The following is a 57,148-nucleotide window of genomic DNA, read 5'->3' as shown; positions in this document are numbered from 1 at the left end:
ATCTAGACCAAACCACTCAGATCGATTGGAACCAACGGATTAACCAGCTCAAAACTCATCTGTTGATTGAGTGTGAACAGAAGCTAGAGATAACACCGGCAACCATGACACCAATCCGAGAACGAGTGTATAAAATTCAGTCAGTCTTAAAATCCCGTGCTCAAGAGTTAGACCAGTTTGATGAAACCACTTATGAATCAATTTACCAAGCTACTCTCCGCCTGCTTAACTTTGATGCAATTTACGATGGTTATGTTGCGGCCTCTCCTACACCAGAGCGTTTTTTAGATACCCTAACTCGACTAGAGCGGGAAGTGTTTAAGTTTGATCGACCTTTGCCGAAAGGACACCGGAAAGCGAAGCTCCGTATTGGAGATCCCATAAACCTCAAAGAGCATTTTCAGTCCTACAGACAAAACCGAGCAGGAACAGTGGAGATGTTGACCCAACAACTACAACAGACAGTTCAAGAAAATTTATCGTAAGCTATCAGCTATCAGCTATCAGCTATCAGCTACAGGCCAATTCCTGAATGCTTAGATGGGCAAATCCCCAGACTTTAAATCCTGTAAAATCTCGAACTATTAAATTCTCCCGTGTGGGCATTGGCGCACGCTACGCGAACGATGTTTATTTTAAGGATTAGGCTGACGGCTGTTGGCGTAGCCTGCGCTTCGCGCATATGCTGACGGCTGTTGGCGTAGCCTGCGCTTCGCGCATATGCTTACAGTATTACTCAACTGGATTTGAGATTAGTCCTGACGATTAATTTAAAATTTGTTTGCAAAAATACTTTTTTTTGCAAAAATACTTCACACTTTTTGCAAAAACAATTGGTTAAGCTAAGAGCAGGATAGAAAGTAGAGGAAATTTTATGAACGCTGTTTTTGGCGTGGATTCACAGCAGAGCCGCTGGCGAACCATTGCCATGTTTGCTTTAGGGTTTTGGCTCAGTAGCAGTTTGGTTATAGACTTTGTGATCATGCCATGCATGTCTACAGCTGGCATGATGAGTCAGGCTAGTTTTGCTACAGCTGGCTATTCAATTTTCTGGACATTTAATCGTGTTGAGCTTTTGTGTGGCGCTTTAATATTAGCCAGCCTATTAGTCCTGCGTGGTAATTCTAATCTTTATCATTACGTCAGACGCTGGTCTATTTTATTATCCCTGCTCATGGTAGGGATCGCAATTATTTATACCTACATCATGACACCCCAGATGAGCGCCATGGCTCTACAACTGAATCTTCTAGAGCCAGTGAGTGGCATGCCAGCAGGAATGGTGCAAATGCATGAAGGCTACTGGCTGCTAGAAGCAATCAAGTTAATGGCAGGGACTACACTACTTAACTGGTGCTATAAAGACTATCGTAGATTGGTCTGTTCGTAACTTGCTCCCACACTCCCCCTAACCCCAGGGCTGATTCATTCTCGTGGATCTTGTGGACATTATTGTCAGGTTAATCAGGTGAAAGGGAGGTGGGGTGGTAGAGGATCAATCCTCCACCGTTCTTTCTGAAGGCCACAATAGCCGTAATGCCATCAAAGCAAAGCCAATGGCTGCGATCGCTTTAAGTAGACGAGTAGGCAACAGATGAGCCACCCCTCCCCCAGCTACTACACCCAGAAAGCTAGCAAGTATCAGTGCCGCTATAGTTCCCAAAAACACAGTACGGGGGGAATTGAGACTACCACTGAGTGCGATCGCTGCAAATTGGCTTTTGTCTCCAATTTCAGCTAAAAATACCGTTAGGAAACTTAGTCCTAGTAATTGCCAATCCATCGTCTAATCACTCATTCATAACTAATTCAGTTTGATTGCGTCCCACAGAAGCATAACTGATATCAACAGTAAAAGTGTTCCGGCAGCAGTATCCATCATCTCAGGGGAGAAGCGCTTAGCCAGCCAATGACCAATCAGTACACCTAGCAAACTAGTAGATATCAGTGCTGCGGCAGCACCAACAAACACAATCCATGGAGACTGGGATTCGGCAGTGATAAGTAGTGTTGCCAATTGGGTCTTGTCGCCCATCTCGGCTAGAAAGATAGTTAGGAAAGTTGAACTAAAGATTCCCCATACAGCCATCTGGTTTGCTTTTACTGGCTGACTCTGGTCAGATTGAGTCACTGGAAAACTGCTCAAGATATAGTTACTCTATACAATTTACCAAAATTTGCATAACTTTACATAAATTCTGAGGCTGTGATCACTCTCCAAATGTAAATTCTTAAAACAAGTTGAGATTTTTCTCCCCGAAAATTCTTATGATTGCTTTGATTGCTGATCAATTCATCAATATGGGAGAAACTACATTGATTAACTCAATTTTGTTAGCTGCTGTGGAAACCTCTGTTCCGGTGACCCCAGAGTGGAGTCCCACAGTGGGGATAGTAATGATTTTGTGTAATCTGTTTGCGATTACTGTTGGTCGCTTTGCCATCAAAAACCCCGGTCAAGGCCCAGCTTTACCCGGTGCCTCTGGACTGTTTGCCAATTTTGGCATCCCTGAACTGTTGGCAACTACTAGCCTGGGTCACATCCTAGGCGCTGGTGTCATCTTAGGTCTAGCCACTAGTGGTGTTTTGTAAGGTCTGAAAAAGAACTTGGCTCCAGGGGAAGAGAGGGGAGAGGGGGCAGTGGCAGAAGCCCTAATTAGTCGAAAATCATTTTTGAGTTTTGATATCGTATTTGCTTCCCCTTCCCGATTCCCCTAGCAATTCTGGTTGAACTCGCTGCAAAAATAACACGACTGCCGCTGAAAACGACCCCTCGATCACCATCAGGGGGATATGGGCAACCATTAGCCCGTAAATTGCTGTCCGTTCTGTTGCCACATTAATAGTAGCAGGAATATTGGTAATGACTAGGACGAAGAATATTAGCGTCGCCACTCCCAAGCCAGCAGCACCTGCCAAGAAGCTGAAGATAGCAGTAACAATTCGATTGCCTTTACCAAACACCCGCCGCAATTGGAACAGGTGATACGCCAAGATTGCTGATATTCCCATCATGGCTGCATTTATCCCGAGGGTGGAGAGTCCACCATGCTGGAACATAACTGCTTGAAAGAACAAACCAATCAGAATGGCAGGAATGGCATAATAACCTAAAATTGCCCCTAACAAGCCATTAAGAACGAAATGGACACTCGCTGGTGGGATGGGGAGGTGGATTGAGGATGCCACAAAAAAGGCAGCGGTCAGTAAGGACGCTCTGGGAATTGCCTCCTGGGGGTTTTGATGTTGATCAATTCGACGTAGGGCATACCAAGTGAGTCCACCAGTAGCTGCATAACCAGCAAGACAGACAGAAGCAGGGAGAATACCATCAGGAATGTGCATTAGTTTTCCTCCCTAAGAAAAAGAGTGCTGTACCCACAAATCCCCAGACACCAGCAGCTGCCATGAGCATTCTCTGAACAGGGGTGTAAGTAGGACTGGTTGATGAGCTCATTAGGTAGTTACCCGCTGCTGATGACTGACCCGCTACAGCAGAATTCTCTTCACCAAGAGTAAGAGTAATCATGCCACCGTGACCAGCTTGGCGCACCTGAATTGTCCAATTTCCCTGCTGAGCGTAATCGGGAGCAAAGATAAACCTGCCGTTGGTGTCACTAGTCCCTGTCTGCCAAGGAGTGGTAGGATTATTGGGAGCATAAATGGTTACTTGGGCATTAGACATCGGTTTACCAGTGTCGTATTTAGCATTAATCTCAATGGCCTGGATAGTTTTAGATTCAAGCTTAGTGCCGTGAGCCTCAGCATTAACTGACCAACTCAAGACAGAAACCAGGCTCAGTAGCATCAAACCTTTCCACTTCATCCTTAATTCTTGACTGTTGAGTGTTGACTGGATTTAATTGACATATTTTTTACTTTCCGGAAAAGTCGTCAATCTCTGTGACCCTCTCCCACTCTTCCACTCTCCCACTCTTCAAGAGTCATGCAAATTAGATGGGTCAGAGCTGATCAGGTTTGATTTTTATAGCACTACCTCTCGATTTTTCCTTGTCTTGATAAGGACTCTAGGTGATAAGACTCCGGGGTTTGGAGTAAGGGTGTTGGGTACGTCATGACCTGGAAATTGGAGTAGATTTACAGTGACCTTCACCCACATGACCTAGGTTAGGAAGAATCTCTTGAGTAAGCTGCTGATAGGTTCCAGCTGGGAGTCCTGATTTAAGCTGAGCCATTGTCACCTCTAGTTTGCCGTTCTTAGCGAGTGCAGCTAATGGCTCAAATCCGATCGCACCAGTGTTGAGGGGGTCATTAGCCGTCACATCACTATCGCCAAAAATGTGATCGAAGTGGAAGGTAGCTTCTATGTCCGCTTCCCCATCCTTGGCTAGAATCCCTTTGCGCTGATCACCGACAAATTCACCACAGCGGTATTCAATCTCTTGGTCAAGTTTGATCACAAAATCAATGGTTTGTCCCTGCTTACTGGCTTTACCACCCATCACTAGGGTTTGACCCATTGCTGGACCAGTGTTGGCTTTGACTATTTTCCAGGAAAGAGCATTGTAATGACCAGTTGGTGCATCAGCTATCTCAGCAATCAGAATTGGCTCGGCATCCTCTCCCCCTTCCGCTAAATCGATGGTTTTGGGATTGGGGAGGATAATTTTCTCTTCGACTGAGATTTCCTTTACTTTATCGGGGTTATAGGGAGGGTTAGCTTGGTAAGCGGTCACGTCCGCTAGGTTGATGTAAACCCGATCGAAAGATATTTGCCAACTGTCTTTGGAAATAAAGCCCTGTCGGACAAAGTCTTCACCGTTAGCCCGAAATTGCAGCTTGCCATTCCCTGCTGTAGGCTTAGTCTCGCTCTTTGGTTTACCATCACTACAGCCTGAGAGGCAAATTACAGCTATAACCATTAGATTTACCCATATTTGCACCTTTGTGATCATGATTATGCGATCGCTTGTACTTTCGCTTTTACCTTAATTAGTATACAAAACTTAATAAAACTGAGTTTTGGGGTAATTTACAATGCCCCTCTCCCCCATCTGCCCACTGCCCTCTCCCCCATCTGCCCACTGCCCTCTCCCCACACTTCCCGCACTTCCCACACTCCCCCCTCTCGACCAACACCCCCGCGCCCGGGATACATCACTATTTTCAGTAATTTAGCTGATGGTTTTAATACAAATTGCTGAGGTCTCTTAAAAAAAAATAAGGTGCGCTTTCCGTAGGCGAATTAAATTCGCCACGGGTCGCACCTAAGTAGGTGGGCTTAATTAAACCTTAAAAAGTTGATCATTTTTACTATCTACATTTCCAGATATTGTCCACTGTTGAAGCTGATAACCTACTTGGCAACTTCGTTTTTTTATACCTTCTTTAACGGCTAAAGCTAGATCCTATTTATCCTCAAACATTCGACCAGAGATTTGAGGAATTTTAAGTTGATGCCACTCCCCATCTATTAGATTAAGTTCTGGACTATAAGTTGGCGAAAAAAAAAATACAATCCCATTTCTAACCAGTCTTTTTATTTAGCTCTTATCTGATGACTTTTATGACTTGAGTATCAAGGGGTGACAACAAGGTTACAAAGCACTCTGGATAACGGATATAGCGTTAAGTCCTCGCTGAAAATTGAGCCGTTTGTGAGGTTGGATATGCATCAGAATAAAAGCTAAATCTGACCAGTTATTGAGAGATTGAACCGAATCTGGAGCGTACAATCCAATCCAAAAATAACTATGTCGAGCCGTTGAACGTTCCGGTTCAGTAGGACGACAAATATACTCACTAACTTCGAGATTTTGTAAATATTTTACCTGTAAAGTTGCCTGGGTATAAGCGATAGAAATGAGCAAAACAATAGCCAGTAAACGTCGCTCATTAACTTTCGTATTTTCGAGAGGTGCGCTTCCAATAAACTGCTAAATTAAAATTACCAAGCTGATGGGCTTTTGTGCAAGAAATGTTTTTATAAAACCGAGACATTCCTGGTTTAATTCCTAAGTTTTTCAGCGCTCGATAAACGGTGTCATCATCTTGAATACAAGTGCCCTTAATAGGGACGCAAAGCAAAGTCTACTTTCCTCTGGTCTAGCCACTTAGCCAGTTTGATACTGTGAAATTCTCTGTCTCCTAATAGAATGACTGGATAAGGGCGCATAAGAATGAAGGATGAATCAGTAGACCCGTTGCAAAAATAGTGTCTTGATGCCGCCCCTCCCGATGAGCGACTACATCAAGACAATCAGCAAAAATGTCAGTCGGCCTTGCTTAAGGATGGTATGATTTTGCCCCCCTAGCCTCCCAAGGCAAGGCTGGACAAAGACCCAATCACAATTCAAGCCAAACACAACAACACTAGAAGCCCATTAACTAAATAAAATACCGCCACTATCTGGGTCTCTGACCAGCCAGAAAGTTCCAGATGATTGTGGAACGGTGACATTTTTAATAAACGCTTACCCACCCCATTGGCATCTTTGGTGGCTTTATAGTAACTAACTTGAGCAATCACTGAAACTGCTTCTACGAAGAAAATACCACTAATTATAAATAAACTCCAGAGGTTCCCAGTCAAAAGTCCTACCGCTGCAAGTGCTCCTCCTAGGGCTAGAGAACCGGTATCCCCCATGAAGACTTTGGCGGGATTGCGGTTGTGGGCAATAAAACCCAGGCAACTGCCACTCATACAAGCACAGAAGACCATTAAACCAGGGGAGGTCGGAGCAATCAGGGCAGCTAGTCCTAAAAATGCGATCGCACAGGTTCCTGCTGCTAGTCCATCCACTCCATCGGTAAGATTAGTAGCATTACTTTCTGCTAATAGCACAAATATACCCACCGGCCAAAACAAGAATCCCAAGGGTAAGACGATCCCCAAGGGTAGGGTGATATTAGTGATACTCGCTGCCTGGGTTTGTGATAACCATAGACAAAACAGTAAACTGACCACAATTTGTAGAGCCAGTTTCATTCTCGGGGACATCCCTTTATTAGAGAGGCGTTGGACCACTTGCCAATCGTCCATCCAGCCGATTAACAGATAGCCAAGGGTGGCTAGGGATACCGCTAGGACCCGGATAAAATCCTGCTGTTGGAGGAATAATCCTGACCACACCAGGGCAATCACCACCGCTACCGGCACAAAAAATATGCCACCCATGGTGGGGGTACCCGCTTTGTGTAAATGGGATTGGGGACCCTCTTGACGAATAATCTGACCCATTTTGAGTGCTTGTAGAAAGGGGACTGCTCGATATCCAATGCCAGTAGTGATCAGAGCACAGATCAACAGGGGTATAGTGATGGAGTTACCTGCGATCAGGGACCGAGCTGCTGTCCCATCCAAAATTAATGCACCCAGAGTTAAGCCGATTGATAGAATATATAGGAGTTTAGTTCCCGTTAAGTTGAACAACTGCCCAGACAATCGTTTAGAATCTACCACAAGCCTCTTATTCCTTTGTTGAACACTCCTCACAAAGATACAATTCCCTGTATCTTTGCTTATATCCGTATAATTTACGGTTACGAGTCAAATCCTAACATCAAAGGTCTGCGATCGCTCAGGGTAGGATTGATTTTTTAAAATTTACGAGATTATCAAGGCATGACCGGATGACAGGATGACCGGATCACTACCAAGGTCTAGGGAGTTATCAGCTATCAGCTATCAGCATATGCCCTACGGGAATGGCTGACGGCTGATCCCTGACCGCTGTTCCCCCAGGGCATATGCTTACCAACAGCTGAGTTAACCATGGCGCAACTGCACTCATAGGACTTACGCAAATCCCTCAATTTAACGCTACCTGTAGGGTGGGCAAGGTTTTGCCCACCCTACCCATGGATTCTGTGCGTAAGTCCTGACTCAGACTTCCCTCTTCCCTGCTCCCTGCTCCGAACGCGCCCCGCGTGGCCGACGGCCTCAGTCCCTGCTCCGAACGCGCCCCGCGTGGCCGACGGCCTCAGTCCCTGCTCCGAACGCGCCCCGCGTGGCCGACGGCCTCAGTCCCTAAAAACCCAGAACGAAAGTACCTAACAGCAATTGCAAACCGCTGTATTTTTGAATAGCGACTTGCTAAATACTAGTTAAAATACGCTGAAGTTTCTCTAGGAGCTTATCAGTAGAATGAAGACGTCTATAACCATGAAAATCCGGTTGCACTTCTTGGTTATAGTTATCCAGTTTACTACAGAGCAGACCTATAGTATAAATACATTGCAGCACATCCCCTTCATTGATAGTTAAACCCAATTTAAATTTGCTCACTCTCTCTGCCATACAAAACTTGCTGCTCACAATCACAGGTTTTTCAAAAACTGCTGCTTTAGTCAGGATATTACTACTGTGCGGGAAGTTATTATAGGCAGCAAATAAGATATGGCAAGTACTAACTAAAGCGTTGAATTTTGCTTCATCAGGAATACGCTGAAAATAAAAAAAGCAGTTAGGTAATTTTAGGTTAAGAAGAGTCTGGAGTCTTGCTTGCTCCTGGAAAGTGTAGCTCTGCTTGGATAACTGACCAGCGAAGACAAAAACATAGTCTTGTTTCACCATCTGCTGAGCAACTTCTAAAAGTGTCAGAACTCCTTTGCGCTGGGATTGTATGCCTAGTAATGCAATGATTTTTTTGCCTTCAGCTTTGGCTTGAATTTGTTTCACGATTGACCAATTCAAGTCTGGGGCTGACTCGTCGGTAAAATCGGGAAAAGTAATTACCGTTTTGCCGTTGATTTTGCTTTGTAATTGCTTAGCAATCCCTTCGTCAAGAACAGCAATAGCTGGGCAATGAGAGGACTTTAAGGCAGCATGAGGTTTTAGAGGACCTCTATTGATAGACCAAAACGTTTGTTTAAGCCTCAAATGACGAGGTTTAACATAGAGACCAGACCAAGGGTAAGGGAAAATCTTGTCTACTATATGGTGTAGCAGGTAGGGTGCTAAACAACTATCAAGCCAGGGAAAAAATACTAGATCGGGTACTTTACCAATTTTTGATGAAGCATACTGAATGCTAGCTTTGGCGTAGTACCAACGTTTTAATGCATTCAGGGCTGTGCGAATTCCATTGATACCAAATGAGCTAGGCTCTGGTCTTTGAAATTGAAAAACCTGGAATTGCTCTTGATAGTTAGGGCAGTTAAAGGCAACCCATTCAGTTAATTCTAATGGTTTTGGGCAGAAGGCTATTACTTGATGACCAAGCTCAAGTAACGTTTTGGTTAAAACCTTGAGGTATGTTGGACGATGTCCATTCCAATTTTCCTCAATGAGAGCAATGGTTTTCAAGGTGATAACCTCTTCAAATAATTATATCTGGCTACTAGCTATCAATACATACTAACTAAATAGATATCAGGGATCGTTATTTTACTTTGCCAGAGTTATTAATATACTCTCTCTAATCCTAATTTAAAGAAATACGGATTGCTATATAACTTTCTATAGTGATCTGATAGTGCTGTTGACGGATGCGATCGCATTCTAATCTTGTAACACCTGATGATATAAGTCCATATATCGCTGGGCTTGCAGTTCAAGGTTGTTGATTGCTGCTCTTAACTCCTGCTCGTGTTCCAACCTACCAGCTGCATAATTTTCATAGAAAAGCTTGGAAGTGAGTAGGAATGCTTACCAGTTTAATTCAAAACCCAGCTGTTCCCGTAGCGTGGGCGTAGCCCATAGGCTTACTACTTGAGAAATATTGCCTACTAACCCTTTCAGACATTATCTTTTAAATCGGGATAGTCTTCTATACTTGCTACGGGCATAAACTGAGCTTTTGGTTCAGCTGTAGCGTTTAAGTTCTAGGCTGCGGGGGCTGATAGCTGTTCGCGTAGCGTGCGCGTAGCGCTTAAGCTGATAGCTGATAGCTGATAGCTGAATACTTACCTTAAACCTGTGCTTTGATCAAGAGCTCACATATTTCTCGAACCGCTCCTTGACCACCTGCTAATCTGGTAACATACACAGCAGTGTCTTGGTTTTCTGGTATCCCATCAGCAACAGTTAAGGGACATCCTACAGCTTTCAGAACGGCTAAATCAATGATATCATCACCAACATAGGCGACTTGGGAAAGAGATAAACTTAACTGTTCACAGAGTTGTTTGAGGACAGCTAACTTATCTTCAATGGCAAAAAAACTGTACTTGATTCCTAGCTTTTGGACTCGATGTCGGGTTGCTCTAGAACTGCTATTGGTAATAACAGCTACCTCAATTTTAGTCTGTTGGAGTACCTTGATTCCCATGCCATCTTTGACATTAAATTTTCTGAGTTCTTCACCGCTTTCTGTGTAGTAAAGTCCGCCATCGGTCATGACTCCATCTACATCTAGGGCTAGCAGTTTCACCTGGGATAAACGTGCTTGTAATTCAGTCTCAGGGATGTTATTCATAGCAAATTTATCCGCCAATTTTACCCAATTGTAGCGTCCAAAGCTGCACGAACATTCAGAATTCCCTTGAGGACATTTTCCAGTTCCGCCAATGGTACCATATTCGGACCATCACTAAGGGCGATGTCAGGATTTTCATGAATTTCCATGAACAGAGCATCAATGCCAACGGCAGCCGCAGCTCTGGCCAAATAGGGAACAAAGTGCCGCTGTCCACCAGATTTATCTCCCTTTCCTCCTGGCATCTGGACGCTATGAGTGGCATCAAAAACTACAGGATAACCTAACTCGCGCATCTGAGGGAGGGAGCGAAAGTCTACCACTAGGGTATTGTAACCAAAACTAGTACCCCGCTCTGTTAGTAAAATATTCTTGGCTCCCCCAGCTTCCAGTTTGGTGACCACATGCTTCATATCCCAAGGGGCAAGAAACTGACCTTTTTTGACGTTAATTGCCCTACCTGTGGCAGCCGCAGCGATTAGCAAGTCAGTTTGGCGGCACAGAAACGCTGGGATTTGCAGGACATCGACTACTTCAGCAACCGTTGCAGCTTGGTGACTTTCGTGGATATCGGTAAGCACTGGCACACCCACCTTCTGTTTAACCTTTTGGAGAATGTCTAGACCTGTGTCTAGGGTTTGTCCCCGAAAAGAGTTGATGGAAGTGCGATTGGCTTTGTCAAAGGAAGACTTGAAGATGAAAGGAATATTTAAGCGATCGCATACTTTATGGATCTCCTCTGCCATTTTTAAGGTAAAGTCTTCCGATTCAATCACACACGGACCACCAATCAGGGTGAGTGGATAGCGATCGCCAATCGAGAGGGTATCAGTGATTTGGGTATGATTCATGAGTTTTCCTGACTGTTGGTTCCTCAACACAGAAGCTTGGCTACTGCTTTTGGATTGAGAAAATCTATATATAAATTTGGCTTTGTTGCATGAATGATTAAGAGTCAAAATGCTCCCCCTCTCAGGAGAACTCTTAAGAATCATGGGCATAGCTATCAGGCATACCTAAATGGGTCATACGATTGAGGGCAGCACAGGCCAGTAAAAGTTCTACAGCCTGGTTATCGAAAGTACGACGAGAACAACTAGTGCCAAAGATCACCTTGAAACGAAACATCGCTGTTTCCGATAATGAGCGACGGTGGTATCCACTCTCGTGTTTCCATTGGCTTCGACCCACTTGTTCAATCCGCACCAGGTTCTGATTGCGTGGATGGTTGTCCCCCTCTTGTGGCCAATATTGAGCATCATGACGTGGGGGGATATTGACCTGAGCACCTCGAGAACTGATGGCATCATAGCACTTGCGCTTATCATAGGCTCCATCTGCGGATACTGCTTCAATATTTTCTTCTATGGCGTCCAACACCTCCGATAAAGCGGAATCGTCACTGAGGTTATTGGTACTTACTAGGGCACTAAGTATCTCCCCTGTGCTCTCATCCACCCCTAGATGAAGCTTTCGCCAACTGCGACGTTTGCTCACACCATGTTGACGCACTTTCCAAACTCCATCCCCATACACTTTTATACCTGTGGAATCCACCACCACATGCCGTGGCAAATTCCTTTCTATGACGGGCATTGCTACACTTAATTTTCCCAGTCGCCTCGATACCGTTGAATGGTCTGGTACATCTAAGTCCACCCCCATTAACCTAAATAACGACTCCATCAATCCTTGGGTTTGCCTTCCTGGTAAATTCAGCAGTGAACTGATCGTACTCATGGAGCGCGATCGCTATGTCACTGTATTGGGGTGATCTGCCTCGTTTCCCTGTCTTGTGCGGATTCCACCATCCCTCAAGTACCTCCTCATCAATCGGTGAAGGTCAAACTTCCTCGGTTTTAATGGGCTGTGTTGTACTCACTCCAATTCCTAATTTTATATTGGGTCTTGGTCAAAGCTTCTGTCATGGCTGGGTCGAGCAAAATTTTTCTCTCTCACATATTATTGCAGCTAACTCATACTCTTTATGCAACAAAGCCTATAAATTTTGTATCTGGGTTATAAAAATACTTCTTGCCGAAAAAGGCAAAAGGCAAAAGGCAAAAGGCAAGAGGGTAAATAAATCCATAATTTTATTTTACAATAAAAAAAGACTTCCTAGGTTTACATCTCAAAGACAAACGCTATAGCAATCCCTATAGGAATTGTGATAATTTTTGTTCCCTGTTCCCTATTCTCTTTTCCCTATTATATGTTCCCTGTTGCCTAAAACATTAGGTAAGCTTGACCCATTAATCTCAGGGGGTTACAAGCTAATTGAAAATATTACAGGGGTTAGGTTTTAGGGGTTAGGTTTTAGGGAAGATTGCCCTTACGGGATGGATTGATTAAAACTATCATTGACGAAGTCTTGTTAAAATTGCTTCAATTGCTGGCAAATACAAATGACTCCGATGCGCTCATTTTACCCAAAACCTAAAACCTAAAACCTAACACCTATCTAGGTTTGAGCTTTGTTGTCACCCCGTGAGCCCATTAATAATTAAATCGCCAGGGGTCACACCTCATAGATTTATAGCTGACCCAATTTCAAACGTCTGTAATGTCTTTGGTTAGATTTTATTTAATTCATTAAGGGGGTATGGCAACCGGATTTGGTATTATTCATTTGAAAAACCAACCCTGTCTTGAGGCAAAGCGCGCATGAGGAGGGAATAAAGATTAGCTTATTTATAGCGGGGAGACTCAAGACAACCCATACAGGGCAATCACCAGTGGCGGAATAATCAATGCCATCAACAAACTTAATGGGGCACCCACCCTAGCAAAATCCAAAAACCTGTAACCCCCTGGCCCATAAACCATGGTATTGGTCTGATACCCAATCGGAGTCATAAAACTATTAGATGCGGCAAACATCACCGTAAACATAAACGCCAGAGGATTGAGACTCAAACTCTTAGCTACCTCCACAGCAATCGGCAAAAGTAACACCACCGAAGCATTATTAGACAGCACCTCTGTGATCAGGACAGTAACCACATAGAACAGTGTTAACAACCAATAACCAGGCAGATTACCCCCCAGTGCCACTAGATTTTCGGCTAACCATTCAGTTGTGCCTGACTCCTTCATGGCTATTCCCAAAGGAATTAACCCAGCCAGCAGGAAAATAATATCCCAGCGTACTGTTCCGTACAGTTCCCCAGGCTTGAGACAACCAGTGATCACCATCAACACTACTCCCAACAAGGCACTCACCATAATCGGTAGCACATTAAAGGCAGCTGCTAAGACTACCCCTACAGTAATTGCGATCGCAATTACTGCTTTGTCTCGCCGTAGGGTTTCTAAATCTCGCTGTCCAATCACCAACAAATCTCGACTGGTTTGCAATCCCAACAAACTTTGCCTTGGACCTTGTACCAACAGCACATCACCAAAGTGTAAGGAAACTCGTCCAAGTCTTTCTCTGACCAGCTCCTGTCCCCGTCGAATTGCCAAAACTGTACCGTTATAGCGTTGCCGAAACCGCATATCCTTTAAGGTTGAGCCAATTAAATTAGAGTTAGCCAGGATCAACACCTCAGCAATCCCCTCCTCCCCAGAGGTAAGACCGGTTTCCAAGGGTTGCTGTCCAAATTGGACATCAGCTAAGATGTCTATCCCTCGTTCATCTTTGACTCTCAGCAGACACTCCCGACCAGACCTCACAATCAAAATATCCCCTGGTCGTAATACTTTATCTGCCAGGGGTTGGGGAAAACGACTACCATTGCGAATCAGTTCCAAAACGTCCAAATCAAACTTCCGCTGGATTTCACTGGCACGTAGGGTTTGCCCCACTAGGCTGGAATCTGGTGTAATCACAATTTCACTGACATACTCTTTGAGATTATAGTCCTGAGTGACAATACCATTGCTAGCTACTTTACGGTTGGGCAAAAGTCGGGGTGCCACTAGAGCCAAATATGCCAATCCTATGGTGAATGTAATTAGCCCCAATCGGGTGAATTGAAACAAGCTGAAATCACCATAGCCCAACTGTTTAGACAACCCACTGGCCAAGACATTAGTGGAGGTGCCAATGGTAGTGATCATGCCCCCTAAGATAGTGACAAAGGATAAGGGCATCAAAAGCCTAGAAGGGGAAATACTTTGCTTGCGGCACCAATCTTCTACAATAGGAAGTAGTACAGCCACCACAGCTGTATTGTTAATGAAGCCCGTTATGGGCCCAGCAATTATTCCCATGGTAAATATTTGCTGGGTTGACTCCTTGCCTCCCCACTTCAGCAGTAGGTCATTCACGATTTGAAGCGCCCCAGTTCGGGCAATCCCAGCACTGAGGATAAACATAGCCATCACAGTGATCGTGGCAGGGTTGCCAAAACCGGAGATTCCCTGTTCTGGGGTGACTAGCTTTAGAAGCATAAGTAATACCATCACTGCGATCGCAGTGATATCCACTGGCATCCATTCCCTAATGAAACTGATTAAAGCTAGTACGACAACGCTCAGGGTTAGAAATATAGTCATAGATACAGCGGTTTGCAATTCAGTTAGGTACAAATTTCTGGATTTTAGGGAACAGCGGATCTGGGAACAGCGGATCTGGGAAGTCAGAAGTGGGAAGTGGGAAGTCGGAAGTCGGAAGTGGGAAGTCGGAAGTGGGAAAACAATCCTGTGTACCTGATAGTTATGCAAACCGCCGTAGCGATCGCTCTCACCAAAAAAGACTACCTTAGTTAGGTAGCTCATGGACATCCATCAAACATTTTGATAAATTTACCTATCCATGGAATTTATCTCGCCATATACTAGCCAAAATGATTCAATAACGCTATTAGTTAGCGTATCCTTTATCAAACTAATTTATAGTTATAGCAATGAGCATAAGCCTTAGGAAATCAAATTAATTTAAAGGTAACTTCGGAACTTCGGAACTTTGTAACAAGCATGTACTAATCTTTATTCCCCGAATTCATCCGTGACTATGAACTTAATTATTCATTATTATCTAGTCAAGTATATCCCTTAATTAAAACTTTAAATTAAGACACCCTTTATTTAAAAAAATTTAATAATAAACTCTCAATTATTGTTGACTGTTGACCGTTAACGGTTGACCGTTGACCGTTAATCTTACCATCCCGCCAACAAAAAAATCAATTAAATTAAAATTGAATAAACTCCTGGGGGTTGCTCTGAGTATGCCAGGGGAACAGGTAGCTTCTGGAGTAGGGGAGTAGGGGATATTCCATGTCCGTCCCCATTCCCCCATCCCCCCATCTTCTTCAAAGTAAAGCGTGGTAGCTCACGCTTCGAGCAATTTTCCACTTCCCATCAAGCAGAATTCCCAGAGGAATCACCCTTACTACCGTGGTCAATACGCTTGATCGGTTTCGGTCTTGGTCTTTGGGGTTTGGGTGCTGTGGCTGTAGCCGCGCCATCCTTTTTACGAGCAGGGCGTGGCTTCGGGTAACTCTTTTTAGCACCAAAACGTTTTTTATTTTTATTAAATGGTTTCCTCTTAGGTCCTTTTTTGTTGAGAAACCCAATATCATTTCCTTCCTGGATCACCAGGGTATTGGCTTGCAGCTGTGCATGTAAATCCCAAAAATGACCAACAACCCTTTCTCCCAGGCAACCCTTAAGCTTTAACTTGAAAAACTTAGGCTTATCTGACTCTTTACGAGGTAATTGCCTAATTTTAACAACGACTTGTTCCTTCTCCCGCGAATGGTATATCACCTCGCCACGAATGGAAAAATAGCCATCCTTCGGAATCGGTTCCGCCTCAGCTTCTGAGGAGTCATTTGATGTCTCGACTTCTGTTTCGGACTGAGCAACTCCCGAGTCAGTTGTTTCAGCTTCAGCTGTGGGTTCGAGAGTTTCTGGTTCCCAGACGCCAACAATTTGGACATGTAAGTTATCGTCTGCTTGCCTGATGCGAGGATAGACAACCCAGAGGTGGGGCTGATTGAGATCTAAGTGATTCTTGACCAAACTCATGACCCGACCGAGTAACACCGCATCAATCAAGGTTCCATCTGCCCCTACCAGTGTTCCCCTGGTCAACTGTTCTGCGGAAGGCATATATTTGCCATTGACCAGACCAATGGCGCGGTATTGCCTAGGTTCACTGGGGGCAGGAATTGGGTGCTGTCTTGAGACCTTACTTGAGACCTGAGTAGTTACTGTCCCATTAGATTCAGCTAAGGGAGCTGATTTGGTGGTATCTTGAGAGCCACCAGTTGGTGTTTCTGGGGGCTGGTTTTGCACACTGGATACTTCCGGTGGTTGGATTCCAGACGACTCAGCTGAGTCGGGAAGCCCATTCACAGACGAATTCATATAACCTCCTAGCGGCGGAGACACATTCCCATGGGTGGTTTTGACTGACATTGGCAGCATTATTTTGTCAACATCCTCCAGCTTTCCGGTGTCCTTTCCAGAAAAAATTATCCTGGACTGTTGCCACCACAAAACTGGAGGGTGAGCGCACTTGGTACTAGTCTACCCACTGTACAGAATGCAGTGAGAGAAAGGTTAGATCCGCAAAGTTTATGGAATCTTTAATCTGAGCGGTTTCTAGCCGATTTAACTGAGCCTTAATGCTAGCGTATTTATATAGATGGGATTGATGGGAGGAGACTTGAAAACCCCCAAATCGTTTCATAATGGGAAGAGAGTAGCAATCTAGTACATGCGGGTATGTTACGCATGCGTAACATACCCGCATGTTTTCAACAAAACTCCTCTGGGATTGTGGTACAATGGGCCTATGCAATAACCAAGCAATAACAGTATTAGGCTTGACATCCAGATAATCTTCTACAAGAGTGGGTAGCCTGCGAAAAGGTAACTGAGTAAAGCCATCAGTTTTAAATCTCCCGAAAATAACGGAGTAGAGCAACAAAGTTGTCACCTCAAATTCAATATTAGGTTGGGTTCCAGCCGATTTGAAGCCTGTGGATAGGGTGCTGCCGACAGTCCTAGTTGAAACAGGAAGTAAACAGGCTTCGTTGTGACGTTTTTGTCCGCGATGTTCACGTTTTATAGAACAGTTCAAGAAAGTTTTGTGTCTCAAAAGCGCAGTCTCTGGATCAAAATAGTGCTAGTACTAGCTGTGCTAGCGTTTATCGGTATTTCGATGATTCCTTTGCTAGGGAATATTTTCAAGGATAATCCCGCCTCTGTTGGGGCAACACCTACAGCTACACCAAATATTTCTGCCCAGCAGCAAGCAGAACTAGAAGCTCAAGCCAAGGGTTATGAACTAGTCTTGCAGCGAGAACCAGAAAATTTAACGGCTTTGAGAGGTCTGCTGGAGATACGGCTACAGCTAAGAGACATCAAAGGCACCATTGAACCCCTAGAAAAGTTAGCCAAACTCAATACTGACCAGACAGATTATGGGGTCTTGCTGGCTCAGGTAAAACAACAAATTGGCGATCGCGAAGGAGCAGCTCAAGCCTATCGGGACATATTAAACGCTAAGCCTGGGGATATGAATGCTCTGCAAGGGTTAGTTAGTTTGCTAACCCAGGAAAACCGCCCAGAAGCAGCCATCGGTTTGCTGCAAGACACCTTAAAAAGTTCCCAGCAAGTCAATGAGATTAAACCTGGGAGCATTGATGTCATTTCTGTGCAGTTGTTGTTAGGTCAAGTTTACGCGAATCAGAAGCGTTATGACGAAGCCACAGCTATATATGACCAGGCGATCAAAGGCAGCCAAGATGACTGGAGACCAGTGCTAGCTAAAGCCATGATTTTTAAAGAACAGGGTAACACTGAAAAGGCTAAACCCCTGTTTGACCAGGCTGAATCCCTAGCACCAGCCAAGTACAAAGACCAAGTCAAACAGTTGGCAGCCGAAACTCCAGAAACTCCAGAAACTCCAGAAACTCCAGAAACTCCAGAAACTCCAGAAACTCCAGAAAATTAGTCATTGGCTAAACCATGATTAGTGATGAGTAACCAACACAGGCTAGGAGTGTTACTTACTCATGACTCGACCAGTGAGGCAGTATCGGAGTAACAATCAATACTTCCGCTCTTTCGGTTCAAACAAGGTAATGCTTACCGGTTTATATTGCAGGTCAATACCTGCGGATGAGTAAAACGCTAGGGTGTGTTTGAGAAAATTGGGATCATCCCGTTGGGGATAATCCTCCCGGCTATGGGCACCCCGGCTTTCTCGTCGGTTCAGAGCAGAGGTAAGAATAATTTCTCCGACTATCATTAAATTGCGCAGTTCCAAGGCTTCGATAATTTCCGTGTTCCAACAGTTGCCTTTGTCATCCAAATAAATTTGCTGGTACTGTTGTTTGAATTGTTGCAGTTGGTTTAATCCCTCCTCCATGGACCCTTGGTTACGGAAAACGCCACAGAATTGGGTCATACAGTCTTGGAAGGCTTGACGCAACTGGTTAAGCCGTAAGGTGCCAGATTTTTCCACAAGGGCTTTGATTTTTGTCTGGGCTGCATTGAGGTAGGATTGCTCGTCAAGGTCTGGTAACTTCCGGTCTTGGACGTATTTTGCGATCGCAGCACCGGTTCTTTTGCCATAAACCACACATTCCAACAGGGAATTACTCCCGAGGCGATTTGCCCCATGAACAGATATACAGGCTGATTCCCCAGCGGCAAAGAAGCCCTCAATTAACCCATCTTCACCACTATGAACTTGTCCATCGGTGTTGACAGGGATTCCCCCCATGGAATAGTGGGCAGTTGGTCGTACTGGCATTGGTTGATGTACTGCGTCAATACCAACCAATCGATGGGCTTCTTCCCAGCAGAACGGAATCCTACTCATAATCTTTTCTTTGCCCATGTGGCGCAGGTCAAGGTAAACAAAAGGTCCACCTACACTGCCATCAGGGTGAATGCCACGACCAGCTCTGAGTTCTAGGGTAATCGCTCTTGAAGTAATATCCCGAGGTGCCAGTTCCATTTGTTTGGGGGCATAGTCCCTCATAAAGCGATCGCCTTCTGAGTTAATCAGATAAGCCCCTTCCCCTCGTACCGCCTCAGAAATCAAAACCCCCACCGGATACAAGCCTGTAGGGTGAAACTGTACAAACTCCATATCTTCCAAAGGCACCCCAGCCAGAGCTGACATTCCCAGACCATCCCCAGTGGAAGCAAAGTCATTGGAGGTGGTGTTAAATACCCGTCCATAACCCCCAGTAGCAAACATGACCGCTTTTGCCCGTACTACTTCCACCTTCGTGTTTAGGAGCTGGAACATCACCACCCCTTTTGCCTGACCCTCTTCCAAAATCAGCTGCATAACGTACCACTCATCGTAGAGTTTGACACCGTTATGCCGGAGATTGTTCACCAGTTCATGCAAAATGGCGTGACCCGTCTTATCTGCCGCGTAGCAAGTGCGGCGATGGGAATGACCTCCAAAAGCCCTCTGAGCAATCCGACCATCTGGTAAGCGGGAAAACAGAACCCCCATGTGTTCCAGCTCAATGACCACCTCTGGAGCCTCTTTGGTTAGGATTTCTACTGCATCCTGGTCTGCCAAGTAGTCAGACCCTTTAACCGTGTCAAAGGCATGGGCTTCCCAGCTATCGTCAGCATCAACATTCTTCAGAGTAGCTGCCATACCCCCTTGGGCAGCCACCGAATGGGAACGAATTGGGTGAGTTTTAGCGACAAGGGCGACATCGAGCTTAGGCTCAGAGCGTTTAATCTCTAAAGCAGCGCGACATCCAGCTAATCCCCCACCGACAATAATGACATCGTGTTCTAGCATCTCGGTCGTATTATGGAATCCCAATTCCTATTTTAGGCTCTAGGTTCTAGCCTCTAGGCATTTACCCTCTAGGATTGCGGAAAAAGTATGAAGCGCCCCTCCTCAAGCACGGAGGCTCTCAACTCCCCTTCCCCGGGTTCTGAAAAAGCCGGGGATGGTCCGGATTATCTTCAACCGGTCGCCCCAATAGGTTTCTGTCTAGGGGCTCTGCCTCCAGCTGTTGATGTGGTTTCCTCCTCTTCCATCTGAGCAATTTCAATATGGTTTAACAATGTAGTCACGAAGGCAAAGAGCAGGAAGGGCAGAGATAGTACCAAAATCAGCCCGACAGTTGCCAGAGCGTAAATTTGGCGGTCAGCACTCCAAAGAGCTAAGGCTGAGGCAAGACTCAGGAAAATTACGATTAACCAAACCATAATTTGTCCATAAATGTCACCAAAGCTTAGGGTGCAGACAATGCGATATCGTTGTAAGTTATCCATGGCATCTCTTGACACATTTCTTTATTTTTCTTACCATATGCGTCTCATCCAGGTTTGGGGGATTTCTCAATAATTTTTAAGAGGAGCGCAACATCAGTTTACATTTAGATTTACATTTAGTCATTAGTCATTAATCCTTAGTCCTATGTATTTTGTGAGCCAAATTAAGCCGACTTTTGACCAATAACCAATGACCAAAGAGCGCCCTCGGTAGGATTTGAACCCACGACCCAGGGATTAGAAATCCCTTGCTCTATCCACTGAGCTACGAGGGCATAGCTATATCATACATCAGAAAAAACTGTTTTTGCTTGGCTGGTGATCGGGTACCAGTCTCTGTGTGCCTAATACCTAGTCCTATCAAGGCGCTTTGCGGGTATTCACTCCTGTATCTGTAAACCATAACCAAAAATTATACCAATTTAAAACGGGACAGTCAAGGTCAAGGAGGAACAGGGAACTTCGGATAAAGGAACAATGGCTCCGGTAACAGAAAGCATTTCCCGTTAAGCGTTGCCCGTTACCCGTTCCCGATCTCATACCGAGTTGCATTCAAAGATAGTAGATTGCTTGGATAGGGAGATAGGGAGATAGGGAGATAGGGAGATGGGGAGATGGGAACCCACCCCTAACCCCTCCCAGGAGGGGGAGATGGGGAGATGGGGAGATGGGGAGATTGGGGGAAGAGAAAGTTGTACGTTTGACCGCAACTTGGTATCAGGAGAGCCTTGGGCTTAAGTGGAGAGCCACCACAATAATTATCGATTGCTTGTCTCAATTAGCGGTAAGACTCAAGGCACTTAGCTCGAACCCGAGTTAAGGTAGGTACATAGTCAGTGTCACTGATCAGAACTTAGTCAGACTCTGTCACAAGGATTCTGATCAGGAGATAGTGACTATTACTCTGTCAAAATTGAATTGAGGGGTAAACTATACTTTTCCGGATTAGGCACGCTTTTACTAGGCATTAGGTATGACTTAACACCGTGCCACCGTGCCACCGTGCGACTTTGCCCTAACCCTCAAAACTAAATTGACAGAGTACTAGGGGGTTAGAACACTTCGTCAACAGCACCCCCTGACCCGGTCAGGAGTCATGTGCCAGTATCATGTTTATTTTGAAAAGGCAGGATGTTGAAATCTCTAGTATTCAGCACCCACAGAGGGAGCAGCAAATCCCGATTCTCAATTACCAGGGGCAAACCTTTCGCCTGCTCAGTGTATTTGGTGCCACTCAGGAAGAGGAAGCCATAGCTTTCTGGCGAGACCTCACCGATCATCGGGGAAAAGCTTGTGTATTGTTGGAAGAACCTGAGCGCTACAGCGTTTGGGGAAAAATCCGTCTGGATCAATTAGGCACTGAACCCAGCTCTGAGGGCACTAGGGTATCCTACATTCAAGCCTGTCTTTTGCTACTACAGACGGTGTATATGGATGTGGAAGACTTCTTAGGAGCTAGACAAGCTGGGTTGTTCCAGAAGGATATCGCCAAGATCTTGATAGATTCAAACTTTCCCCAGGTTCAATCGAACCAAGCTGTACAACAATTGCTCAAAATCGACCCCCTTACCAACTCTGATTTTCCTATCTGGGAAGAACATCATCTGATCACCCTGTTGCAAGAACTATATCGCTTAGGTAAAGACTATTTTGGCAATACCAACTTTGCTCAGGGGGTTAGCGATATCTTGCAGGATATGCCAGCTCAGGAGCAAACTCAGTTTATCAACTGGCTTAACAACTGTGATCTTAGTAAACTATGGCAATAATCTACAATTAAAAATAAGCTTAAGAATCATAGATATTTTAGCTGCCTAACCATAGTCTTATTGTGCTAGTCAGTGATAAGTGTGAAATTCCTTATGAGCAGCTCTGCAGAACGGTCATCAGGTAATCTATCCCCCCTCAGCAGCAATACCATCATCTATGGTGGTATTGCTTGGGCGATTATCTCCCTATTATTCTTCTTGCTGTTTGGGATTACATCCCCTGGGCAAGAAAGTCCATTTTGGTACCTGATTAGTACCTACTTTTTAGAATGTATACCCTTCCTAGTAGCAAGTATTCTCTGTTTCAGAAATTGGCGTAGCCCTCAGATTGCCAGTGGACGAAATGTCTGGCTAGGACTCGGTCTGGGGAATCTGTTCTATTTGATGGGTGACTTGATATTCGGTGTGTGGGAGCTGTATTTTCACCTTAACCCTGATGTATCACTAGCAGATGTGTTTTACTTATCCTCCTACGTATGTCTTGGGGTAGGCATGTTTTTAGCAGTTATTCCCAGACGCTTAAACTTAGAACTTTGGCAAGGGTTAACGATTGTAGCGATTGCCATAGTGGGGATGGCCTTAGCTGCTTTGCTGTTACTTGCCCCTTCCCTCGAATCCAGCACTCCTGAATCTGGTGATGTGACAATTGCGTATTCTATTTCTGACTCGACCACACCACTTCTGGTCAAGGAAAATAATGCTATGGTCATCTCGGCAGAGCCATCTGAAATAACCAACTCTGAGGCTAATCAGAGTACTGATCATAATTCTCCAAGGTGGGCTATCGAACTTGACAAGTCACTGAGTGCCTATTCAAACCAATTGACGACCCTCTACATTGCTTTCGATGTAATTCTGCTGATTATTGCCTCATCCCTACTGTTAGCTTTTTGGGGTGGACGTTTTTCCCAATCCTGGCAAATGATTGCCGCTGCAACATTTTGCCTGTACATTGCAGATATGTGGTTTAAGTATGCTGAGACTAGACCGAACTACGAAAGTGGCGGTTTACCAGAAGTCTTTTTTGTATTCAGTGGTGTATTGTTTGCAATAGGGGCTGCCCTGGAATATCAAATATCGAGCCGTTCCCGTCGTGGTTCACGCAGGCGAGCTGAAAAAGTAGCATGAGTCCAAGAAAACTATCTGATGTCGATAAACAGGACATCCTAGAACTATATCGACAGACAGCAGAGACAACCTCAACGCTGGCTGACCGTTATGGAGTTAGTAACTCCACCATTAGCCGTATCCTTAAGAGCAACTTGTTGGAGCCAGAATACGAGGCTCTAATTCAACAAAAGCGCTCTAATCGTACTGCTGATCATGTTTCCTCTTCTACTGTCAAAACGTCTAAGCCTGTGGTAGAATCAGCAGCTCAACCATCACTAGTTGGACTCGAAAATGAACCATTAGCAAATGAACCATTAGCAGAATCTATCAGTGATTTATTGACTTCAACCTCTACTGATGGACGTCGGCGGCGTAAGCGTTCCTCTGTGGCTGCTCAACCACCAGTGGAGGAAGAGGAGCAACATACCCAACTGCAACTTGATATTACCACATCAGGTTCAGATGAAGATAAGTCTGTTGATGACCAAGATGAATTCTTACCTGAGGATAAGGGACTAGCAACTAGGAGCTTCGCTGAGTTGCTCGACGAGGATTTAGGGGATTTGGATCAAGATGATGATTTAGAAGATTTAGAGGATTTGGATGACCTCGATGACCTCGATGACCTCGATGACCTCGATGACCTCGATGAAGATTGGGACGATGACTTGCCGGATTCCGAGATTCACGAATCCATCAGAACCTCTGTGGCTAAAAGCGGTTCTTACATTGAAATTTTGCCCCTCTCGGAAGCTTCTCTTCCTAAAACCTGCTATCTGGTAGTCAGCCGAGCGGCGGAGTTAATTGCTCGCCCTCTCAATGAGTTTAGCGACCTCGGACAAATTCCTGACGAAGAAGTTCAAGAGACAACCTTGCCAGTATTCGAAAACCATAGGGTGGCACGGCGTTTTTCTAACCGTTCTGAGCGAGTCATCAAGGTTCCTGATGCTCAGATGCTTCAGAAGACCTCTTCCTATTTGCAAGCTAAAGGAATTACCCGATTATTAATTGATGGTCAGGTCTATTCTCTTTGATATCAAGTCTGCTGGCTTCTGGGTGAGGGACTTTCGCCCTTAGGGTTTTAGGGAGTCGGGAGTCGGGAGTCGGGAGTCGGGAGTCGGGAGTCGGGAGTCGGGAGTCGGGAGTCGGGAGTTGGGAGTCGTAATCCTCCCTACTGCTGGCGGAAGGGTGGGAGGGGGGAAGTAAATTGAATGTACTTCATAAGTATGAGAAACGCTATAACTGTTGATATAACTTACTTGATATCACTTAATTGATATAACTTAAGCGCGTTGAGCCAGGGCAAATAGTTGGTCAGCTGTGGACTCAATCAGCTCCCGTTTAACCAGTCGGGAACGCCAAGATTCTGGTATCCCTTGGTCTCCATAAAATGCCCCTGCCAATTGTCCGTAAACTGCCCCGGTGGTATCAGCATCATCACCTAAGTTGACGGCTAACAGACAGCCTTCCCGAAACGAGCTACTGTGCTCAAAGGCCCATAAAGCGGCTTCTAAGGATTTCACTACATAACCTGTCCCCTTAATTTCTGGCGGCTGGCGGTATTTGAAGGATCCTGTGGCAATTTCGTTTATTTCCCCAACCATTGGGTTTTCTTGCCAGTATTGAGGAATGGGGCAATAGAGTTCCGAAAGCAGTTCTTCTTTGCTTACTCCATTAACTGCTCCGACTAGCAGGGCCCCCAAGTAGCGACAGGCATCGACAGCGGTTGCTACTCCATGAGTAGTGCGTGAACTATCACCAGACTTCTCGATCGCTTCTTTTGGTTTTTTAGCATAAAACAAAGGCACAGGAGCCAAGCGCATGATAGACCCATTACCAGCACTACGGGGAGCTGTGGACCCACAGTAAGGGTTTTGGGTGATTTGAAACTGCTGCAAGGCTTGGGATACTGTGTTTCCAATATCAAAACACTGACCTGTGCTACTTAGATAACCTTCTCGGTACCATCGCAGATACTGCTGTAATTGATCAACTGGATCAAACCCCTGTTGCTCAATCAAACTATGGGGTGACATACTCCCACACTGACTCTTTGAGTTCAGTGTGGGCTTCTTACCAACTCCACCCAACGGTATCGGCTTTCGCCGACGCTGCGCGAACGGATACTCGGTAAGCTTTATTAACGACACGGGATGCCCCTCCGCGCCGGAACAATACAATAAGTTGTATTTTTGATTAGTAGGTGGCTGACAAACCAGCATTTAAGGCCTTTGGCCACGCTTCGCGAACGGCTTTGTTTATCAGTAAATATATTATAGCAATTTTTTAATACCCTGTGCAAAATTCATCCCACACCTATGCTACGCATATTTGTGTGGGGCTTCTTTTGCCGGACAGCTAAACACAGAGCCATGGATGTATCATCAGTCCAGTAGCCAGGCTTTAAACCAAAAGGCCCACCACCCACCATATCTTCAATCGGGGTGAAGGAGCCTGGTGCCTTAAACTCTAAAGTAGTACCGACTGCATCCCCGACAGCCAATCCTAAGAGACTGCCACGGTAACGGTTAATTAGCTCCATATTAGCTCCATTGGATAATTCCTCTTCTAATCCATAACCTCTGCTAATCTAGTGTCGTGTTCTTTGCATCTTCGCGGTTAATCACAATCCTGATTAACCTAACACCCTCACCCGGAGCTTGTTCAACCAATGAAACCGTTACTCAAACTCTGGCCTATAGCCTTGGTAAATAGACTGGTTTCCTTTCAGCAAACCATTAAACATCAGGGTTGGTGGATTTTGCTATTTGTGATCGGGATGATAATTCCTCTATGGCAGCTTTCCCCATCCTACGCCAGTAGCACCTTTAAAGATGTCCCAGAGAATTATTGGGCTCAACCGTGTATCACTAAATTAGCACAACAAAATATTATCAGGGGTTACCCAGATGGTACCTTTAAACCGAATGCTCCGATCACCAGAGCTGAGTTTGCTGCACTGCTTCTGAAGGCTTTCCCTAGTGCTCCTCAAGTGCGCAGTGACCAAAAATTCGTAGATGTACCAACTAATTACTGGGCTAATCAGGCTATTCGTAATGCTGATAAAACGGGATTTTTGGCTGGCTATCCTGGTAGAGTTTTCCGCCCTAAGCAAAATATCCCTCGTGTCCAAGCGTTAGTATCTTTAGCTAGTGGATTGAAGTATAAACCGGTTAACCCTTCCCTAGAGACTTTAAAGGAAGCGTTTACTGATGCTACGGCAATTCCGAACTATGCTCAAAATGCGATCGCAGCAGCTACGGAAAATCAGATTGTGGTCAATCCCCCTAATGTGAAGCAATTCAAACCTAACCAACAAGCTAGTCGAGCTGAGGTAGCTGCTTTTTTGTGCCAAGCTACCCAAACCACTGGATTGATTCCTAATCAATACATTGCTAAGGTTGAGCCACCAACTCCTGGTTCTACTGAAGCGGAGTTAAGAGGGGTATGGCTGACAAATATTGATAGTGAGGTACTGTTGTCTAATAGAGCAGTAACGGATAGCCTACAAAAACTTAAGGAGCTCAACTTTAACACGGTATATCCTACAGTGTGGAATTGGGGTTATACACTATATCCGTCTCAAGTAGCTAAACGGGTAGTGGGACTGGAAGCACGAATATCGACGGAGTTAGAAAAAGACTTATTTGACCCAAAGAAGGGGGTACAGGGAGGACGAGATGTTCTCAAAGAGATTGTCGAGGTGGGACATGAAAATGGTTTGAGAGTTATTCCCTGGTTTGAATTTGGCTTCAAAGCACCTTCCTATTCTGAATTAGCCAAACGCCACCCAGATTGGCTGACCCAAACCAAAGATGGGGTCAAGACTCAAACTACTAAAGGATTAGAACCAGAGGATGAAAGACTACAAGAGATTGTTTGGCTCAATCCTTTTAAACCAGAGGTACAGCAATTTATTCAAGATTTAGTTATCGAAGTTGTCAGCAACTATGATGTTGATGGTATCCAATTCGATGACCACTTTGGCTTGCCAGTGACCTTTGGTTACGATGATTTCACAGTAGAATTGTACAAAAAAGAACACCAAGGTAAATCTCCCCCCACTGACCCAAAGGATGAGGAATGGGTACGCTGGCGAGCCAACAAAATTACGGATTTCCTAACCAAGCTGTTTAGAGCAGTTAAAGACAGTGTTGAAGACAGTAACAATGATGTGATTATTTCCCTATCTCCCAATCCCCAGCGTTTTTCTTACCAATTCTTTTTAGCTGACTGGGCAACTTGGGAACAACGGGGTTTAGTAGAGGAACTAATTGTCCAGATTTATCGAGATAATTTCAGCACTTTCATCTCGGAATTAGACCAGACAGAACTCAAAAGAGCACGGAGTCATATTCCGGTAGGAATTGGTATTTTAAGTGGTCTCAGAACTCGTTTAGTTCCGGTATCACAAATTCAGCGGCAAGTGGATGCTGTCCGACTGCGGGGATTTGCTGGTGTGTCGTTTTTCTTCTATGAAACCTTGTTGAATATGAGTGATGAACCAGCTTCTAAGCGTCAGAGAGGTTTTGAGGTCATGTTTCCTGAATTTGTGAAAGCACCAGATATAGAGGATTGGAAGAAATCCAATTGAGGCGTTGCTGAATTGAAGTATGAATGCGCGATCGTCTGATTTTGGTAATGGCACCATTATCCCCCAACGTTGGGGGAATTTAATTTACTTTTCTCCCCCAGGATTGGGGTTCAGGGGACACAATCATACCCATAATTAGCAACCCCGCTCATACTTCAGACATACCTTACGCTGCATTTACTGAGGATGATTTTGGATATGTTCGACTATAGGAATATGTTGGTATAAACACTCTTTTCTATCAGTTTACTACAATTTAATTATTTTTCGGAGATGTCTAATAGGCTAGTATGCCATCAGCAGCGAAGTTACGAGCAATACTTTTAGTTAAGTTACTCAATGCTGCTTTGGAGGCTGCATAGTGCATATACTCTGGGGTGTCACCACGATGAGCTGCACGACTAGAGATGTTAACAATAATTCCTCCTCCCTTGGACTTAAAGTGTTCTATTGCCCGTCTGGTGATGGAACTAACAGCAATCAAGTTAACCTGAAGAGTTTCGATCCATTTCTCTTCCCAGACTGAGGGATTATCATCCAAGCTGAGTTCGGTCATGATGGCGGCATTATTGACAACACCATCCAGGGAATATCCCAGATTAAGAATTTCCTCCACTAATTCTTGTCCTGCTTGGGGCTGGGATAAATCTTTTTGAATGACAACACAATCAGTTTTTGCTTCGGAGGCTAACTTCTGGGCTTGCTCAACATGAGAATTACAGTGGAGCACAACTCGCGCTTCTGAAGCAATAAGACATTGGGCAATGGAGTAGCCGATTCCAGTTACCGCTCCTGTTACCAGAAATGTTTTTTCTGCGATCTTGATCATTGCATTAGTTCCATTAGGTTAAGATTCAGGATTTCTGGCTAGGAAAGAAATCTGGTTTCCAATCTGCAGGCACTTCTCCCACTTCATTCTTAAAATCATGAAAGCTGTTTGGCGAAGAAATGGCTATAAAGTGTAGGTCATTGCTTGATTCATTCCTAATTTGATGCAGCGCTCCCGGAGATATTAGTATGCCATCACCCGAATTAAGAACATGTGTTGTGTTCTCAATTACTATAGATGCTTCACCCTCAAGTATAAAGAAAAACTGTTGGGCAACTTCGTGGTAATGTTCTACTCCCCTGCTGTTGGGAGGCATAATTTCCTGTGCAACGGTTAAATTGTCATTGGCTAATAAATGCCATCCTTGACAGCCAGTTCCCCATTGAAAATTTTCGGCAGTAGCTTTATTGATATTTGCGTGGTTTGACATTGCTTTTTTATCTTAAATCGAAAGTTACTTTAGCATGAGCAAAACTTAGGAGTTTACTCATGCTTTCTTGGCACGGATAAAATATAACTGCTGATAGAGATTGCCCTCTTGTTCTAGAAAGGGGGAGGGTTCTCCTTCTAGATCTGCTAGTTTTTGATAGCTTTGGACAAACTCTGTGTGATAGTTAGCTAAGGCAACATTAATTCTGTGGACAACAGCCCAATTGGCATCACCCCGCTCTTCCCAGTTAATACAATAGTCTAAAGGATTGTCACTATCGCTTTGAATTCCTTTTCCCCAGTATTTTTCCATTAACCTATGGGTTAGTCTGGGGCCATTTTTACTGGTGGCGATGAAGAGAATTTCCCCTCCTGGTGCCAGGTAGGAACTACCTTGGGTAATTAAAGTGTCCATTACTAGCCTGCCGCGATCGCCATTGCGGTTCCATTCTTCACCCCGAAATTGGTCAGCAAACTTCAGCCTTGCTTGCAATTTTTCCTCCGTATCAGGTAGTGCTGGCGGGTTGCTATAAATGCGATCAACTTTCCCTTCAATCTCTCGATTCCCTTGAATTGCAGCAAAGCAGTTAGACTCAAAACTTTGGAAATCCTTTGGGTTAAGACCATTCAATTCCCAATTGCTTCCTTGCAGGGTAACGGCATAAGGGTTTAATTCCGTGCCAATTACCTGAGCTGCACCACCTTTTCCGGCGACTATGCCAAACATGCCTAAGCCACCAGCAAAATCCATCACCACCTTGCCCCTACAATCATCAGCAGCTACTAGCTCACACATTGTGAGGGAAAATAGTGAAGAAGGTGTCCAAGCATTAGGATGGGTTTCTAGTAAAATATCTAAGTCATTACTGAGATGATATTTGACAATCGTGCCCGCCTCTAAAGACTGATAATCAATGTTACTGTCCGAATCGTAGGTAATAATTGTTTTTTTTGCACATAAATCTTTGTCTGTTTATAAATTTAGCTCGGGAGTTTTCATGAATTCTATTTGTACTCGGTAAAGCTACACTAATTGGAAAGTTTAAACTGTTTTTTCTAGGAAATAATATGCTAGGATTTCGAAAATTTCACTGTAAGAAAATAGTTCTATTCCCAAATCCTCCATTTGATTAACTTCTTGGTAAGTGGGAGTACGATAATATGTTCTTTTACTAAGATCCTGTTTTCCCTCCCAAGAAAAAGGAAAAGAATATCCTTGAGCTAACTCATCGATGTATTCTAAAAAGATTTGGGCACCTTTTTTGTAAATCAAACATAAATTTTTTAGATAGCTGTAGTTTTTATTAAGATCTACAGAGTAAGCTCCTATGATGCTACCTGTATCAATTCCTTCCTCAACAATATGTAAAGTTCCGTAAAGAGATTTTCCTTCAGCCATATCCCACAAGGAACACCACACGCCAGCACGTTCAGGAAGTTTTGATGAGTGAATATTGAAAATCTTCCCCACACCATACTCACTTGCTACTTTAATAATTTCTGAACTGATGATTAGATTGTTCCTTAAAGACAAACTAATGTAAGGTTCATGTTCTTGATAAATAGCAATAATTTTATCCTGTTCTTCTCTGTTTTTAGTACTTTTGATGCGATATAATTCGCATTCGTACTGTCTCGCCAGTTGATTGAATGTCATCAAATGGCATTTTTTATTGCCTAGATTTTTTTCAATGCAAGGAAAAACTATGTTACGGATATAATCTTTAGTCAAAAAATTAAACTTAGACAATTTTTCGACTTGGCTTTCTGCTTTTCTCGATACTTTTTGTGACAAAAATATATTAATTTTAAAGTTTCTCTCAAAAAAGGAAGCAAATAATTTAGAACTCTATTAGCGATAATATCTTCGTTACAAAAAATAATCATATTTTTATGCTGATTATTCTTGTCCCTTTCTTGCCTAAAATTGTGTTCAAAATTATTCATATTATTCTTGTCATTACTTGTCTATTAATATCCTCGCTTCTGAGTTTACTCTCTAAGTTTTCTGGATAGTTATCGGGACTAAGGTGAGCAAGTTTAGATAGAATGTCTCTTTGTGTTTTCCAGGCCAATTCATCTTGTAAATACGCCTCAAAACTTTGGCTTGTAACCACCTTTTCTAGTTTTTTGTGTCCAGTAAAATAAATTCCCTGGTCGAGGGGATTGGCAGTATTATTATCGAAAGTCCAACGCAGAACTTTTCTAATCTTGGTTTCGGAGTTAGTAAATCCTTCTCTACCATGAAAAGCGACTAAGTTTGCCAGCACTAAACTTTCCCTAAGTTCTTCTAGCAAAACGCTTGTGTAATTCTCTGGATTTTTATTAAAATTCCAGATCCAATCCATTGCTATTTTCGTCAGGGCGTTTTTACACTTATAGTCAACATCGCCATCGGCGCGATAACCCGTTGTAATGCATCTTTTTTCCTTATGGTAATTAATAATTGGTTTACTAAGATGACCATCCGTTCCTTCCCTAAAAAAGGTAACAGCATCTGCTTCTTTTAAAACAGCTAGATAAGGCAAAGGAATAGCATTTAAAAGATGCTGTCCACTCGCCACACGAGTTTCCCCTCCTGATTGAGCATTTTGTAGGACTGTAAACACCACCCAATCAGGAACGACTTTTAAGAATGTGCCGTCTTGATGGACTTCTAGATGACCGTTGTATTTATTACCCTTAACACGATCAGCTAGATTGGCCATCATCAAAACATCATTTTCTTTAAAATCAACGCCATAGTCAGCGAACACTTTTCTGGCTAAAGCATTCTCATTTGATTCTATTTTGCCAGAATTACTATAGGGTTGTCGCACTTGTTTCCCGAGCAATAAATGCAACTGATTTCGCCATTCCTTAAAACGTCGATTATCTAATAACGCATCATTTTCGTGAGTACGGAGAACAAAAAAACCATATAGATGTGTCAATAGCTGCACGTCCCGGCGAATTCCATCATCTGAAAGCTTTCCCCTAGCAGGAATCTGAATAGTTAAATCTTTTTTTGTTAATTTCCTGGGTTGATATAAAAAATCGTAATTGTTCTTTACAAAATTCCATTTCTTGATGTAATCCTCTAGAGCCATTGTTATTCCCTTGACATTCCTAACATTAAGATTTTTTATATTTCAATTTTTCTCTTGATGTTGAGAGGCTTTAACTACAGCCTTAGCTTTAACTACAGCCTTAATAGTATCATCATTTGCCTTTATTTCAATTATTTCTCTTGTAACTTTAACAGGGTAATCGCATTTTGTTTGGTATAAATTGTACTTGACAAAAACCAAGATATGTAATGTAACTAATTTTTGCCGTTGCCTCTGTCTTACAGACGCGCCAGCGGTTAACCATTAGATAAGCAAAAATTTAGATTTCACGGGTTTGGTCTGATGGCTATTGGTTTTGGCAAACCCGTTGTTAACCCAATCCAGGAGCGGGAGGTTGAGATCCTCAAAAAGAGTGTGCTCAATCATTTTGAGCATCTCTTGGTACCCCGGGTCGGCTCCAGAAGGGTACATAATCTGGTCGGGATTGTCTCCATTGCAATTTTGGCAGTGATTGCGGGAGCGGATGGGTTTGTGGCTATCGAAACCTAAGGCACACGCAAAACTTGAGTGGCCCCAAGACATTTTTAGATTTGCCCAACGGGATACCATCCCACGATACCAATGGTCGTGTATTTGGCCTTCAAGATCCCCAGGAACTCGAAACTTGCTTGCCTTTGTTGGGTGCGCAGCATCACCGAAAGCTTAGATATTCAACTCATTCATATTGACGGCAAGACAGCCATTGGCTCAATTGACCGGGAGAACCACCTCAAAGCGCAGCGAGCGTGTGAGCGCCGGTCGCGGTGTGAACATCAGCTGGTGTTGGCACAACAAAAAGTTGAGAGCAAATCTAATGAAATTACAGCGGTACCACTGCTACTGAAATTGCTTAACCTCTTTGGAGCGGTCGTGACTCTTGATGCCATGGGCACTCAAACCGACATTGCCCGACAAATTAAGGAAGCCGGTGGGGAGTATGTCCTGGCGCTCAAGGGCAACCAGGGCAAGCCCCCTCAGCAGGTGGAAGAGTGGTTTGCGCGAGGCCTATTACCAGAACTGGCAAGGGTAGAAATTGAGTTACCACGCGCGCGGTCGAGGCCGGGCATCACCGCCATTAAACCCGTCAGGTGTGGGCGGTGCCTGTGAGTCAACTACCCCCGTTGCATCGGCAAACACACCTGGCTTGCTTTAACCAGCGTGGTGATGGTGAAGCGAAGGCGACAGTTATGGAACATGCGCCACGACACAGACTCAGTTTTACCTCAGTGCCAAAGAACCAGATGGCCAGCAACACAACCGGGTGATTCGCTCCCATTGGGGTGTTGAAAATGGTCTACAAAGTGTCCTGGATGTCACTTTTAATGAAGATGCCAGTCGGGTTCGCCAGGGCTATGAGAAGCGAAAATCTAGGGCTGTTGCGCCGCCTGAGTGTTAACCTGCGTGGATCGCGAACCCTCCCGCGCCTTGTCGGAAAATGAAGCGTTATAGGGCGGGGATGGATAATGACTCTATCATCAAAATCCTGGCCGCCAGTGCGGCGAAGTGATGCATTTTTTGAGGGTGATGCAAGATTGTTGAGGAGCCATAAAAGGAGGTGATGGGCTGAATCTATTAACCGAAGCCGGTTAGGCTCCAGGAGTGTTTACTAACACTCCTGGTACAAACAAACGAGATCTTAAAACTTTTATCAGGGTATAATCAGCAATTCTACAGTCAAATTTTAGGTCAGGTTACTGTATTTTTAGAACTCTACTAAGATGCGATTACCCTGGTAACTTTAACAGATTGGTGTCACCTGTCAACATAAGATTTTATTAACTTTATAAAGTTTTGTTGATTTAAGTAACAAAAACACTTTAGCCCACCGCTACGGGGAGGGTGCATCTAATTTTTGCTGGGGGGGCGACATGAATGGCCAGGGTAAGCGCAAGAAAAAATTGCCCATAATGTGCATTGGCTGGATCTCGGTTGCTCGTGGCTCGAAACCCCTATAATCTCGTCGAACTGTACTCGCAATAGAGTTAATTTGTTGAGAATGACGTGGTTTTTTTCTCAATAAGCTACGGCTTATTGATTCTTGCGCTTACCCTGCATGAATGGCTATAAAGCTGACAGAACAAGCGCGGGTTGACTGACAAAACTAATCAACCACGTACTGGTACGTTTGTATTTTGAATTCCAGTCGATAGTCGTTTATCCTGAAGGGGTGACATGGAAGCTAGAATGTAGCCAAAATAAGGGACCTAGCTCTTATACCTCGTAAATAATACTCCAGTTTATTGGGATTTTACTTCATTAACTCCTTCACCAAATCCCAACACGACTCCATAAAACTCACCCAAGTTTGACCATATAAGCTGACGGGGCGACAAGCGCCCCGTCAGGAAAACGACTGTAATATTTACTTTATCAAAAGTCTCTCAAACCAACACTAATAAAGACTCGAAATTATTCAATTTCTTAGCTTCATTATTATTAGCATATCCATAGACGCGAGGAAGTTGCTTCGTGCTTAAAAGTACTTTTCTGACCTCAGAGTTGGATACATTACTTAGATTCCTGCCAGAAAGAAGGGCAGTAATGGCAGCTATCCCCAATGCCTGACCAACACCAGCATTGAATTCCACAATTCTACCAGCGGATGAAGCCAACCCTTGAAACCCAGAACCAGGACTGACAACAGCTAAATTAGTAACTGCTTTAATTTGGGGATGCTGGATGCCTATGTTGAAAATTGGCTTACTAAAACTTACACTTTTAAACCCGTTCTCAGAGGCTCTGGTACCAAGACCTTCGATACCCCCGCGCACATCAAAATGATAGCCAAAGGTTCCTAAAGCGCACCAATTGGGTGTGCCACCTAAGAGCATTTGGGATCCATAGAGAGGGTCTACTACACCAGTAATATTGCCTGCATGGAAGATATTATAAAGCTCAGATGCAGGCTTAACGGCTTTCGCTCCGATACCTTTGAGCCAAGTTTCCACGAAATTCATCTCTTCGAGAATCTTAGCAGAGGGTTTAGCACCTCCTTGAGCTAATTCCTCTGCTTCAGTGCCATTGACCTTACAGAGGAGGGCATTCCAGGACAGCCTACCCCCTGGAAGAATTGCCACATTTCCTTTTAATTTTCCAGGTGGGATATTTTCTCCTTAAGCAGACAAACGGTAATCTTAGCCTGATCAGTACTTATTTGCTACAACGAGATAGCTACCATAGATTGACATCAACGGAAAATGCCAACCTAAATACTGGGATACCCTACCTGATCCATATAATTTAACTCCTGAGAATCCATGCATTTGCAATCTCAATCGCAGAACTTCTGGAAAATGCTGAGTTAAATGGCTGACACCGTAAACTGACATTCCAATGATTTTATTTTTTATGTAATTAGGATTGGGAGTGGTAAGCAACAGCCTTCCGCCAATCTTCAACACTCTTTGGAATTCACATAATGTTTTATCTACATCGGCAGGATACAGGTGTTCAAGAAACTCACCAGCAGTAATCACATCAAAAAATCGATCTTCCATAGGTATGTCTGTTGAAAGACCATAGACTTTTTGTGAATAGCACTCAGGCAAAACATCTAATCTTTCTTGTACACAATCAAGACCAAATAATGTCAGGTTCGGGTTCAACTCCTTAAAACGTAATCCACCTCTACCCGTATTGCAACCTACGTCAAGAATCTTTACAGCTCCTTTCTGAAAAAAACTGAAGAACTGTTCGTACCTTTTCAAGGTAAAAGGGTCGTGTTCTGAACGATTTTGTTGAACATTCTGAACTTCGTACTTCTTATGCAGATTGACCATGTTTCCTTCTCCAATTCAACATAGAAATGACTAAACTCCAAAGCGTTACTGAATTACCGGATGAATCAGGGATAGACAGGTATGTGCCTCGGTGGCACCGGCACCTCCCAAAACTTCAGGTAATGCACTAACAGTCCGATCGAATGCTTCAGCATTTCTATTGACTTCGAGTCACACAAAGTCTTGGGATGTAGCCGAGCCAGATAGTGCCTCAATCGAGTGAAATCACCCTAGACTCGGGTCATATACAACGGGTTGACGATATCTGGTCACCATCGATGGATGTAGTTGGGATACACATTGAAACCATCTGTAACATAGAAGAAACACTCCCACAAACCCTTCGTACGCCCACACCAGTTCAAAGGTCATTGTACTACGCTCTCCGATTCCGTAAGCTAGAATACCAGTCAATAGTCAGTTTCTCGGGTTTCTTTTTCCCAGGTGGTGTTAAAGCCAGTAGCAGGTCGAGTTGTAGTCTAGTTAAGACCTCCACCGCCGCAGAGTGAGGAGCATTTCGCTGTAGAGCTGACGGCTGACGGCTGACGGCTGAATGCTTACGTTGAAATCCCTGGTAAGCGAGTTTAATTAAGGTCTCAGGGAGAAGTGTACATTGGTTAATTTGGGAAGTAGATTGCATAGTGAGACTTAAATTAAATGAGGTAGACAAGTTTGGGATTTTAGGGAATAGCAATACATCGCTTTTTTACCATTATTCCAAAATTTGCTCATTGTGTGTAACTAGGATTAACTAATGTTGAAGTTTCCCCCAAGAAGCATGTAAATCTCAATCTAACCTACACCCAACGCCTATGGTAAACAACCTAACAACCTTGGCCAAAAGGCCACGCGCTTCGCAGCAAAGCGGGACTTCGTCCATCGCGTTCAACCTTCAACCTAACAACCTTGGCCAAAAGGCCACGCGCTTCGCAGCAAAGCGGGACTTCGTCCATCGCGTTCAACCTTCAACCTAACAACCTTCAACCTAACAACCTTCAACCTTCAACCTTGGCCAAAAGGCCACGCAATCGCGTTCAACCCTTGAAATTAACCCCCAATTCCTAGCCTTCCTGCCAAAGCTGAATTAATGGGAATCAGAGTTGCGACCATTAAAAATAATGCCAATAACCCCCACAATGCTCGAGTATCATCGAGTTCGGTAATTTCATTGAGGCTAGGACGTTCTAAACTCCGCTGCAAGAACAAAATCAAGATTCCCCAGTACAAAATGATGGGATTGGCTGGATTGATTAAGGCCAGAATCCCCAAAATTACTAAGGTGGCAATGGTAGTAAGTCGAGCAGTTTTGCGTCCGTAGATAGCTTGGACAATTCGCCCACCATCGAGTTGTCCTGCTGGCATTAGGTTCAAAGCTGTTATGGTTAAACCTAGCCAACCGACAATGGTGAGAGGGTGAACATCCACTAAAGACTCTTGGAGAGCACTACCGAGCACTAACTTTGCCAGCCCTCCGACTAAAATTGACTCTTGGAAGAATTCCGCTGGCACCTGAAAGGCACTGCCTTGATGAGAAAGGAATAATCCCGCCATCAGCATCAGTAGAGACACTACACCACCTACGGCTGGTCCAGCTATAGAAATATCAAATAATACTTTTCGATTTGGTAATAAGGATTCAAAGCGAACCATAGCACCAAATGAGCCGATTTGCAAGCTGGGCAGGAAAAAGGGTATGCTGAGGCGAATGTCGTGAGCTTTGGCTTGCCACCAGTGACCGAGTTCATGGGTAATCAGAACTATCCAAATTCCGATGGTAATCGGTAAGGCTTCCCGAAACCGTTGGGGTTCACTGAATAAATCAAAGTCAAGCAGTAACCCAGATACTTCTAAAGTGGTGAAAAATGTGGCAATTACCAGAACCAGGGCTAATATTTTTTGCGCAACTGTAGTGGTTCGTGGGTCATTGGTACTGGGCAAGACAATGACAACTGGTTTCCCTTCTGGATTATCGACTAAAAATAGCCGATAGCGATCGCTTAATTTTTCCTTTAGATTAGCTGACAAACGAGAATGTACAACTTCTGCATCGTTTCCCCGCAGATTGCCTGTAAAAATTGCCCCTTCCTGATATTTTATAGTTTCCGTCGCAAAGAAGGTATCAATCCCAAAAATCTCTTTAATCAGTTGTAGGTCTTCATCAGGAATTGTAGCTACTCCGATCCTGGTAGTATTCGGACCCTCGGATACGGCAGTTAAATTGTTGTAAGCTGCAGTATCTTGCTCCTCAGACTTTTGGGCATCTTTGCTTTGTTGTTGATCCTCGAACAGTTTGGTGGCACGCTCCCGCCAAACCTCATCTTGACCTGCTGCACGTAAGAGCCTGCCCAAGTAGATGTATAGGCCGGTGGAAGCGAGTAGCAGAAATAGGATCCCAACGATATTCAGGTAAATTCCGATGCTGACTAAGCCAAAGAATAATAGCCAGGGCAGTGTCAAGACTACTGACTGTAACCAGGCTAAAATTCCCAGCTTGCCGTAAGAACGAGCGCGGTTATAGCCCCAACCTAGAACACCAAGGGCTACGAGTATGATTACCAAAGTGACAGTAGTCTGTGATCCGTTAAACATTATCAATTCAATTTTGATGGAGTACTAGTTTGTTTCCAACTTTGGAGAGCGGCTCTGAGATCACTTTGGTTTTGCTGTAGGAAGCTGGCTCCCTCTACTTGGTCTAATCCTGTCCAGTACATTAGTAGCGCTAGTTTTACCTGGCGTCCACTGCGCTCTAGTAAGTGAGCGCAGTCTTCTCGGCTGAGGTTGGTCAGGTCTTTGAGGATGCGCAGGGCTCGGTCATGAAGTTTCTTGTTGGTCACTGCCACATCTACCATGCGATTGCCGTAGACTTTGCCAAGCTTTACCATGGCTCCAGTGGAAAGGATATTCAAGGCCATTTTAGTGACAGTACCGGCTTTGAGGCGAGTAGAGCCAGCTAGGATTTCCGGACCAACTAGCAGCCGAATATCGATATCAGCATCAATACTGACCTGTTCAGGGGGGACACAAGCGATCGCAATAGTGGTTGCGCCCCGCCGTCGTGCCTCTTGGAGTGCGCCGTGGACAAAGGGTGTGGTACCACCTGCGGTAATGCCTACCACCACATCTAGGTCATGTACCCGGCGATGGGCGATCGCTTTTGCACCATCTTCCCGTCGGTCTTCCAAATCTTCAGAACTCCGCACCAATGCCCCTGCTCCTCCAGCAATGATCCCTTGGACTAGGTCTGGGGGTGTACAAAAGGTGGGGGGACATTCGGCAGCATCGAGGACTCCCAAGCGTCCACTGGTACCAGCCCCCACGTAGAAGAGGCATCCTCCTTGACGCAATGCCTTTGCTGTGCAGTCAATGGCTTGAGCTAGCTGGCTACGAGCTGCTGCGATCGCATCTAGGGTTTTGGTATCTTCTTGATTAAATAGATCGACTAACTCTAGGGATGTCAGCTGGTCAAGGTTCTGACTATTGGGATTAATCTGTTCGGTCAGTAGATGTCCCCGTTGTTCTAAATTTTGCATTATTTATTTAGTCATTGGTTGAAGGTTGAAGGTTATTTGGTTGAAGGTTGAACCGTTGACGGTTGTTCGCCTTTGCCGATTCGGTGTCTGGTAGGTTGTTTGGTTGTTTGGTTTACCGGTCAAGGGGGACAGTTAAAAAGTATTCCTCAAATTTTTATCAGTTTACAATAAATTTTCCAACTGACGGCGAATGCGGTCTAGCTCTGATATTTCTGGTTCTTCGGTTTTCTTGACGTCAGGTTGCCAATCAGTCTTTTCTAGATTTGTTTCCGGTGGCATGGCCAACATTCCTTCAGTAACCAACTCCGAGTCATAACCAGCCGATTGGCAAAACTCTTCAATCTCTTCTAGATCGATAGCTTCCACGGTTGCTGTTGGGAAATCCTGGGCTTCGAGCAATAAAGCAAAGCGGGTAGCATCGTCTTCCTCTTCAAACATCAATACCGTTTGCTTATCGCCAATTTGGATGGTGTGAATTCCCTCGTTTTCTGTCCGGGCATTAAATAAAAGGACGTATACTTGCTTAGGTGCCATCATAAATCTTATATAACCTTAAGTAATCGTTATTTTTTAATTGTTTTTATAGGATATCTGATACCATTTTGCTTTAATGCCAGGGAGAGATAGCAGGAGGGCCAAGAGAGGCAAGAGGGGCAATAAAAAATGGTCTATTTGTAGCATTCTTTGAGCTACTTGATTAACAATTCCACTACAATGCCACTGCTAAACCATCTTAGCAGCAACTGAGCTATCACCACGCTCCCCACTTAGCACGCTCCCCACTTAGGACTGACCGACTCTCCGACTCAGTACTCAGGACTCAACATGCTCCGCACTCAACACCACCATATCGTGCGATCAAGGTATTGGTTGAATCTTCTTGATTGCGCAGCCAAGCCCACATTTGGTCTCCGAGGCAAAAATGCCACCACTCTCTAGGATGACACCGGAACCCAGCCGAGTACATTAAATTTTTTAACAGCTGTCGATTGTGATGATAAGGCAAGTCTTGTTGATTGGCGTAATAATCGGGATGGGAGCGTGGTGAGACTTCATCAATCTCAGAGCCCATATCAATGGTTTCACCGGTAGCATCGACCAGGGTAATATCTAACGCACCACCTGTACTGTGAGGGGGTGGAGTCATAGGGTTAGAGCTGGGTACTGCCCAAAATTGATAGACTTGTTCCCAAATGGCTTGCTGTTGTTTTTCCGATAGGGTGCTTGGGTTGAGTTGTTGTGCCTGAACTACTTGGGCAAAGGTATGGTCAACCATGAATTGTTGGACTTCCACCGGTCGATAGCCATCAAAAATCTGGATGCGCCAACCTGGATGCTGCTGTTGGAGTTGGCTTTGAGCCACAAAGAGTGCTTCTATCACACTCTGGCGCAGATAATAAGGGGAAGCTTTACCATAAGGTGCCCCCAGTTTTTGGTAGGGATGAGGGGTACGAGCGGCAAATTGTTCTAAGGGAATGGGGATGAGGGGTTCTCCACACTCTACAATTGGGATTTGCTGATAAGGTTTCATAAGTTATAGCAGTTATCAGTTTTTTCAGCATACTCAAACCACAAGAGTCACTACTTCTTCTCTGTTCCCTGTTCCCTGTTCCCTGTTTCCTGTTCCCTGTTCCCTGTTCCCTGTTCAACACTTCTAGATTTATCGCTATTACCATTAGGATAAACGTCAGGCACGGGATCATAACCTCCTGGATAGAGAGGATGACACCGTAGAATACGCCGAATGCCTAGCAAACCGCCCCGAAAGACACCAAACCGCTCAATGGCTTGGATAGCATACTGGGAACAGGTTGGTTGAAAGCGACAGACTGGGGGAAATAGGGGGGAAATAAACGCTCGATAGCCTCGAATTAGCCAAATAAGTAAAAATTTCATGTAATGGTCACCCCATCTAATACAGTAATAAATAAGTTTTACAGTATGCTGCCATCAGATCCTTGTTTAATTCTGTACCCTCGATAGAATCAATACCAACCCTATGGCTGCAAATTGCACTGATTGCTGTCGGTCTCGGTGCGATTGTGCTGCTGGCGGAAACACTACATCAGCGCACCGCCCGGGATTCAGAAATTACCCGTAAAATTGTTCACATTGGCACGGGTAACGTGATTTTAGTGGCTTGGTGGCTACAAATACCTGCCTGGGTAGGTATTTTGGCCTCAGTTATCGCTGGTGCGATCGCTCTTTTGTCCTATTACATTCCTATTTTGCCTGGTATTAACAGCGTTGGGCGCAAAAGCCTAGGCACTTTCTTCTATGCTGTCAGTATTGGTGTCGTGATTGCCTGGTTTTGGCCATTACAACAATTCCAGTATGCCGCTATTGGTATTTTAGTGATGGCATGGGGAGATGGACTGGCAGGACTGATTGGTCAGAAATTTGGTCAACATCCCTATCAGGCTTGGGGGATGCAAAAAAGCTGGGAAGGGTCTGGAACCATGGCGGTAACTAGCTATGTAGTCAGTAGCCTGATCCTTTTCGCTGTTCAAGGTAATGTCTGGCAAACCTGGTTGATGTCAATTGCGATCGCATTCTTTGCCACAGTCTTAGAAGCCTTCTCCAAGTTCGGTATTGATAATCTCACAGTTCCTATCGGTAGTGCAGCAGTAGGGTTCTTTTTAAGTCAAATCCTCACCTTGGGTTAAAGGGTTCTTGAAATAGATCAGTTTATGAGCTTGTGCTTGAAAGTAGATATTAAACTAAGAATAAATCAAACGTTGATAGGAATGGAGAGTTGATTCAATGTTAAAGTTTTACAAAAATCCCATGTCCAACAATGCCCGACGGGTATGGATTGCTTTATTAGAAAAACAGATTGAGTTTGAGCCTGTTGAAATAAAATTAGATGGTGATCAATTTACGCCAGAATTTATTGAAATCAATCCTTTTCATCACGTTCCAGTCCTAATCGATGATGGATTTAAAGTGATAGAATCCTTAGCCATCTTAGATTATTTAGAAGCTAAATATCCAACTCCTGCTCTGATGCCCACTGATCCTCAAGCTATTGCTACAGTGAGGATGATAGAACTGGTCAATGTCAATGAGCTTGCTCCTGCTATCGTAACATTTATGCGCCATAACTTGGAGATTGAAGTAGAAGCAAAAAAATTAGAACAAGCTCAAAAACAAGTTGCCACAGTGATGAAATTTTATAGCGAAAAATTGGGCGATCAAAACTATTTTGTAGAAGGGCAATTTACGGTAGCCGATATTGTCGCCGGTTTGTCGGTATATTTTCTCAGCAAGATCGGCGTTTCTTTAGCTGACTATCCCTCAGTCCAAAATTGGCAAACAGCTTTACAGCAACGGGAAAGTTGGCAGCAAGTTCAACCAACACCAGAAGAGTTTGAACAGAACGTGAGACGCATTCGCCCACCTGGCCGTAGGCCACGCTACGCGAACGTTCAGGTTTTAAAGTTACCGTAAGAAGAGTAGAGCCTTTATGGTTGGTCGGCTATGTATAAAAGGTTGAAACTTTTGTAGTAAGGCTCTACTCTTCTAAGGTTTCGTCTCCATGGTTAGTCCACGCTAATAACAATAGCCAAAAACCTGGAACATCAATCAATCTATTGTCGTCTCCATTTTTGGATGCTAAAATGTTAAATATCAATCTTATTATAGACCAGTGAAAACGCCGACCAAAGTCATCAGAACTGACAAATGGAAACTTAATCCGTCTTCCGAACAAAAAGCCTTGTTTGCGGAGACGGTCAAAGTTTATCGTCAGGCTTGTAGGTACTTGGTTGGCATTATTTATACTGATTGGTCTGAGCTTGGTGGATTGACAGCAGATCAGTTAACTCCTGCTGTCGAAAAGTTAATGCATGAAACAGCCAAGCGTCCAAATATCAAATATCCACAATTCAATAAAGCTTTTTACAAATTTCCTAGCTATTACCGTCGAGCTGCAATTGCATTTGCGGCTGGACAGGTTAGTAGCTTTGTTACTCGATATCGGGAATGGCAATCTGGTAACAGAAAAAAGAGAGATAGTAAGCCGCCAAGACTAAATGGTGATGCTGGCTGCTATCCTGCTTTGTACAAAGGACAGTGTTACAAGCTGCATGGTTTCGACCAAGTAGAAATCAAAGTTTTTGATGGCAAAAACTGGGTCTGGACTATGGTTCAAATCACCGTTTTAAGAGAGCGCCACCAGGTGACTACAAACAAAATGATGTCTCCGTCGTTGATTTTCAATGATAGGTGCTGCCATCTGTCTGTTCCATTCACTTGTAAGCCAGAAAAACGCAAACCAGAGGCTAATGTTACTGCGGTAGATTTAGGTATAAACACTACGGCTACCGTAGCAGTCGTAACCCATGACGGCACTGTAATCCATCGTGATTTTATTCACCTTGGAAGAGACATAGACCGCAGGGATAAACGACTAAAATCCGTATCTGTACGAGCATCTAAAACTATGGGTAAAGGCGGCAAACTTCACAAGGGTTTCTGCTCTAAAACCTATAAAAAATGCCAAAGAATCAACAACCAAATCAGCCACATAGTTTCTAAGCGAATTGTTGAGATGGCTGAGAAATTTAACTCTGAAGCGATCGTATTTGAGAATCTTAAAGGATGGAAGCCGAAGGGTGGACGAAAGCGGTCTAATCTAAGGCAAAGATTCCACGGTTGGCTTAAAGCAAAGATTCGTGATTTTACGGAAATGAAATGGGCTGAATTAGGTGGCAGAGTAATAGAGGTTGTTGCTGCCTATACTTCAAAGTTGGCTTTTGATGGCTCTGGTACGGTCAAACGAAATTCCCAAAAATACTCCTTGGCAACCTTCCCTTCAGGTAAGCGGTTTAATGCAGATTTAAACGGTGCTTACAACATCGGTGCCAGAGGCGTGTTTAAACTCACTCGCAGAAATGGCGAGGAGGGTCGTTCCAGCAAAAGATCTCGACGACCGCCTAGAAGCTGGGCTTGTCTATGTGACCTGTGGACGCTTCGTAGTTCCAGGTTAGCATAGGACACCACCACCTCGTTCAGATGGTGGAAGCTTCATATGTTTAAAGCAAAGGTGAAAGCAATTTTGTCACGGTAAACCACTAGAAAATTGGCAACGCCTGAGTTAACGGGAGTAGGGAGTAGGGAGTAGGGAGTAGGGAGTTATGAGAACCGCTAAATTACCACATGACCTACATCACAGTGTTCGCTCCCAGCTTAAATCATCCCACCAATAGGCAACCCCACATTAGCTTTAGGGGCGCACGCTGTGCGCCCCTAAGGGTGTTGTGTATTCCAGCAAGAACCACTATAACTAGCGTTCAAATTCTAGCTAAAATCGAAGAATTTACCGAAGAATTTACCAAGATGCCTCTTTCTGCTCAAAGGGGTCACCGCTAAAGGGTTGAACACCAATAGCAGGATAAATGTCATCATTAGGACCAAAAATCCTAGCTACTGCTTCAGAAAGATATTGAATACTGCTTTCCAATAGTTTGTAAAAACCCATAAAATTGCTCTCCTGAATTAGTTGAGTTAGAGTTGAAAACAGCAGTGGCTATAATTAGCGCGAACCGATACTTTTTATGGTGGTTCACAATTACTGCCATGCTGTACTCAAATTGCTGTTCTCAAATTATTGAGTCTTAACTGTGAGTACAGACTGAAAAAGATTTCTGTCTGGTGTACTTTATCTTATCGAGGATTATCGATTCAGTGCCAGGGTTAGTAATATTTGTTTGGTAATATTTGCAATACTTTTCTCAAGCTTGACTAATCACTAAGATTTGTTTGGTAATTTTGAGATGCTTGTTAACAAATCTGTACCTATTTAAAGTTCCTTTACCTTATGTTAAACATTACTACTTAAACACTACTACCATGAATGATAAACACCAGGAATTAATACCTACACCTGAGGACTATAGCTTATTAACTGACCTGTATCAGCTGACCATGACAGCCTGTTATAGTGGTGAAGGCTTAGCCCAAAAACCAGCTTCCTTTGAACTATTTGCGCGACGTTTACCTAATGGCTTTGGTTACTTGATTGCTATGGGACTCGCCCAGGTACTCGACTACCTGGAACAGTTTCGCTTTAGTCCCCAGGCACTAGAAGCATTACAACAGACAGAAATTTTTCAGGGAGCACCGGAACAGTTTTGGTCACTCTTAGCAGAAGGAAGCTTCACCGGTGATGTCTGGGCAGTGCCTGAGGGAACAGCAATGTTTGCTAATGAACCGTTGTTGCGGGTGGATGCTCCTCTGTGGCAAGCACAGATAGTAGAAACTTACCTACTCAATACAATTAACTATCAAACCTTGATTGCCACTAAGGCAGCACGGCTAAGAGATGTGGCGGGGGCCGAGGCTACCTTACTAGAATTTGGCACTCGACGAGCCTTTAGTCCTCAGGCATCCTTGTGGGCAGCACGAGCAGCTATAGCAGGTGGGTTGGATGGCACATCTAATGTATTAGCAGCCCTGAAATTAGGATGTCAGCCTAAAGGAACCATGGCTCATGCTTTGGTCATGGCGATCACAGCAGTATCTGGAAGTGAGCAGGATGCTTTTACGGCCTTTTATCGCTATTTTCCCAATGCTCCCTTATTAATAGATACCTATGATACAGTAGCAGCCGCTAAAAGTCTGGCTCAACGAATCGCAGCTGGAGAAATCCAAGTGACTGGAGTACGTTTGGATTCTGGGGATTTAGTCACCTTGTCCCAAAAAGTGCGATCGCATTTACCCAATGTCTCAATTTTTGCCAGTGGGGATTTAGACGAGTATGAAATAGCCAGACTCAAACAGGCTGGTGCTTGTATCGACGGTTATGGACTCGGAACTCGCCTAGTCACTGGAAACCCAGTCAATGGAGTCTACAAATTAGTAGAAATTGATGGCATTCCCACCATGAAACAGTCCAGTAGCAAAGTCACCTATCCAGGACGCAAGCAAATCTATCGCCAATTTCACCAAGATACAGTGATCAAAGACCGGCTAGGATTAATGGCTGAATCCTGCCAAGATCATGAACAACCCCTGCTCGAACAAGTCATCAAACAAGGTCAACGACTCAAGCCACCAGAATCCTTAGACACCATCCAAAAACGCACAGCTGCCTCTGTTGCCAGTCTTGCCACGTCAACCCGACAACTTCATCAGCCAAGCCCACTACCTGTAGAAATTTCTGATGCCCTACAACAGCTCACCATAGCTACCTCCAAAAGGTAACCTGTCACATTAATCAATAACTTAGATTGAATGCCAACTGCTCTATTTCCTACTCCCTACTCCCTACTCCCTGCTCCCTAAAAAACCAGAAATATGTACTTAATAAAATCGTAAACCGCTATAACAAATAACTACAAATACCGCCAGCACAGAAGAGACGTATAAACTACCAAAATCACTGGAAACGCCACTCTTCCAAACTCCATTAATTTGCTAATCTTGATTTTACCAGACTGAAACCCCTCACTATTCCCAATCACCACCATCAACAACTGTAAGCCATTGAGTATGTAAACGATATAAAAGGCATAGTCGAGAGCCACTACATAGCCAACCCCCTCCGGTAGTCCTTCTATCAAGCTTAGATGGTAAAATACAATCGCTAGTAGCAAGCCACTTACTGCTTCTACGGACATGTGATCGAAGGGGAGAAACATAAACAGGTATCCCACCACCACAAAAAATAGTAGAGGCAAAAGATTCTTGATACTAAAACTGACTAAATCCCGCTTGATTTTAATAACCACATTGAATCGAGAATATTCGATATCCGAATCTGTGTCTATAAATCGTCGATTGCCCAACGTGGAATTGTTAATCACCGTATCCTGGAAAAAGGCAGCACTCTCAACACTCCAATCGGTAATCTGATCAAACACTTTAGCTGTCTTCCAATTTTTGAGAACTTCTTCTGTAGTGGTATCTCTCATTCCCACGAAGTCCACTACATAAATTAGCTTGTCCCGAGTTAGGTTGAGATGTCGAAATCTCGCTGATAGGGTCTGAAGGTCAAACGGGTAATCGTGAAAATCAAACTTTTCATGAAAATCGGCTTTAACCCGGTATACTTTATATTTTATATCATTGTTTAAATCTGTATCTATCGGTTCTTTTAAGGTCAATTTTTCTCCTGAATCTAGCCGCTCAATGCCATAATTTGTGAACTCGATTTGGTCGGCTGTAATATCCCCTTGGTACCTAAACCAAATGAAAAAATCAACCAAATATGAGGAGGTTTTTTCATCTATGTGACTAATCTCATTGATATCCATCCCGGTGTAAACGATATGGGTTTTTACCATATAGTTATTACCAACCTTTACAATTTCACCACTGTCGAGCTGTTCCTCCAGATTAGCAACAGCCCGTAAGTCCGGGATTATTTGCAGCTGGCTAAATGCTGAAATAAAATTTCTTCTATCAAAAATACCCACAAAAACGGGTGCTACTGCATTACCATAATAGTCAAAATAAATATTTCTGGTTGCCCCCTTGAACGCCGTTTCCTGGCTATTAATAGTTGCTAAGCTTTCTTTAAGCATCAAACGGTCTTTCGGTAAATCGTCCCAGGTAATATCAGAGCGTTTAATTGCCTCAACAATGGCTTTTGCCGCATCATAATAGCAAGTCGCCACCCATCCCGGCGCTTGTTTGTACTGCTTTTCAAATTCGTTTCTGAACTGTTGACCCCCATCATCAGAAATGTCAAAAATAATCGGAGCAATGGCATAAATTCCATTGGTAAAGAAGCCTGGTTCATCCTTCTCCTCTGGGGAGTATTCAAACCGTTGCGCCAGGGATATTTCTGCTAAAGAGTCACCGCCAAAAATGGGGAAATCCATCCCAGAACTCTTCATTTTGGCAATTAATCCAGCCACTTGATTGCGATTCGCTGTCATCACAATCACTCCTGGGTCTTTCCCACTATTTTTTAAAGCCAATAAATCTTGATAAATCGTTTCTATGCCTTGGTCTATATCATCCCCTAATACCCACTTACTGACTACTTCTCCCCCTAACTCCTGAAACGTCTCTTCAACAGTCTTCCCTAAGGTCAAGCCATAGCTGCTGCTGCTGGAAACTAGGCTAATCTTTGAAGATCCCAGAATCTTTTTGATGTAATTGGCAATAAAAGTACCCTGAGCACTGTTAGAAAAAATGGTGCGAAAATACCAACTGTTCGATTGGGTGACCCCATCAGCAGTAGCTGAGCCGGTCACCGCAGGAATCTTATAGTCTTGATAAACTTTGCCAGCAGCCGTAGATACCCCACTACTGTAATGACCAATCACTGCGATCGCATTTGATTGAGCAATCTTCTTCGCAACCTGCTGTGCCACATCCGGATTGCCTTGGTCATCATAAACTTCAAGCTTAAATTTTTTCCCCTTAACACCGCCAGCCTTGTTAACTTGCTTAATGTAAAGTTGAGCACCGTCTACCATTGCTCTGCCTGAGCGTTGGGCTGATTCACTAGCATTGCTTAACGGAGCTGCGATCGCAATGGTTATCCTCTCTTGATATCCCTCGAAGGTATCAATTGCTACAACTGTAGCCCAGGCAAGCAGTACTATAGATACTAATACGATGGCTTTTTTTAGCATATATCACCTGATCAGTTGAATGGTCACAGATTACAGGTTACAGGTTTAACGTTACAGGTTTAACGTTACAGGTTACAGGTTGTTCGCGTAGCGTGGCCTTTTGGCCAAGGTTACAGGTTGAAAGTTACAGGTTGAAAGTTACAGGTTGAAGGTTGTTCGCGTAGCGTGGCCTTTTGGCCAAGGTTACAGGTTGTTCGCGTAGCGTGGCCTTTTGGCCAAGGTTACAGGTTACAGGTTTAACGTTATAAAGTTTATATTTTACGTTACAGGTTACATGTTACATGTTTAACGTTACAGGTTGCCAGTTATACATCCGGCTTTCAGTTGTTAACCCTCTAATCTTCAACCATCAACCATCAAACCTTCAAACCATCAACCATCAAACCTTCTATCTTAAACCATCAACCATCAACCATCAAACCATTAACCATCAACCATCAAACCATCAACCATCAAACCATCAACCATCAACCTTCAACCTTCAACCTTCAACCTTCAACCTTCAACCTTCAACCTTCAAACCATCAACCTTCAAACCTTGGCCAAAAGGCCACGCGCTTCGCAGCAAAGCGGGACTTCGTCCATCGCGTTCAACCTTACCTGGCTTCGCGAGTGGGCAATCACGCCCTTGCTGCAATGGCGGCGATTAAACCTTTCTAAAAACCACGAATTAGAACTGTCAATAAAATTATTTAAAACAGGATAAAGGCTTGTGAAAAATGATCAATGATCAATGATTAATAGACTGAATTATAGCCAAGTCAACCTTTTTACAATCAACCTTGTCTAAAAAAAACATCCCTTAGGACTTTTAGAATAAACTAGGTGGCAATTTAATCAATATTTTTTTAATTTTATTCTCTCTATTGACTTTATTATATCTATTACTTATTTTTAATATAGCGGTTATGATATTAATGAGGTAGACATAATTTTTTACCTATTCCCTATTCCCTATTCCCTATTCCCTATTCCCTATTCCCTATTTTCTGTAATAGAGCCATAGCAATTGCTTTAGCTAAGATCCTCAGGGATATCACCGGCACTTCCGTGCTATAAATTCGATAAACTAATAGGTGGTAACTATTCATCTATCAGCTCCTCAGCCGTCAGCTTTGGAAGGGTTAACTTCTGTTGCTCTCATCTGAATGTTCGCTTTTCCAGGTTTAGATACTTGTTTAATTCTTTAATTAAATAAAACAATACACCATTAAACCTTTTAAGCAAAGCTTATGAAGCATAAGTAACAACAGGGATTAATTATGAAATAAATGTGAAATAAATGTGAAATAATGTGAAATTAAGCTCAACTGATGATCTGAGCTCAAGTTGTGATCAAATGGCGCAGATCGACCTAGAGGTCTCCTGTCCATGGAACACTGTCAAGAAAAACCTTTTGAAACCTTCATGAACTTCTGGCTATGAGGCGGTGGATGAACCTTCCTGTAGTGGTATCAATTTAATTGTAGTTAAGAATATAATTTATATTTAATAAGTAAAGTATTGTATTATACTGAAAGGTTGAGCTAATTTGTTAAGTGAACAACATAATTATTATCTTGGCTGAAGTCAGCCTGGTCATCGTAGTTTTCTGTCTAGTCAACTGGCTGGTGGGTATACTATTCAAGCAACTGATCAGAGTTGCTTGGTTCCAAAAGGTGAACAGCAATGCTAGAAACCTCCGCCAGAACCTCCAGGCGCTGATCGTTATCTGTTGTATAGCGCTATGCCTTCTAATTGTTGGTGGCAACGGTTGGCTGATCTATCGCGGGAAAGACCTCAAGGAATACACACTTGGGTTAGTGAGCAATATTCCCAAAGGATTCTGGATAACCCTTGGCACTGGGTTAGGCAAATGCATCTGCCTTCTGATGCTAGTTGCGTTCGCCATGAAACCCTTGCAGCGTTTGCTCAACTATGGCTGCGTTCGGGCAAAGAAACTAGAACAAATCACTGCTAGTGATGAAAGCATTGAGGATTTGTTCAGTTACTTAACCAAAATCCTTACCAGTGGACTCTGGCTGCTTTCCCTAATCTGGTGTACCCAGTTTCTGAAAGTGCCAGAATCCACAACTAAGTATCTGTACGTTCTTCTTAACATCTATCTGATTATTGGAATCGGGTTGCTCATTCTGAGATCCATCGTGGTCATTATCGATAGCATAGACAACCTGACTGTTCAATACTCTAGCCCTGATAATATCCTGCGATTCTATAGCAATCTCAGGCATCGGATTCCTTTCTTTAAGGGGTGCCTAGAATATATAATCTATGTTACCATGGCCACCCTGGTGGTTGAGCAAGTAGAGATAATTGCTAACTTAGCCACCTATGGATCGAAAGCTGTCAAAATTATCGGTATCATCTTCCTGAGTCGTGGCTTGATCGTGATCGCCAATTTGTTCCTCGAAGAAGCACTGCTTAGGTCCCCGAAGCTGACTGATGTGCAGCGAAAGAAGCGGTTAACGATTATTCCCATACTAGAGAGTTTACTGAAGTACTTGATTTACTTCGGTTCGGGTATATTGATCCTCGATACCATAGAAATTGACGCCACCCCAATCCTAGCGGGTGCTGGCATTGTGGGGCTAGCGGTCGGTCTTGGGGCGCAGAATCTCATTAACGATATGGTTAGTGGATTCTTTATTCTCTTTGAAAACTACTACCTGGTAGGTGACTATATCCAAACAGGGGAAGCCGAGGGGATTGTGGAGGCGATTGAACTGAGAACTACCCGTATTCGACACTTCAATGGTCAAATGCATATTATTCGGAACGGGGATATTGGCTCAATTACCAACTACTCCAAGGACTATATCTATGCTGTAGTGGAAGTTGGGATAGAATATGATGCTGACCTGGATCATGTGTACAGGGTGATCGAAAAGGTGGGACACCAGTTAAAAGAGAAGTATTCCGAGGTAATTGAACCGACCAAGGTGGATGGAATCGAGGACTTTGGGGATTTTGATCTGTCCATAAGAACCGTTACCAAAGTTAAACCTGGAAAGCACCGCCTGATTAAGCTAGTGCTTCGTAAAATGATCAAGGATTTCTTTGACCAGGAGGGCATTGAATTAAACTTTCAGGATCCGGTGTTTATTTTGAAACAATAGGGCCTAGGCAATGGAGGTGAGATCGCAGCAGTTGATTGGCCTTGGCCTTGGCCTATTGGCCACGCTACGCGAATGGGCCACGCGGGGCGCGTTTGGCCACGCTAAGCGAACGGGCGGTTGAAACTCCCACAGTTTGAGGGGCGTTGCACTTTTAGAGAGATGATTGGTGGTGGGATGGAACAGATGGAACAGCGGGAAGAGGGGGAAGTCAGCTGTCAGGCATCTATATCAGGCATATATCGGTCGCCTTTACATCTAATTGATTTATAAATTGAATCGTCAAGGGGAGAGGATTGTAGAGTTTTTCCCGCTTATTCAAAAATAGACAAGTTAAATAGGCGACAGCTTAGTAGGGTGAGTTATCAACTCACCTTACTCAAGGGAGTTACTAGGTAAGTCCTGATCAGTTGGAGTTCTGGGTAAATCCTATTTGAGTTGCCCCATTTCTCAGGTTCTGTCGATTGTACCTACTGTCATGCCCCCTAGTTGATTGACAAAAGTCTTTCAACTAGGGGGCTATCACCATTTGTATCAGGAGTTAAGCAAATAAGCTATATATAGCTTGTAGCAGTTCAAGCGTTCGCTGAAAGCGGGACGAAGTCCATCGCATTCTGTTTCCTTTGAGTGTACCCTAATCCGTGGCGCGTTTAAATTTTATAATTCTGAAGCTAAAACCCAACGCTAGGCTTAGATCACTTTTCACGCACTAGATGCTGAAGAGCAAACCTAATCTCAAACCCCTTTGAGCTTTTAACTAACTTTTAACTAACTATGGTCAATATTGCCCTGTTTGGTACCAGTGCAGATCCCCCAACTTGTGCTCATCAAGCCATTCTCCAGTGGCTATCCCATCACTATGACCAAGTGGTGGTTTGGGCCTCAGATAATCCATTCAAGTCTCATCAGACCACCCTAGAACAACGTTCCCAAATGCTCACGTTACTGATTGAGGAGATTGACCCGTATCAAAATCCGATCCGTGTCAGCCCCGACTTGAGTAGCCCGAGAACCTTGGAAACCATAGCACTAGTTAAACAGCGCTGGGGATTACAGGCAAACTTGACTCTGGTGATTGGTACTGATTTAGTCCGTCAGATGCCCCGTTGGTATCAAATTGAACAATTGTTAAAACAAGTACAGTTGCTGGTGATACCTCGTTCAGGATATGGAGTAGATCAGGCTAGTTTAGAAAAGTTGAAGCATCTAGGAGCACAATTAGCGATCGCTAATATTACGGTACCATCAGTTTCCTCTACAGCGTATCGTGAGAATGGTGATACAACAGCACTGACTCCTCTGGTTAAGGACTATATCCATCAAGAGCAGTTGTACCAATGACCCAAAGCAGCAATATAAAGGTCAAACTACCAGCTCTAGCCAACCTCCAGGTCAGGGCCCGTCATGTGATTTTTTCCGTCAATACCCAACAAAGCCGCCTTTTGGTACTCCAAGAGGAAGCCTTCCTCGGTAAATCGAGTTTACCAGGAACCTTGGTGTGGGACGGAGAATCATTAGACCATGCTGCCGATTGGCCTTGGCCTTTGGGCCACGCGGGGCGCGTTTGGCCACGCTACGCGAACGGATTTGGGCAGAGAAAATTCGAGTTAACAACGTGAACCTAGAGCAACTGTACACTTTCGGAGAACTAGGTCGTTATCAACCAAAATTGGTTAGAGTCGAGGTTACCTATAACCACCACTACGCCATGGGTTACCTATCCGTCAGTTACTTTGCCCTAGAGCGACTAGAAGAAGCTAAATTCAACACAGATGATGTCAGTGGTATTGCCTGGTATTCCATCGAGCATGTGCCGCAGCTCGCCTTTGACCATAATCAAATTTTGGACTATGGTTATCGGCATTTGCGCAACAAATTGGCAGACAATTCTGTCGCCTTTGACCTGTTCCGAGATGTATTTACCCTCAAAAATATCTATACTATTTATCGACTGTACACCACATTTTTTTGGGAAAACGTCTCTGATTATTACAATTTTAGCCCTCGTCTTTTAAAGCTATGCTTCCTGGCTGATACTAGTTGAAAAGTCTCTCAGGGAGCAGATCGTCCATGAATTTTGGACCGCTTTGATGCGGAGGCATATGCTCGTTTAAAGGATAAACCGTTGGTATTTATTTAGCAATGAAAAAACATCTGTAATTGTGGTTCATAAAATCCTATTCATTGAGGATGACGATTTTAATCGAGAAGTTATCACTGAATACCTTCAGTTGCAAGGGTATGACGTTTGCGCTTTACCCCATGGGTTAACCATTAAACGAGACCTCGCCGACTTTCAACCTGACTTGATTCTGCTGGATCTCAAATTACCAGAAGTTGATGGCTTTACCTTGATCGAAAAACTCAAGAAATCCCAATGGGCAACAATCCCTATAGTTATCCTTTCTGCCTACTCCTTCCCAGCAGACAAAAAGCGAGCTCTCAGACTAGGAGCTCGTCGTTATCTAGTCAAACCAGCGCTTCTCAGAGAAATAGAACAAGCCATAGAGGAAGAAATAACCAATTGATATCCAGTCAGCTTTTTTTGTCATTTGTCTTGAGAGCCACAAAGTTGAGCCCCCTGCCAAACACTCTTGTGGTATACAATACCGATGGTACCGGAGATGATATGAGTTTGAAGTCTTAGGCAGGACTTACGCAAAACTAGGCCAGAAGTTCCCTTAAGTAGTAAGTAGGGTTGGTTAATAACGCACCCTACAGATAAGGTTGTTGCGTAAGTCCTGTTAAGGAAATCATTGACATTGATTGTCTCATCAGTCATGGAATTAGTTTTTTTGATTCTGCTGTAGGAGAAATTCCTGAAGGATTTCGCTCAGGTTCTCTATAGACCGTCCCATCTTAGCAATTTTTGCTTCTGTCTGAGACAGTCCGAGAACTGCATTTTGAAGTTGGTTGGCTAGACTTTGAATCTCTTCTCGATAACGGTTTTCGAGTTCTTCTACGTTCATGATTTATTTTTGATTACTTAATCTACACTATCAAGTATTAGGTTTGCGTTAGGGTTTACGTTCGAGTTTACGTTTATGTTTAATTTCGTTAAAATCCTAGGATTATTTTTAAATTAAATATCAATAAATATAACGATTAAATTTTCATAAATGAGATGCCTATATAATTACCGGTATTAGGAATTATTAAAATTTATGTTTGTCCAGAAATTGTTCAAAGATATCAGCAGCAAGCTTTGGAGTTTATTTTCCAAGGTAATCAAAGAATAAAACCAGCCAAGCAATTTCCAAGAAAAATGCTAATCATGAGCCAGTTACTTTTTATATAAAAAAAATTTTTATATACGATATAAACTGTATATTTTCGCCTTTAATTACTAACCAAACCCAGATTACTAAAGATTGTGTGAAGTAGATGGCCTAAACTATAAAAAACAAGCAAAAATGATGAAGATTGCGATCGCTCAACTCAACCCCACCATTGGTGATATTACAGGCAACGCTCAACAGATTCTTGAAGTAGCCAAGACTGCTGCGAGTCAGGATGTGCGTCTGTTGCTGACACCAGAATTATCCTTGTGTGGCTATCCACCACGAGATTTGCTGCTCAATCCCAAGTTTCGAGAGTCGATGACTACACAAGTGCAACAACTAGCTCAGCAGCTACCAATGTCTCTAGCGGTTTTGGTGGGGACAGTAACACCGAATACCAAAGCAGAGCTTGCTGGTGGCAAACCTTTATATAACAGCATTGCTCTACTAGAGGGGGGAAAAGTACGGCAGATTTTTCACAAGCGACTCTTGCCCACCTATGATGTTTTCGATGAAAACCGCTACTTTGAACCAGGACGGGAGAGTAATTCCTTCACCATTGATCACCAACCATCACGAATCACAACTGAGAATGCCCACTCCCCAATTAAAATCGGTGTTACCATTTGCGAAGACTTGTGGAACGATGAAGAGTTTTGGGGCAAACGCAGCTATCAAGTCAATCCCATCACAGACTTAGTTCAACAGGGTGTAGACCTAGTGGTAAACCTGTCCGCCTCACCCTATAGCGCGGGTAAACAGAAAACTCGGGAAGCAATGTTGCGCCATAGCGCTAGCCGTTACCATACACCTATCCTCTACGCCAATCAGCTAGGAGGCAATGATGACCTGATATTTGATGGGTGTAGTGTAGCATTTAATCAGGCTGGTGAGATGGTATGTCGCGCCCGTGCCTTTGAAACAGACTTAGTCATTTTGGAATATGACCGAGAAACACAGGATCTGGTCACCCCACCAGAAACAACTATACAGTCTCCACCATCGGCAGCCATAGCACCAGCCCCAGCCAGCCTAGACGAAGAAATTTGGTCAGCCTTAGTCCTAGGAGTCCGGGATTACACCCGTAAGTGTGGTTTTAAAAAAGTCGTAATTGGTTTGAGTGGTGGGATTGATTCTGCTCTTGTAGCTGCTATTGCCACCGCCGCCTTAGGAGCAGACAATGTCTTGGGGATTCTCATGCCTTCTCCGTACAGTTCTGACCACTCCGTCAAAGATGCTCTCTCATTAGCACAAAACCTAGGTATTAAGACTCACACCCTAGCTATTGGTTCCTTGATGCAGGGGTTTGACCAAACCTTAGCCTCCCTATTTGCCGGGACAGAGTTTGGTGTGGCTGAAGAGAATATTCAATCCCGAATTCGGGGCAGCTTACTGATGGCGATCGCTAATAAATTTGGCTATCTCCTGCTCTCTACTG

Annotated in this window: 60 protein-coding genes, 1 tRNA gene and 4 pseudogenes (2 of these 65 only partly in view); 26 read left to right on the top strand and 39 right to left on the bottom strand. The window is 43.9% G+C overall.

What is annotated here, in order from left to right; genetic code table 11:
* On the top strand, positions 1 to 485 hold the 3' portion of the coding sequence (locus tag F6K53_RS17115) for a 1-acyl-sn-glycerol-3-phosphate acyltransferase (protein ID WP_293023665.1). 703 nt of this gene lie to the left of the window's left edge; 485 of the gene's 1,188 nt are visible here — the last part of the coding sequence; the start codon falls outside the window, past its left edge; its stop codon occupies positions 483 to 485.
* A 389-nt stretch (positions 486 to 874) separates the two neighbouring features.
* Positions 875 to 1,390 (top strand): DUF4149 domain-containing protein, encoded by a 516-nt coding sequence (locus F6K53_RS17110; RefSeq protein WP_293023662.1) that lies wholly within the window; start codon positions 875 to 877, stop codon positions 1,388 to 1,390.
* A gap of 105 nt (positions 1,391 to 1,495) precedes the next feature.
* Here F6K53_RS17110 and F6K53_RS17105 read toward each other — a convergent pair whose 3' ends face one another.
* Positions 1,496 to 1,783 (bottom strand): TMEM165/GDT1 family protein, encoded by a 288-nt coding sequence (locus F6K53_RS17105; RefSeq protein WP_293072326.1) that lies wholly within the window; start codon positions 1,781 to 1,783, stop codon positions 1,496 to 1,498.
* A gap of 21 nt (positions 1,784 to 1,804) precedes the next feature.
* Complete coding sequence (locus F6K53_RS17100; protein ID WP_364305233.1) at positions 1,805 to 2,146, bottom strand: TMEM165/GDT1 family protein; 342 nt, start codon at positions 2,144 to 2,146, stop codon at positions 1,805 to 1,807.
* Between the two features lie 155 nt (positions 2,147 to 2,301).
* Between F6K53_RS17100 and psaK the strand changes: the two genes are divergently transcribed.
* Positions 2,302 to 2,592 carry a photosystem I reaction center subunit PsaK gene (gene psaK / locus F6K53_RS17095; protein WP_081431422.1) on the top strand — a complete coding sequence of 97 codons (291 nt, stop codon included), beginning with the start codon at positions 2,302 to 2,304 and terminating at the stop codon, positions 2,590 to 2,592.
* 75 nt (positions 2,593 to 2,667) lie between these two features.
* Here the strand turns inward: psaK and cbiM are convergent, their stop codons facing one another.
* From cbiM to F6K53_RS17030, 14 genes and pseudogenes are all read right to left on the bottom strand, one after another.
* Entirely contained in the window at positions 2,668 to 3,345 is a 678-nt protein-coding gene (gene cbiM / locus F6K53_RS17090; protein ID WP_075905497.1) for a cobalt transporter CbiM, read from the bottom strand.
* On the bottom strand, positions 3,332 to 3,808 hold the full coding sequence (locus F6K53_RS17085) for a carboxypeptidase-like regulatory domain-containing protein (protein ID WP_229415538.1): 477 nt from the start codon (positions 3,806 to 3,808) through the stop codon (positions 3,332 to 3,334). Before F6K53_RS17085 ends, cbiM begins: the two co-directional genes overlap by 14 nt.
* 265 nt (positions 3,809 to 4,073) lie before the next feature.
* The gene (locus F6K53_RS17080) at positions 4,074 to 4,883 is read right to left on the bottom strand and encodes a DUF4382 domain-containing protein (protein ID WP_293023648.1); all 810 of its coding nucleotides are present in this window, start codon (positions 4,881 to 4,883) and stop codon (positions 4,074 to 4,076) included.
* A 110-nt stretch (positions 4,884 to 4,993) separates the two neighbouring features.
* The gene (locus tag F6K53_RS17075; protein ID WP_293072229.1) at positions 4,994 to 5,119 is read right to left on the bottom strand and encodes a hypothetical protein; all 126 of its coding nucleotides are present in this window, start codon (positions 5,117 to 5,119) and stop codon (positions 4,994 to 4,996) included.
* A gap of 250 nt (positions 5,120 to 5,369) precedes the next feature.
* Positions 5,370 to 5,480: a transposase gene (locus tag F6K53_RS45890; protein ID WP_364305118.1), complete on the bottom strand. Its 111-nt coding sequence runs from the start codon at positions 5,478 to 5,480 to the stop codon at positions 5,370 to 5,372.
* Between the two features lie 78 nt (positions 5,481 to 5,558).
* Positions 5,559 to 5,831, bottom strand: a complete 273-nt coding sequence (locus F6K53_RS17070) for a hypothetical protein (RefSeq protein ID WP_293072228.1) — start codon at positions 5,829 to 5,831, stop codon at positions 5,559 to 5,561.
* A 482-nt stretch (positions 5,832 to 6,313) separates the two neighbouring features.
* Entirely contained in the window at positions 6,314 to 7,423 is a 1,110-nt protein-coding gene (mraY, locus tag F6K53_RS17065; RefSeq protein WP_293072227.1) for a phospho-N-acetylmuramoyl-pentapeptide-transferase, read from the bottom strand.
* Between the two features lie 633 nt (positions 7,424 to 8,056).
* Positions 8,057 to 9,268, bottom strand: a complete 1,212-nt coding sequence (locus tag F6K53_RS17060) for a glycosyltransferase (RefSeq protein WP_293072226.1) — start codon at positions 9,266 to 9,268, stop codon at positions 8,057 to 8,059.
* A gap of 604 nt (positions 9,269 to 9,872) precedes the next feature.
* A complete protein-coding gene (locus tag F6K53_RS17055; protein WP_293023635.1) occupies positions 9,873 to 10,379 on the bottom strand; it encodes an HAD-IIIA family hydrolase in 507 nt (168 codons plus the stop codon).
* A gap of 20 nt (positions 10,380 to 10,399) precedes the next feature.
* A complete protein-coding gene (gene kdsA, locus F6K53_RS17050; protein WP_293023632.1) occupies positions 10,400 to 11,230 on the bottom strand; it encodes a 3-deoxy-8-phosphooctulonate synthase in 831 nt (276 codons plus the stop codon).
* 133 nt (positions 11,231 to 11,363) lie between these two features.
* Positions 11,364 to 12,307 (bottom strand): annotated as a pseudogene (locus F6K53_RS17045) (IS5 family transposase).
* Positions 12,308 to 13,085: 778 nt separating this feature from the next.
* Positions 13,086 to 14,879, bottom strand: coding sequence for an SLC13 family permease (locus F6K53_RS17040; RefSeq protein ID WP_293081398.1), 1,794 nt, complete (start codon positions 14,877 to 14,879; stop codon positions 13,086 to 13,088).
* Between the two features lie 559 nt (positions 14,880 to 15,438).
* A complete protein-coding gene (locus F6K53_RS17035; RefSeq protein ID WP_293043579.1) occupies positions 15,439 to 15,624 on the bottom strand; it encodes a hypothetical protein in 186 nt (61 codons plus the stop codon).
* A 62-nt stretch (positions 15,625 to 15,686) separates the two neighbouring features.
* Positions 15,687 to 16,697: a hypothetical protein gene (locus tag F6K53_RS17030; protein WP_293043577.1), complete on the bottom strand. Its 1,011-nt coding sequence runs from the start codon at positions 16,695 to 16,697 to the stop codon at positions 15,687 to 15,689.
* A 691-nt stretch (positions 16,698 to 17,388) separates the two neighbouring features.
* Here F6K53_RS17030 and F6K53_RS17025 point away from each other — a divergent pair.
* Positions 17,389 to 18,291: a tetratricopeptide repeat protein gene (locus F6K53_RS17025; RefSeq protein ID WP_293081390.1), complete on the top strand. Its 903-nt coding sequence runs from the start codon at positions 17,389 to 17,391 to the stop codon at positions 18,289 to 18,291.
* 96 nt (positions 18,292 to 18,387) lie between these two features.
* On the opposite strand, the gene F6K53_RS17020 is transcribed toward F6K53_RS17025, so the two are convergent.
* The 3 genes from F6K53_RS17020 to F6K53_RS17010 all read right to left on the bottom strand — a co-directional run bounded on the left by F6K53_RS17020 (position 18,388) and on the right by F6K53_RS17010 (position 20,872).
* Positions 18,388 to 20,115, bottom strand: a complete 1,728-nt coding sequence (locus F6K53_RS17020; RefSeq protein ID WP_293023687.1) for a succinate dehydrogenase/fumarate reductase flavoprotein subunit — start codon at positions 20,113 to 20,115, stop codon at positions 18,388 to 18,390.
* Between the two features lie 170 nt (positions 20,116 to 20,285).
* A complete protein-coding gene (locus F6K53_RS17015; RefSeq protein WP_071107458.1) occupies positions 20,286 to 20,597 on the bottom strand; it encodes a hypothetical protein in 312 nt (103 codons plus the stop codon).
* A 202-nt stretch (positions 20,598 to 20,799) separates the two neighbouring features.
* A tRNA-Arg gene (locus F6K53_RS17010) sits at positions 20,800 to 20,872 on the bottom strand.
* Positions 20,873 to 21,203: 331 nt separating this feature from the next.
* Here F6K53_RS17010 and F6K53_RS17005 point away from each other — a divergent pair.
* The 4 genes from F6K53_RS17005 to F6K53_RS16990 all read left to right on the top strand — a co-directional run bounded on the left by F6K53_RS17005 (position 21,204) and on the right by F6K53_RS16990 (position 24,510).
* On the top strand, positions 21,204 to 21,335 hold the full coding sequence (locus F6K53_RS17005) for a hypothetical protein (RefSeq protein ID WP_293023612.1): 132 nt from the start codon (positions 21,204 to 21,206) through the stop codon (positions 21,333 to 21,335).
* Between the two features lie 371 nt (positions 21,336 to 21,706).
* Entirely contained in the window at positions 21,707 to 22,366 is a 660-nt protein-coding gene (locus F6K53_RS17000; RefSeq protein ID WP_293023609.1) for an Npun_F0813 family protein, read from the top strand.
* Positions 22,367 to 22,459: 93 nt separating this feature from the next.
* Positions 22,460 to 23,494, top strand: coding sequence for a hypothetical protein (locus F6K53_RS16995; protein WP_293023606.1), 1,035 nt, complete (start codon positions 22,460 to 22,462; stop codon positions 23,492 to 23,494).
* Entirely contained in the window at positions 23,491 to 24,510 is a 1,020-nt protein-coding gene (locus F6K53_RS16990; RefSeq protein WP_293046866.1) for a hypothetical protein, read from the top strand. The genes F6K53_RS16995 and F6K53_RS16990 overlap by 4 nt, the downstream gene beginning before the upstream one ends.
* A gap of 249 nt (positions 24,511 to 24,759) precedes the next feature.
* On the opposite strand, the gene F6K53_RS16985 is transcribed toward F6K53_RS16990, so the two are convergent.
* A complete protein-coding gene (locus tag F6K53_RS16985; RefSeq protein ID WP_293069614.1) occupies positions 24,760 to 25,512 on the bottom strand; it encodes an ADP-ribosylglycohydrolase family protein in 753 nt (250 codons plus the stop codon).
* A 269-nt stretch (positions 25,513 to 25,781) separates the two neighbouring features.
* Positions 25,782 to 26,018: an ADP-ribosylglycohydrolase family protein gene (locus F6K53_RS16980; RefSeq protein WP_364303384.1), complete on the bottom strand. Its 237-nt coding sequence runs from the start codon at positions 26,016 to 26,018 to the stop codon at positions 25,782 to 25,784.
* 129 nt (positions 26,019 to 26,147) lie between these two features.
* Here F6K53_RS16980 and F6K53_RS16975 point away from each other — a divergent pair, with 129 nt between their 5' ends.
* The gene (locus F6K53_RS16975; protein WP_293069612.1) at positions 26,148 to 28,070 is read left to right on the top strand and encodes a family 10 glycosylhydrolase; all 1,923 of its coding nucleotides are present in this window, start codon (positions 26,148 to 26,150) and stop codon (positions 28,068 to 28,070) included.
* A 277-nt stretch (positions 28,071 to 28,347) separates the two neighbouring features.
* Here the strand turns inward: F6K53_RS16975 and F6K53_RS16970 are convergent, their stop codons facing one another.
* From F6K53_RS16970 to F6K53_RS16950, 5 genes are all read right to left on the bottom strand, one after another.
* Complete coding sequence (locus tag F6K53_RS16970; protein ID WP_293069610.1) at positions 28,348 to 28,899, bottom strand: SDR family oxidoreductase; 552 nt, start codon at positions 28,897 to 28,899, stop codon at positions 28,348 to 28,350.
* A gap of 25 nt (positions 28,900 to 28,924) precedes the next feature.
* Positions 28,925 to 29,329: a cupin domain-containing protein gene (locus F6K53_RS16965; protein WP_293041961.1), complete on the bottom strand. Its 405-nt coding sequence runs from the start codon at positions 29,327 to 29,329 to the stop codon at positions 28,925 to 28,927.
* 57 nt (positions 29,330 to 29,386) lie between these two features.
* Positions 29,387 to 30,124 (bottom strand): methyltransferase, encoded by a 738-nt coding sequence (locus F6K53_RS16960; protein ID WP_293069608.1) that lies wholly within the window; start codon positions 30,122 to 30,124, stop codon positions 29,387 to 29,389.
* Between the two features lie 246 nt (positions 30,125 to 30,370).
* Complete coding sequence (locus F6K53_RS16955; RefSeq protein WP_293069606.1) at positions 30,371 to 31,123, bottom strand: formyltransferase family protein; 753 nt, start codon at positions 31,121 to 31,123, stop codon at positions 30,371 to 30,373.
* A 148-nt stretch (positions 31,124 to 31,271) separates the two neighbouring features.
* Positions 31,272 to 32,417, bottom strand: a complete 1,146-nt coding sequence (locus F6K53_RS16950; protein ID WP_293069604.1) for a TauD/TfdA family dioxygenase — start codon at positions 32,415 to 32,417, stop codon at positions 31,272 to 31,274.
* 303 nt (positions 32,418 to 32,720) lie between these two features.
* Here F6K53_RS16950 and F6K53_RS16945 point away from each other — a divergent pair, with 303 nt between their 5' ends.
* From F6K53_RS16945 to F6K53_RS16930, 4 genes and pseudogenes are all read left to right on the top strand, one after another.
* A complete protein-coding gene (locus F6K53_RS16945; RefSeq protein ID WP_293069602.1) occupies positions 32,721 to 32,927 on the top strand; it encodes a transposase family protein in 207 nt (68 codons plus the stop codon).
* A gap of 72 nt (positions 32,928 to 32,999) precedes the next feature.
* A complete protein-coding gene (locus F6K53_RS16940; RefSeq protein WP_293069600.1) occupies positions 33,000 to 33,524 on the top strand; it encodes an ISAs1 family transposase in 525 nt (174 codons plus the stop codon).
* A complete protein-coding gene (locus F6K53_RS16935) occupies positions 33,521 to 33,682 on the top strand; it encodes a hypothetical protein (protein WP_293069598.1) in 162 nt (53 codons plus the stop codon). The genes F6K53_RS16940 and F6K53_RS16935 overlap by 4 nt, the downstream gene beginning before the upstream one ends.
* Positions 33,682 to 33,808: pseudogene (locus tag F6K53_RS16930) on the top strand (ISAs1 family transposase); the annotation flags it as partial. The gene F6K53_RS16935 and the pseudogene F6K53_RS16930, both read left to right, overlap by 1 nt.
* Before the next feature lie 990 nt (positions 33,809 to 34,798).
* Here F6K53_RS16930 and F6K53_RS16925 read toward each other — a convergent pair.
* The 4 genes and pseudogenes from F6K53_RS16925 to F6K53_RS16910 form a co-directional block, all read right to left on the bottom strand.
* Complete coding sequence (locus F6K53_RS16925) at positions 34,799 to 35,494, bottom strand: hypothetical protein (RefSeq protein WP_293069596.1); 696 nt, start codon at positions 35,492 to 35,494, stop codon at positions 34,799 to 34,801.
* Between the two features lie 66 nt (positions 35,495 to 35,560).
* Positions 35,561 to 36,196, bottom strand: coding sequence for a class I SAM-dependent methyltransferase (locus tag F6K53_RS16920; RefSeq protein WP_008179339.1), 636 nt, complete (start codon positions 36,194 to 36,196; stop codon positions 35,561 to 35,563).
* Positions 36,197 to 36,261: 65 nt separating this feature from the next.
* A pseudogene (locus tag F6K53_RS16915) lies at positions 36,262 to 36,607 on the bottom strand (IS1 family transposase); the annotation flags it as partial.
* A complete protein-coding gene (locus F6K53_RS16910) occupies positions 36,573 to 36,836 on the bottom strand; it encodes a hypothetical protein (protein ID WP_293028420.1) in 264 nt (87 codons plus the stop codon). The pseudogene F6K53_RS16915 and the gene F6K53_RS16910, both read right to left, overlap by 35 nt.
* Before the next feature lie 266 nt (positions 36,837 to 37,102).
* Between F6K53_RS16910 and F6K53_RS16905 the strand changes: the two genes are divergently transcribed.
* Entirely contained in the window at positions 37,103 to 37,261 is a 159-nt protein-coding gene (locus tag F6K53_RS16905) for a hypothetical protein (protein WP_293069594.1), read from the top strand.
* On the opposite strand, the gene F6K53_RS16900 is transcribed toward F6K53_RS16905, so the two are convergent.
* From F6K53_RS16900 to yidD, 5 genes and pseudogenes are all read right to left on the bottom strand, one after another.
* Positions 37,244 to 38,785 carry a site-2 protease family protein gene (locus F6K53_RS16900; RefSeq protein ID WP_293069592.1) on the bottom strand — a complete coding sequence of 514 codons (1,542 nt, stop codon included), beginning with the start codon at positions 38,783 to 38,785 and terminating at the stop codon, positions 37,244 to 37,246. The two genes, F6K53_RS16905 and F6K53_RS16900, sit on opposite strands and share 18 nt — an antisense overlap.
* A 2-nt stretch (positions 38,786 to 38,787) precedes the next feature.
* Entirely contained in the window at positions 38,788 to 39,726 is a 939-nt protein-coding gene (murQ, locus tag F6K53_RS16895) for an N-acetylmuramic acid 6-phosphate etherase (RefSeq protein WP_293059956.1), read from the bottom strand.
* A gap of 162 nt (positions 39,727 to 39,888) precedes the next feature.
* Entirely contained in the window at positions 39,889 to 40,260 is a 372-nt protein-coding gene (locus F6K53_RS16890) for a DUF3110 domain-containing protein (RefSeq protein WP_364303389.1), read from the bottom strand.
* 286 nt (positions 40,261 to 40,546) lie between these two features.
* The gene (locus F6K53_RS16885; RefSeq protein ID WP_293069590.1) at positions 40,547 to 41,257 is read right to left on the bottom strand and encodes a M15 family metallopeptidase; all 711 of its coding nucleotides are present in this window, start codon (positions 41,255 to 41,257) and stop codon (positions 40,547 to 40,549) included.
* A 158-nt stretch (positions 41,258 to 41,415) separates the two neighbouring features.
* Positions 41,416 to 41,622, bottom strand: a pseudogene (gene yidD, locus F6K53_RS16880) (membrane protein insertion efficiency factor YidD); the annotation flags it as partial.
* 62 nt (positions 41,623 to 41,684) lie between these two features.
* Between yidD and F6K53_RS16875 the strand changes: the two are divergent.
* The 3 genes from F6K53_RS16875 to F6K53_RS16865 all read left to right on the top strand — a co-directional run bounded on the left by F6K53_RS16875 (position 41,685) and on the right by F6K53_RS16865 (position 44,722).
* Entirely contained in the window at positions 41,685 to 42,392 is a 708-nt protein-coding gene (locus F6K53_RS16875) for a diacylglycerol/polyprenol kinase family protein (protein WP_293041996.1), read from the top strand.
* A 97-nt stretch (positions 42,393 to 42,489) separates the two neighbouring features.
* Positions 42,490 to 43,176 carry a glutathione S-transferase family protein gene (locus F6K53_RS16870; RefSeq protein ID WP_293069587.1) on the top strand — a complete coding sequence of 229 codons (687 nt, stop codon included), beginning with the start codon at positions 42,490 to 42,492 and terminating at the stop codon, positions 43,174 to 43,176.
* Between the two features lie 199 nt (positions 43,177 to 43,375).
* Entirely contained in the window at positions 43,376 to 44,722 is a 1,347-nt protein-coding gene (locus F6K53_RS16865; protein ID WP_293069585.1) for a transposase, read from the top strand.
* Between the two features lie 336 nt (positions 44,723 to 45,058).
* On the opposite strand, the gene F6K53_RS16860 is transcribed toward F6K53_RS16865, so the two are convergent.
* Positions 45,059 to 45,208: a hypothetical protein gene (locus F6K53_RS16860; RefSeq protein WP_198954255.1), complete on the bottom strand. Its 150-nt coding sequence runs from the start codon at positions 45,206 to 45,208 to the stop codon at positions 45,059 to 45,061.
* Between the two features lie 371 nt (positions 45,209 to 45,579).
* Here F6K53_RS16860 and F6K53_RS16855 point away from each other — a divergent pair, with 371 nt between their 5' ends.
* On the top strand, positions 45,580 to 46,932 hold the full coding sequence (locus F6K53_RS16855; RefSeq protein ID WP_293069583.1) for a nicotinate phosphoribosyltransferase: 1,353 nt from the start codon (positions 45,580 to 45,582) through the stop codon (positions 46,930 to 46,932).
* A gap of 131 nt (positions 46,933 to 47,063) precedes the next feature.
* Here F6K53_RS16855 and F6K53_RS16850 read toward each other — a convergent pair whose 3' ends face one another.
* Complete coding sequence (locus F6K53_RS16850; RefSeq protein ID WP_293069581.1) at positions 47,064 to 49,316, bottom strand: ABC transporter substrate-binding protein; 2,253 nt, start codon at positions 49,314 to 49,316, stop codon at positions 47,064 to 47,066.
* A gap of 281 nt (positions 49,317 to 49,597) precedes the next feature.
* On the opposite strand from F6K53_RS16850, the gene F6K53_RS16845 reads away from it, so the two are divergent.
* From F6K53_RS16845 to F6K53_RS16820, 7 genes are all read left to right on the top strand, one after another.
* The gene (locus F6K53_RS16845) at positions 49,598 to 49,966 is read left to right on the top strand and encodes a hypothetical protein (RefSeq protein ID WP_293069579.1); all 369 of its coding nucleotides are present in this window, start codon (positions 49,598 to 49,600) and stop codon (positions 49,964 to 49,966) included.
* An 888-nt stretch (positions 49,967 to 50,854) separates the two neighbouring features.
* Complete coding sequence (locus F6K53_RS16840) at positions 50,855 to 52,432, top strand: mechanosensitive ion channel family protein (protein WP_293024740.1); 1,578 nt, start codon at positions 50,855 to 50,857, stop codon at positions 52,430 to 52,432.
* 117 nt (positions 52,433 to 52,549) lie between these two features.
* Positions 52,550 to 52,702, top strand: a complete 153-nt coding sequence (locus F6K53_RS16835) for a hypothetical protein (RefSeq protein ID WP_293069577.1) — start codon at positions 52,550 to 52,552, stop codon at positions 52,700 to 52,702.
* Between the two features lie 501 nt (positions 52,703 to 53,203).
* Positions 53,204 to 53,770 (top strand): nicotinate-nucleotide adenylyltransferase, encoded by a 567-nt coding sequence (locus tag F6K53_RS16830; RefSeq protein ID WP_293069575.1) that lies wholly within the window; start codon positions 53,204 to 53,206, stop codon positions 53,768 to 53,770.
* Complete coding sequence (locus F6K53_RS45885; RefSeq protein WP_364303364.1) at positions 53,767 to 54,048, top strand: hypothetical protein; 282 nt, start codon at positions 53,767 to 53,769, stop codon at positions 54,046 to 54,048. Before F6K53_RS16830 ends, F6K53_RS45885 begins: the two co-directional genes overlap by 4 nt.
* Positions 53,967 to 54,473, top strand: a complete 507-nt coding sequence (locus F6K53_RS45880; RefSeq protein ID WP_364303361.1) for an NUDIX hydrolase — start codon at positions 53,967 to 53,969, stop codon at positions 54,471 to 54,473. The genes F6K53_RS45885 and F6K53_RS45880 overlap by 82 nt, the downstream gene beginning before the upstream one ends.
* Positions 54,474 to 54,591: 118 nt before the next feature.
* Complete coding sequence (locus F6K53_RS16820; RefSeq protein WP_293024747.1) at positions 54,592 to 54,957, top strand: response regulator; 366 nt, start codon at positions 54,592 to 54,594, stop codon at positions 54,955 to 54,957.
* Positions 54,958 to 54,977: 20 nt separating this feature from the next.
* On the opposite strand, the gene F6K53_RS16815 is transcribed toward F6K53_RS16820, so the two are convergent.
* Positions 54,978 to 55,211, bottom strand: coding sequence for a hypothetical protein (locus F6K53_RS16815; protein ID WP_293024749.1), 234 nt, complete (start codon positions 55,209 to 55,211; stop codon positions 54,978 to 54,980).
* Positions 55,212 to 55,215: 4 nt separating this feature from the next.
* Positions 55,216 to 55,398: a hypothetical protein gene (locus F6K53_RS16810; protein ID WP_293039650.1), complete on the bottom strand. Its 183-nt coding sequence runs from the start codon at positions 55,396 to 55,398 to the stop codon at positions 55,216 to 55,218.
* 447 nt (positions 55,399 to 55,845) lie between these two features.
* On the opposite strand from F6K53_RS16810, the gene F6K53_RS16805 reads away from it, so the two are divergent.
* A protein-coding gene (locus F6K53_RS16805) for an NAD+ synthase (RefSeq protein WP_293069618.1) crosses the window boundary here: on the top strand, positions 55,846 to 57,148 show its 5' portion. It continues 578 nt past the right edge of the window; the window shows 1,303 of its 1,881 coding nt (coding positions 1-1,303); its start codon is at positions 55,846 to 55,848; the stop codon falls past the right edge of the window.

Source organism: Moorena sp. SIO4A1, from assembly GCF_010672065.1.
GTDB lineage: Bacteria > Cyanobacteriota > Cyanobacteriia > Cyanobacteriales > Coleofasciculaceae > Moorena.
This window is presented reverse-complemented; position numbering and strand designations above follow the sequence as displayed.

Excerpts from the sequence above, each read along its gene's own strand:
- F6K53_RS17110 (WP_293023662.1), top strand. The coding sequence starts at position 875 with ATGAACGCTGTTTTTGGCGTGGATTCACAGCAGAGCCGCTGGCGAACC.
- F6K53_RS17105 (WP_293072326.1), bottom strand. The coding sequence starts at position 1,783 with ATGGATTGGCAATTACTAGGACTAAGTTTCCTAACGGTATTTTTAGCT.
- psaK (WP_081431422.1), top strand. The coding sequence starts at position 2,302 with ATGGGAGAAACTACATTGATTAACTCAATTTTGTTAGCTGCTGTGGAA.
- cbiM (WP_075905497.1), bottom strand. The coding sequence starts at position 3,345 with ATGCACATTCCTGATGGTATTCTCCCTGCTTCTGTCTGTCTTGCTGGT.
- F6K53_RS17085 (WP_229415538.1), bottom strand. The coding sequence starts at position 3,808 with ATGCTACTGAGCCTGGTTTCTGTCTTGAGTTGGTCAGTTAATGCTGAG.
- F6K53_RS17080 (WP_293023648.1), bottom strand. The coding sequence starts at position 4,883 with ATGGTTATAGCTGTAATTTGCCTCTCAGGCTGTAGTGATGGTAAACCA.
- F6K53_RS17075 (WP_293072229.1), bottom strand. The coding sequence starts at position 5,119 with ATGTATCCCGGGCGCGGGGGTGTTGGTCGAGAGGGGGGAGTGTGGGAA.
- F6K53_RS17055 (WP_293023635.1), bottom strand. The coding sequence starts at position 10,379 with ATGAATAACATCCCTGAGACTGAATTACAAGCACGTTTATCCCAGGTG.
- kdsA (WP_293023632.1), bottom strand. The coding sequence starts at position 11,230 with ATGAATCATACCCAAATCACTGATACCCTCTCGATTGGCGATCGCTAT.
- F6K53_RS17040 (WP_293081398.1), bottom strand. The coding sequence starts at position 14,879 with ATGACTATATTTCTAACCCTGAGCGTTGTCGTACTAGCTTTAATCAGT.
- F6K53_RS17035 (WP_293043579.1), bottom strand. The coding sequence starts at position 15,624 with ATGGGGGAATGGGGACGGACATGGAATATCCCCTACTCCCCTACTCCA.
- F6K53_RS17030 (WP_293043577.1), bottom strand. The coding sequence starts at position 16,697 with ATGAATTCGTCTGTGAATGGGCTTCCCGACTCAGCTGAGTCGTCTGGA.
- F6K53_RS17025 (WP_293081390.1), top strand. The coding sequence starts at position 17,389 with ATGTTCACGTTTTATAGAACAGTTCAAGAAAGTTTTGTGTCTCAAAAG.
- F6K53_RS17020 (WP_293023687.1), bottom strand. The coding sequence starts at position 20,115 with ATGCTAGAACACGATGTCATTATTGTCGGTGGGGGATTAGCTGGATGT.
- F6K53_RS17015 (WP_071107458.1), bottom strand. The coding sequence starts at position 20,597 with ATGGATAACTTACAACGATATCGCATTGTCTGCACCCTAAGCTTTGGT.
- F6K53_RS17005 (WP_293023612.1), top strand. The coding sequence starts at position 21,204 with ATGGGGAGATGGGAACCCACCCCTAACCCCTCCCAGGAGGGGGAGATG.
- F6K53_RS17000 (WP_293023609.1), top strand. The coding sequence starts at position 21,707 with ATGTTTATTTTGAAAAGGCAGGATGTTGAAATCTCTAGTATTCAGCAC.
- F6K53_RS16995 (WP_293023606.1), top strand. The coding sequence starts at position 22,460 with ATGAGCAGCTCTGCAGAACGGTCATCAGGTAATCTATCCCCCCTCAGC.
- F6K53_RS16990 (WP_293046866.1), top strand. The coding sequence starts at position 23,491 with ATGAGTCCAAGAAAACTATCTGATGTCGATAAACAGGACATCCTAGAA.
- F6K53_RS16985 (WP_293069614.1), bottom strand. The coding sequence starts at position 25,512 with ATGTCACCCCATAGTTTGATTGAGCAACAGGGGTTTGATCCAGTTGAT.
- F6K53_RS16980 (WP_364303384.1), bottom strand. The coding sequence starts at position 26,018 with ATGGAGCTAATTAACCGTTACCGTGGCAGTCTCTTAGGATTGGCTGTC.
- F6K53_RS16975 (WP_293069612.1), top strand. The coding sequence starts at position 26,148 with ATGAAACCGTTACTCAAACTCTGGCCTATAGCCTTGGTAAATAGACTG.
- F6K53_RS16970 (WP_293069610.1), bottom strand. The coding sequence starts at position 28,899 with ATGATCAAGATCGCAGAAAAAACATTTCTGGTAACAGGAGCGGTAACT.
- F6K53_RS16965 (WP_293041961.1), bottom strand. The coding sequence starts at position 29,329 with ATGTCAAACCACGCAAATATCAATAAAGCTACTGCCGAAAATTTTCAA.
- F6K53_RS16960 (WP_293069608.1), bottom strand. The coding sequence starts at position 30,124 with ATGTGTGAGCTAGTAGCTGCTGATGATTGTAGGGGCAAGGTGGTGATG.
- F6K53_RS16950 (WP_293069604.1), bottom strand. The coding sequence starts at position 32,417 with ATGGCTCTAGAGGATTACATCAAGAAATGGAATTTTGTAAAGAACAAT.
- F6K53_RS16945 (WP_293069602.1), top strand. The coding sequence starts at position 32,721 with ATGGCTATTGGTTTTGGCAAACCCGTTGTTAACCCAATCCAGGAGCGG.
- F6K53_RS16940 (WP_293069600.1), top strand. The coding sequence starts at position 33,000 with ATGGTCGTGTATTTGGCCTTCAAGATCCCCAGGAACTCGAAACTTGCT.
- F6K53_RS16920 (WP_008179339.1), bottom strand. The coding sequence starts at position 36,196 with ATGGTCAATCTGCATAAGAAGTACGAAGTTCAGAATGTTCAACAAAAT.
- F6K53_RS16910 (WP_293028420.1), bottom strand. The coding sequence starts at position 36,836 with ATGCAATCTACTTCCCAAATTAACCAATGTACACTTCTCCCTGAGACC.
- F6K53_RS16900 (WP_293069592.1), bottom strand. The coding sequence starts at position 38,785 with ATGTTTAACGGATCACAGACTACTGTCACTTTGGTAATCATACTCGTA.
- murQ (WP_293059956.1), bottom strand. The coding sequence starts at position 39,726 with ATGCAAAATTTAGAACAACGGGGACATCTACTGACCGAACAGATTAAT.
- F6K53_RS16890 (WP_364303389.1), bottom strand. The coding sequence starts at position 40,260 with ATGGCACCTAAGCAAGTATACGTCCTTTTATTTAATGCCCGGACAGAA.
- F6K53_RS16885 (WP_293069590.1), bottom strand. The coding sequence starts at position 41,257 with ATGAAACCTTATCAGCAAATCCCAATTGTAGAGTGTGGAGAACCCCTC.
- F6K53_RS16870 (WP_293069587.1), top strand. The coding sequence starts at position 42,490 with ATGTTAAAGTTTTACAAAAATCCCATGTCCAACAATGCCCGACGGGTA.
- F6K53_RS16860 (WP_198954255.1), bottom strand. The coding sequence starts at position 45,208 with ATGGGTTTTTACAAACTATTGGAAAGCAGTATTCAATATCTTTCTGAA.
- F6K53_RS16855 (WP_293069583.1), top strand. The coding sequence starts at position 45,580 with ATGAATGATAAACACCAGGAATTAATACCTACACCTGAGGACTATAGC.
- F6K53_RS16850 (WP_293069581.1), bottom strand. The coding sequence starts at position 49,316 with ATGCTAAAAAAAGCCATCGTATTAGTATCTATAGTACTGCTTGCCTGG.
- F6K53_RS16845 (WP_293069579.1), top strand. The coding sequence starts at position 49,598 with ATGTTTAACGTTACAGGTTGCCAGTTATACATCCGGCTTTCAGTTGTT.
- F6K53_RS16830 (WP_293069575.1), top strand. The coding sequence starts at position 53,204 with ATGGTCAATATTGCCCTGTTTGGTACCAGTGCAGATCCCCCAACTTGT.
- F6K53_RS45885 (WP_364303364.1), top strand. The coding sequence starts at position 53,767 with ATGACCCAAAGCAGCAATATAAAGGTCAAACTACCAGCTCTAGCCAAC.
- F6K53_RS16815 (WP_293024749.1), bottom strand. The coding sequence starts at position 55,211 with ATGACTGATGAGACAATCAATGTCAATGATTTCCTTAACAGGACTTAC.
- F6K53_RS16810 (WP_293039650.1), bottom strand. The coding sequence starts at position 55,398 with ATGAACGTAGAAGAACTCGAAAACCGTTATCGAGAAGAGATTCAAAGT.